Origin of the sequence: uncultured Algoriphagus sp., assembly GCF_963974365.1 — a bacterium.
Lineage (GTDB): Bacteria > Bacteroidota > Bacteroidia > Cytophagales > Cyclobacteriaceae > Algoriphagus.
Map to the genome: position 1 here is coordinate 1 of NZ_CAXBBX010000014.1, position 57,671 is coordinate 57,671.

Sequence of the window (57,671 nt, forward strand, 5' to 3'; positions counted from 1 at the left end):
ATTTCCTGACTGCTATCATCTGGTTTTTGAGAAAATACAACGGTGGAGAATTCTGCACGCTGCCGCATGTCATCGAGTTGATGCAGGTTGATTACGATGAGTTGTTCACAGTATTGCGAACCGAAAAGGACATTGATGTGCTCATCAATCCTTTTGTAAATGCCTACCTCAACGATGTGATGGAGCAGCTGGAAGGACAGATAGCATCGGCTAAAATATCCATGGCAAGACTATCTTCAGCTCAGTTATATTACGTGCTTTCAGGCAATGATTTTACGCTGGATATCAATAATCCGGAGGAGCCAAAGTTGGTTTGCATGGGAAACAATCCCCAGAAAATTCAGATTTATGGAGCAGTACTTTCACTGTATGTAAACCGTCTAGTGAAGCTGGTAAACCAAAAGGGAAAGCTAAAAAGCAGTCTGATTTTCGATGAGTTTCCGACCATCTATTTGAACGGAATGGACAGTCTGATTGCTACGGCAAGGAGTAATAAAGTTGCTACTACATTGGGAGTTCAGGATCTTAGCCAGCTTAGAAAAGACTATGGACGAGAACTTGCCGATGTGATTATGGGCATAGTTGGAAATATCATTTCAGGGCAGGTGAATGGGGATTCTGCCAAACAATTATCAGATAGGATAGGGAAGATCATGCAAGACAGGCAGAGCCTTTCCATAAACAGTGCAGATACTTCTGTCAGTCGATCAAAACAGTTGGAGTCTGCTGTTCCACCTTCTACCATATCATCTCTTTCATCAGGGGAATTTGTAGGGATGGTAGCAGATAATCCAGATTGTAAACTGAGCCTAAAAGCATTTCATTCTGAAATTATTAACGATCATAAGGTATTGAAAAAGGAGCAGGATAACTACCAGCCCATTCCTGAAATCCGAAAGCGGGACAATGCTATCGTGCAGCGAAATTATTTGCAGATCAAGCAGGATGTGCAGGATATTATTCAGGCTGAAATGGGAAAGTTATTGAATGATCCAGGGAAGAAGCATTTGGTGATTAGGAAGGGTAATTAAAAATCACTCTTAATTATTCGATGTGGGAATAGGGCAATAGTAATGTTTACATTCAATGGCTTAATAGACTAAAGTAAAGAATTTTTTGAGCGTAAATGGAATCATATTATTATTTCCATTATGTCGGTCTTCGCTTTTTAATTCGAGTGATATTTAACCTCATTAAATACATTGGAATTGATTCGAATTTCTGCCTCGTATTTCTCGTACATTTCCAGGGGTACGGACTGTACGAACCATACGAATTCTGAAATATCATTTTTTGGCAGTCTTCATTCGAACACATTCCTGAATGATGTATGCGTCACTGAATTTGAAGGACGCAACCCTTGAGAGAAAAAGGTTTCCAAAAATTATTTATAAAAAATGTATCCTTTTCCCCACTTTCTGGTCTACTAAGTGAACCAAAACAATTAAAATATGAATTCTTGTACCTGTACATCCTGTTCCTGTGATCAATGCAATTGTGTGGATTGCTCAAAGAGCAATTGTCCCTGTGAAAAATGTAATTGTGAAACCTGCTCCTGCTGTAATTAAAAGGAACAATCTCAGGATTAATTTCTAATTTACTATCTATGGATTCCGAAGAAATTTATCAGAAATATTATTCAACCCTATTCTTCTTTATCCTAAAAAGGGTGAAAGATGAGGTGGCAACAAAGGATATTCTACAGACTACTTTCCTGAAAATCCATGAAAAAAAGTATCAGCTAAAGGACAGGAGTAAACTCAAGGGCTGGCTATTCCAGATTACCAGAAATGAAATAGCCAACTATTTCAATTCACGTGATTCCCAGCCTGTAGAGGAACCAATTTCCGAGACTAATGTGGAAACTCCCTGTTGTCTGGACCGGTTTATTGATGAGCTCCCTAAACTTTACCAAACTCCTGTCCAGCTGGTCTATTTGGAAGGAAAGTCCCAACAGGAAACTGCAAATCTTCTAGGGATCAGTTTGGCATCCACCAAAGGTAGGATTAGGAGGGCAAAGGAGATATTAAAGGAAAGATTCAGGATCTGTTGTAAATATCAGGTCAATGAAAAAAATCAGCTTGTCGGAAAATCTGACTGTGAAGTATGTGATAACTGAATAGGCTATTCTTATGCTTTTTTTACCTCGAAGAAGTGGGAGTAAAACTCTAAAGATAGACAGTTGATTTAATCCAGAAACACCCTTTTTCTAACTATTGGAGCCAGTTTACAACAAATCAGAAATTCATGCTCATCTGCTTATTAAAACATCCCAAAAGGATACTTGGATTTTACTATAGAATTTTCTGCAATAGCCTTGCACTACTTTATTTTGTAGCTTTGCAAATATGAAACGGCTTGGAAATAAATCATTTATTGCGCTACTCCTTTTGGGGATGTTGTCGATGAATTTGGATTTATGCTGTCAGATACAAAAGCTTCCCTTCTTGTTTTTACATTTTGGAGAGCATCAGAAGGAGCATGGTGATTCAGTATTAGACTTCGTCGTTGAAGATTACATAGATCACGGGAATGATAATACAGGTCATGACGAAGAAAATCATGAGAATTTACCATTTCACGGAAATCATACCTGTTCCCACCCTTCAATCTATTTCTCCTCCATTGCTGAATTTGTAGTACCTCAGTCTTTTACTGAGAAGGTACAAGCAGAAAGCTATTATAATTTCCTTTTTACCTCACCGGTTTTAGGTGAACTTTTTCAGCCTCCTCGGGGCTAATTCCCTCATTTCATTTCGTAGCAATTTATCCTGATCAGAATACTTGATATTCCTGTTTAGGATTGCTGTGAGTGCTTTTTTCTTTGGGCAAATCTGCCCACTTCCATTTTAATTCATAAAACTTAATTCCTTATGCTGGATAATATAATCCGGTTCTCAGTTAAAAATAAACTGATAATCGGGCTACTTACCATAGGATTAGTCATTGTGGGCGGGTATTCACTTACCCAACTTCCCATTGATGCAGTTCCTGATATTACCAATAATCAAGTACAAGTAATCACTACTTCCCCGTCATTGGCGGCTGAAGAAGTAGAGCGTTTAATCACATTTCCCATCGAAATCACGATGGCCACTATTCCTGACATTGAAGAAATCAGAAGCTTTTCGCGTTTCGGGTTGTCAGTTGTTACCATTGTGTTTAAGGAGAATGTGGATGTCTATTGGGCCAGACAACAGGTAAATGAACGCATGTCCGAAGTCAAAGAACAAATACCTCCGGGGATAGGAGCTCCGGGGATGGCTCCGATTACCACAGGGTTAGGGGAAATTTACCAATATGTAGTTGGTGTAGAACCTGGCTATGAAGACAAATATGATGCACGTGAACTTAGAACTATTCAGGATTGGATAGTCAGAAGGCAGCTACTTGGTACGCCAGGGGTAGCTGATGTGAGCAGCTTTGGAGGGTATCTCAAACAATATGAAATCGCCATAGAGCCTGATCGGCTCAAATCTTTGAATGTATCAATTGCTGATATTTTCCAGGCGCTTGAAGATAATAATGAAAATACCGGTGGAGCCTATATTGAGAAGGATCTAACTGCTTTATTTATTCGAAGTGAAGGCTTGGTAGGTTCTTTTGAGGATATCAATAATATCCCCGTACGGGTAAATGAAAATGGGATTCCAGTTCTCATTAAAGATGTCGCAAAAGTACAGCTTGGTAATGCTGTGCGCTATGGGTCTACCACCAGGAATGGTGAAGGTGAAGTAGTCAGTGCGATTGTAATGATGCTGAAAGGTGAAAATTCGGCAGAGGTTATTGATAACGTCAAATCAAAAATCGAAGAAATTAAAGAAACATTGCCCGAAGGGGTGACTTTAGAGCCTTTTTTGGATCGATCCAAACTTGTGGACAATGCCATTGGCACAGTTAGTAAAAATCTGATTGAGGGCGCCTTGATTGTCATTTTTGTTTTGCTGCTTTTGCTTGGCAATTTGAGAGCAGGGCTGATAGTGGCTTCGGTAATTCCACTTGCCCTGCTTTTTGCTTTCTCACTCATGAATCTATTCGGGGTGTCTGGTAACCTGATGAGTTTAGGGGCAATTGATTTTGGATTAATTGTAGATGGAGCCGTCATTATAGTTGAGGCAACCATGCATCATTTAGGTTTGGTGAAAAGGAAAACAAAGCTGACACAGCTGGAGATGGACGAAGAGGTGTTTCTTTCTGCAAGTAAAATCCGAAATTCAGCTGCGTTTGGTGAGATTATAATTCTTATCGTATATCTACCAATTTTAGCATTGGTTGGAACTGAGGGTAAGATGTTCAGACCAATGGCACAGACCGTGGCTTTTGCTATTCTTGGTGCATTTATACTCTCGCTTACTTACGTGCCCATGATCTCTGCACTTTTTCTAAGCAAGAAGATCAGTGACAAGCCTAATATTTCTGATAAAATCATGGGATTTTTCCATCGCTTCTACGACCCTTCCATTCGATGGGCTATGCATCATAGGGGAATAGTCATTAGTGTAGCCTTGGTTTTATTGATTGTTTCAGGTTGGGTTTTTTCCCGTATGGGTGGAGAATTTATACCTACTCTGGAAGAGGGGGATTTTGCTGTGGAAACGCGGGTGGTCACTGGTTCTTCCCTTCAGAATACCATGAAGGCTACAACCCAGGCAGAGAAGATTCTTTTGGACCAATTTCCAGAGGTAGTTGAAGTTGTATCTAAAATCGGGGCAGGTGAAATTCCAACGGATCCCATGCCAGTTGAAGCTGCGGATATGATGATTGTCTTAAAGGATAAAAGTGAGTGGACTTCAGCTACCAACAGGGAAGATTTGGCAAATAAGATGTCTGAAGCTTTGGAAGTTTTGCCAGGGGTCAACTTTGGATTTCAACAACCCATACAAATGCGCTTCAATGAATTAATGTCTGGGGTGCGTCAGGATGTGGCTGTCAAAATTTATGGAGAAGACCTTGAAAAACTATCTGAATACGCCAACCAGATAGGACAGATAGCACGAGGTGTAGAAGGAGCGGAAGATATTTATATAGAGGAAGTGACGGGAGTGCCACAGATAGTCATTGATTACAAAAGGGCTCAACTGGCTAAATATGGACTAAGTATAAAAGAAGTGAATCGGTCTATACAGGCAGCATTTGCAGGTGCTTCAGCCGGGAAGGTTTATGAGGGGGAAAAACGGTTTGATCTGGTAATAAGACTCGATCAGACTAAAAGAAATGATATTGAGGATGTTCAGAATCTTTTTATCGCCCGGGCTAACGGAGAGCAGATCCCGCTATACCAAGTAGCTGAAGTTTCAGTAAAAGAAGGCCCCTATCAAATCCAGCGGGATGATACCCAGCGGAGAATTGTAGTCGCATTCAATGTGAGAAATCGGGATGTAGAAAGCATAGTTAATGAAATAGAGTCCAAAATTGAAAATGCTGTAACATTTGAAACGGGTTATTTTGTGACATTCGGAGGCCAATTCGAAAATTTGGTTGAAGCAAAAGCCAGACTGGGGATTGCAGTTCCGTTGGCTTTGTTATTGATTTTTGTCTTGCTGTTCTTCACATTCGGTTCTATCAAACAGAGTATTTTGATCTTTACGGCTATCCCTCTTTCCGCCATCGGAGGGATTTTCGCTTTGACCTTACGTGGAATGCCTTTTAGTATATCTGCAGGAATTGGGTTTATTGCACTGTTTGGCGTAGCTGTACTTAATGGTATAGTTCTGATTGCTGAATTTAACAATCTGAAAAAGGAAGGGGTCACGGACATATTTGAACGGATCTATTCGGGAACTAGAACCCGGTTAAGACCCGTAATTATGACTGCTTCCGTAGCATCTTTGGGCTTTTTGCCAATGGCGCTTTCATCTTCAAGTGGAGCGGAAGTTCAAAAACCACTGGCTACCGTAGTGATTGGTGGACTGATCACGGCCACCATCCTGACTTTGGTTGTATTACCTATATTATACTATTATTTCGAAAGAGGTTTGAGAAGACCCAAAGGCACCGTAGGGTTACTGGTGATTGGATTCTTGGCCTTAGGAAATTTATCTTCCTATGCACAAACTCCAATGCATGTTACTTCCCTGGATCAGGCAATAGAACTGGCTTTGGAAAACAATCCAAGTGTCAAAGCTGAAGGACTTAGATTGGAACAACAGCGGGCATTAAAAGGGGCAAGCTGGAATATTGGGAAAACAGCTGTGGACATGGAATATGGCCAAACAAACAGTGCCTTCACCAACGACAGCCGGTTTTCGGTTTCCCAGACTTTTGAGTTTCCGACCACCTATAGCCGACAAAATGGATTGGCTGAATCTAAAATAGTTTCTGGTGAGTTGGCAGTGGAGATGAGTAAAAATGAATTGATCAGATCCGTGAAATCCACTTGGTATGCGTTGTGGACTGCAAGGGAAAAAGGGAAATTACTTGCCAGGCAAGACAGTATTTATGACCGGTTTGCATCTGCAGCTTCCTTGAGGTTTGAGTCTGGTGAAACCAATCTCTTGGAAAAGGCAACCGCAGAGACCCAGGTGGCTGAGATCCAGGCTATGATAGCTCAGAACAATGCCGATGTGGAGATCAATACCAAACGGTTGACAATGCTTATCAATGCAGAAGTTACGATTGAGCCTGAAATGGGAGAATTGAAGGAAAATTCACCTCAGCTTTCTCTGGACCAGAATAGTATCGCCGACAACCCTACATTAGCCTGGGTTCAGCAGCAAATTGCCATTACAGAAAAGGAAAAGTCAGTCGAAAAATCTCGGTTGATGCCGGACATCAAACTAGGGTATTTTAATCAGTCCTTCAATGGGCCAGGTCAAACGATGTCTGGAGATCCCGTAGTTTACAGCTCAAAAGACCGTTTTGATGGATTTCAGGTGGGTTTAGCCATTCCTATTTTCAGTTTGAAATCACAATCAGCGATTATTAAATCAAAATCAATTCGAATTGCTGAAGCAGAGGAACAAGAAACAGCATTCACCATTGAGCTCGAAAACCGATTCACCTCTTTACTTCTCGAGTACCAAAAATTCCAGACCAGTTTGGATTTTTATGAAGATAGTGCTCTTCCTCAAGCAGAGCTTATCCTAAAACAATCCCAGAGAGGTTTCCAAAGTGGTGAAATTGGCTATGTGGAATACACACAAGGACTCAATAGAAGCTTGAATGTGTACTTCAACTATCTGGATTTACTGGACAAATCCAATCAAACACTTATTCAAATCGAATTCTTATCGGGTATCAACTAAAACCGATCAAACGGAAATAATATGAAATCAAGCATGAATAAAAAGTCAGATTCTAAGGTGATTAAGGAATGCGAGATTCATATAACCATAGCAAATCAAACTATAAACAGATGAAAAAATATATCATAAATAGTCTCTTCACATTACTTGTTCTTGGAATTGCCACGTCCTGTGGGTCTAAGGTTGACAGCATTGAAATTCAGGGGGATCATGAGGAAAATGAATCTAGGGTCGAACTGAGTCAGGCACAATTTGATGTCACCGGGATTGAGCTAGGCAAGCTGGAATTTAGGGAAATTGGCAGCGAACTGATGGTCAACGGGGTGATAGACGTTCCGCCTCAAAATAATATTTCCATCACAATGCCTTATGGGGGATTTGTGAAGAATACTACACTCCTTCCTGGGGATGAAGTGAAAAAAGGCCAACTACTCGTGACAATAGAAAATCCTGAATTCATTCAGTTTCAACAGGATTATTTGGAAAGCCTGGCAAACAGTTCTTATCTGAAGTCTGAATATGAACGCCAGGAGAAATTGTACAGTGAGCAAGTGGCATCCGGAAAGACATTTGAAGAATCCAAAAGTAATTTTCTGGCCAATGAAGCTAGAATCAGAACCTCCAAAGCCAAGTTGACCATGATTGGCTTTGATCCGGAGAAAGTGGAGTCCGGGGAAATCAAATCTGTCGTGAATATTTACTCTCCTGTGGCTGGAGCTGTGCTGGATGTATATACCAATATTGGCAAATATGTAAACCCACAGGATGTAATCATGGATTTAACGAATTCAGATGATCTCCATGTGGAGCTTTCTGTCTATGAAAATGACATCCCCAAAATCAAGAAAGATCAGCGCATCAAATTCAATCTCGCCAATACGAATGATGAATGGAGAGAAGCCCATGTGTTTTTGGTTGGTAAGGGAGTTCGAAAAGATAGGTCGGTGACTGTTCATGGGCATTTTGACAGTAAAAACACCGATTTGCTCCCAGGGATGTATGTGACAGCAAAAATAGAAACTGCAAGCGAAGAAGTCTTGGTAGCACCAGATGATGCGGTGGTAAGATTTGGGGAGAAGCATTTCATTTTTTCTTACTTGGGGCAACGGGACGAGAATGGAGAGCCCGCATATGACTATGAAATGATAGAAGTAGAAATGGGTAATAAGGAGGACGGATTTACGCAGGTGACCCTTTTGGATTCCAGTCTTGTCTATCAGGATATTAAACTGGTGACAAAGGGAGCATTTACCTTACTTTCAAAGGCAAAGAATAGTGAAGAAGAAGGCGGGCACCATTAATCATTTTGTGAAAAACACTACTAACATGAAACTTAAATAGAAAACCTATGGAACAGGAAAAAGTGGAACACTCTGGGATATTCGGAAAGAATAGTGAATTGATTTTCTCCATTTGCTGTGGAGCTCTTTTGGGAATTGGGTTTGGCCTGAGTTTTTTAGAAGATGTGCCTCAATGGGTAAGTCTTGCCATGTATATAGGAGCCTATTTTTTTGGGGGCTTCTATACCGCGAAAGAGGCGATAGAAACCATATTAAAGGGAGGTTTTGAAATTGATTTTCTCATGTTGGTCGCAGCCATAGGTGCTGCGATCCTGGGAGAATGGGCAGAAGGTGCATTGTTGCTGTTTCTATTTAGTCTTGGGCATTCATTGGAACATTACGCTATGGGAAAAGCGCATAAGTCCATTGAATCACTTGCAGCTCTTGCACCAAAAACCGCCTTAAAGAAAACTGAAGGCAGTTCGGTGGAAGTGGGAATTGAAGAGTTGGAGGTCGATGATATCATCATTGTTAAGCCTAATTCCAGAATTGCGGCAGATGGGGTTATTGTAAAGGGAAGTAGTGCTGTGGACCAATCTCCTATTACTGGTGAAAGTATACCTGTGGACAAGGAAGCTATAAAAGAACAGGATGAACAGCATATTTCCCTAGATAATGTGCCTCAGGAAAACAGGGCATATTCAGGAACGATCAACGGAAACGGCACCTTGGAAATTAAGGTGTTGAAAATTGCAGAAGACTCTACTGTTTCCAGGTTAATTACCTTAGTCAATGAAGCCAAAGCGCAGAAATCACCCACTCAGCTGCTGACCGATAAATTTGAGAAGTATTTTGTCCCATCGGTTCTGGTATTGGTAGTACTACTGTGCTTTGCCTTTTTGGTGTTGGATGAGCCTTTTAGTGATAGTTTTTATCGCGCAATGGCAGTTTTGGTGGCAGCAAGTCCGTGTGCGCTAGCAATTGCAACACCTAGTGCGGTATTGAGTGGCGTTGCCCGGGCAGCAAAAAAAGGAGTTTTGATTAAGGGAGGAAGACCACTGGAAGATTTGGGAGTTCTAACCGCAATTGCATTTGATAAAACGGGAACTTTGACAGAGGGAAAACCAAAAATCACAGTGGTAATCGCATGGAATAGTATTTCAGAAGACGAGTTGCTGGGAACCGCAGTTGCGGTGGAAGGGCTAAGTGATCACCCCTTGGCGAAAGCCGTGGTGAGAGACGGTAAAGAAAGGATGGAAGGAAAGAAAATCCCAGAGGCGGATTCATTGGAAGCCGTTCTTGGCAAGGGCATAAAGGCAAATGTGGGAGCAGATAAAATTTATATTGGCAATCTGGATTTGTACGAAGCGCTGGATGATAACAAACCCTCACAAGAAATTATCGAGAAAATAGAATCTTTGGAATCCAATGGGAACACAACCATACTGGTGAGGAAAAACGATACTTATATTGGTATCATCGGGTTAATGGATACTCCAAGAGCTGCGGCAAAGTCCACCCTTGCGGCGCTCAAGGAAATTGGGATTAAAAAGATGATTATGCTCAGCGGGGACAATCAGAAAGTAGCAGATGCAATAGCCCAAGAGGTTGGACTGACGGGGGCAAAAGGAAGTCTGTTGCCTGAAGAAAAGGTTGAGGCTATCAAGCAATTAAAGCAGTCAGAATCCAAGATAGCTATGGTAGGTGATGGGGTGAATGATGCTCCGGCTATGGCAGCTAGTACTGTTGGTATTGCAATGGGGGCAGCAGGGTCTGATGTAGCTCTGGAGACTGCCGATATAGCTTTAATGGCTGATAAGTTGGAAATATTACCTTTTGCAATTGGACTGAGTAGAAAGGCTAAAGGGATTATCAAACAAAATCTGTGGATCAGTTTAGGTGTAGTGGGACTTTTAATACCTGCTACAATTTTTGGATTCGCATCTATTGGAGTTGCTGTATTGATTCATGAAGGTTCTACCATTGTAGTTGTAGTAAATGCATTGAGACTGCTTGGCTACGAAAGGAATTGATAATATTGAATGAATGAGCAGCAGTTTAATTATTTTACTAAATGGAGAAGTCACTATTTGAAATAAAACAGATGGATTGTCCTTCCGAGGAAAATCTGATTCGGATAAAGTTGGATGGAATTACTTCTGTTAAAAACCTGGAGTTTGATATACCCAACAGAAGATTGATTGTCTTTCATATGGGGGAAATAGAACAGATTGAAAAGTCAATTTATGAATTGAATTTGGGAAGTAGGAAACTATCCACAGAACTTACTAACCAGACTGATTTCCTTGAGGATTCCAACCAGAAAAGGCTCCTCTGGTATGTACTTGCAATCAACTTCGTTTTTTTTCTTATCGAAATGGCTACAGGAATATTTTCCAAATCCATGGGGTTGGTTGCGGACAGTTTAGATATGCTTGCAGATAGCTTAGTGTATGGCATTAGTATATTTGCGGTGGGAGGGACTATTCGGAAGAAAAAACGAATTTCAAAACTTGCGGGGTATTTTCAAATTGTACTTGCTCTAATAGGTTTTTCAGAAGTGTTAAGTAGGTTTTTCGGGATGGAAGAAGTCCCCAACTTTTCAACGATGCTTATAGTTTCAATTTTTGCACTACTCGCTAATGCTCTTTGTCTTTACCTTTTACAAAGGTCAAAAAGTAAAGAAGATGCTCACATGAAGGCAAGTATGATTTTCACCTCCAATGATGTAATCATAAACTTAGGCGTTATAGTAGCTGCTCTTTTGGTCAACTGGTTGAATTCCAGTCTTCCAGATTTGATCATTGGAGGAGTAGTTTTTGTTTTGGTGGTCCAGGGTGCATTCAGAATTTTGAAATTGAGCAAATAGGGAGTTATATAATTTTAATAAACTTTACTCAACATGGAGAATTCTATTTTTTAGATTGCCTTTTTTTCTTAAGAGTCATGATGAATAAAGTGAAACCTGACCCTACAGCCGCTAACCCAGCAAGAGAAAATATCCTTAAGAGGAGGTTGTTGAAGTTGTCTCTCCCCGCATAGTCCATAGTGTGGAACATCCAAAGAAAGTCAAACCAACGCCAAGCTCGGTGCCTGACTTTGGTAAACTGGCCACTCTTAGCATCTACATATGCTACCAGATTTTCAGAGGTATCGAAATGTATTGCCCATGCAGGAAGCGATGTACCTCGGTATTCGTGATGAGCCCCAGCATCAGTCAGGTAATTAACTTCCCTGATTTGGAGATTTTCTTTGATATAAATTTGAGCGATTTCTCGTGCTTCAGCCTCAGAAATCTCTGAATGAAGCTTTCCTGATTTGGCATCAAATAGCTTGCTTTCATTCACCCAATAGTAGGGTTCATGATTTACAAATCTAAGTTCTAGGGTTGAGATCTTTAGGGTGGAATCGAGCTGATTGATGTCGATTAGTTCGCTAGCATTTTCATGCATCATATGATCATTACGAAAATGATCTCCATGTATTTCATCGATATCTGTCCAACTGAAGTATAGCCCGGAAATAGTCCAAAAGATAAATTGGATTCCTATAAATACACCTAGAAATCTATGGATTCTCCGTGCATAATATTGATTGTTTTTTCTCATTATTCAGCGTTCACTGCTTCAAACGAGACCTTAGTCTTGTCCCATGAAATTGCGACTGTAGTTGTTTTGGCATCTTTTTCTTTGACTTCGAAAGTCAGCGCTTCCACAGTTTCATTTAATTTTTCCGGTTTTACATTGATCCTGATCAGATCATTGGAAGCATTATAGTCATCTGCCAAATGCATGTCCCAATCCTGATTCAGTATTATTGTCCATTCCTCTTTTCCTGGGATGGTAAAAAACCCATATTGGCCAGCCTTTATCGTTTCGCCGTTTATGATCACATCTTTGTCAAATTTGATATTGGTAGCTTTGTGGGCACCTGTCACCCAGACTTCATTATAAGCCACAAGCCCGCCAAAAATCTGTCTCCCTCTTACACTTGGAGCACTGTAATCAATATAAATATGATTACCACCTGTCATGGCCATAGCTGAAGTTCGGGGGCTTTTGGGTACTTCCGCGGGCTTCGCCTCATGAATTTCATGAGATTCTGATTCCATTTGATGTTCCATGTGATCCATTTCATGGTTTTCTTTATTTTTTGGATTGCAGGCTGCAGTCGCAAATAAGGCTAGTAATATTAGTTTGATTTTCATGTAGTTGGGCGGTTTTATTATTGAATTGTTTTGGTGACTTCTCCACAGGAGAGCATAGCTTTTCCAAAGTATGGGTTCATAACTTTTTCCTCCAGACTCAGCCAATCAGCACCTTTGTTGGAATCTGCCATTGGACAATGCTGCACATAAATTTTGGAAGCCAAAGGCGTGAAATTTTCGGCCAAATCAACCATTTCGTCTGAGATAGAAAGAAATGAATTTCGGATCTCTTCCAGAGATTTGGCACTCTTAATTCTAACCAAATCGACTTTAATGTTTTTTTCGTATTTCATCCATTCCACATGGGCATCTCCTTTGAACTCGGACATATTTACTTTTTCCACTGAAGCAAGCATTGTAGCAGCGCTAGCTTTGGCAATGGACAGATCATCTTTGGTCAAAGCATTTTTTAATTCGAAATAGCTGTCAAAAATCAGCTTCAGCTCATCTTTAGCTTGGGGCGTTAACACTACCGCTCTTGGCGATGAGTGATTAGTAGTTTCCATTTTCATTCCAGGCATTCCACCATGATTGTGTCCAGTCATTGCAGCTCCTCCATCAGGAGACATCATACTCGGTTTCCCCGCTAGTTGAGCGGCAGCATCAATGCTGAATGTGCCATTTACTGCGATTTCTTCTCCTGATTCTAAACCTGAAGTAATGACATATTCTGAGCCCAAAGATGCGCCAAGAGTTACTTCCCGAAGCTTAAAACTTACTGCTTGATCTGAAACATTCTTCACATAAACCACAGATCTCGTTCCTGTCCACATCACAGCCGTTTTTGGAACTATGATGCTGTTATCTATAGACTTACCGTTACTTTCCACTTTCCCGGATACAAACATTTCAGGCTTGAATTTCAGGTTAGAATTACTCACTTCCAGCCTTGCTTTTGCTACTCTTGTCTGAGGGTTGATCATCGGGTCGATGTAGCTGAGTTTTCCGGTGAAAGTCTCACCAGGAAGGGACTGAACAGTAAATTCGATTTGATCACCTTTTTTCACCCATTGCAATTCTGATTCATAGACGTCAAATAATACCCAGACTTTGCTGAGATCAGCAATTTGATATATAGGTTCCCCTTTGCTCACATAGTCGCCCAGATTCACCATTTTATCAGTGACATATCCTGATACATTCGCTAAAATTGGTAGTTGCTCGGTTACTTTTCCTGTAGCAAGAATTTGTGCTATCTGGGAATCAGTCAGTTTCCAATTTTTAAGTTTTTCTTTGGCTGCATTGAAAAGCGCAGGTTGGGAATCCTTGATCTTCTGTGCCTGAAAAAGTTCTTCTTGGGCGGTAGCCAATTCCGGTGAATAAATTTGGCCTAATACCTGGCCTTTTTTTACATATTCACCCGTGAAGTTTACGGACAATTCTTCAATCCTTCCCGGTATATGCGCTGATTGTGTATAATTCTGACGTTCATCAGCTTGAATTTTTCCGTTCAGACGAATTGACTTTCCAGCATCAGCATTACCAACTAGGATTGATTGTACCCCTGCAAGTTGCATTGCAGTAGGAGACATGGTTACAGCCATAGGATCAGCATCAGCATTATCATTCTCCAATGGGATTAGGTCCATTCCGCAGATTGGACAATCACCTGGCTCATTCTGTCGGATTTGAGGGTGCATGGAGCAAGTGTAGGTAATAGGGATTCCAGCGATCGACTCGACATGCTCATGTTCATCGGCTTCTAGTTTTGGAGAAGGAGCAGGCTTAAGTAGCCAACCTATGGTCAGTCCGATCAGCAAAGTGACAGCAATCAGGACAAATTTGTTATTGAATATATTTTTCATTTTGTGTATTACTTAGAATTTTTAATCCTAATGTTTACTATGTCAAATTCAATTTTTAAACTAAAATCATGAATTTGTTAAATTCCATTCACTGTAAGTTTTGCAGGTAAGCAACGAGTTCCTTTCGGTCTGAGTCAGATAATATTGCATCCCGATGTATGAGAGTGTATGAGGAAATAGGCATTTTTTTTTGCTCAATTTGTTTAATCATACTCTCTAATTTCATTTTTTCCATTCTCTCGGATAGTGATCCATATTGAGAAAGATTTAATTCTTCCTTACCCTCCCGGATATGTTTTTCAAGTAACCAAGCAGCAGGCTGAAGTTTGCTATACCATGGGTAGTTGATCTGATCACTATGGCAGTTGTAGCATGAAGTTTTAAGCATCTTTCCAATATTCACAGGTGGATTATTAAGAATTATGAAATCATTGGAATCTTTAGGCAGGTAAGGATTTTGATTGGTGGGAATGAATTGAATTCCCACCAAGACAATAAGGAGTAAGGTTGTAAAAACCCCGACTACTTTTTTCATCCGATTTCTATCACTTGCTTTACAGCTCCACAGGTTTTCATTTTACCAGCAAACAGGGGATTCTTTATTTCTTCTGAATCACTCAGCCATATGCCACCTTCATTCTTGTTATACATTGGACACTGCTGCTGATATAGCTTTCTGTCCGAGCCTACAATTGCCAATAGATCTGTGAAGTCTTTTCCCATTGCCTCAAAATGCTCAATCTGATGATCCATTTCACTTTTGGCGATGTGCTCGCTGTGTTCTTGGATAACTTCCAATATGCTACTTACTTCGGATTTCTTTTCATCGGTTAACTGATCGAATGAAATGGTTTTTGCATTCTCAGCCAGTTTAGTTGCTGCTTTTGCAGCTTCTTCCTTACTGTTGTTTCCAAGAGCTGTTTTGATTTCCAAGTACTCATCTATTAGATCAGTCTTAGTGGCCGGTCCACTCATGTCCATTCCTTTATCCATGTTGTCCATAGATTCAGACATTGCATTATGGTCTTCTGATCCCATGGTATGATCCTCTTGTTTCTTTTCTCCACATGCAATTAGTGAAAAAGAAAGTCCAGCAATTAATGCCAGCGATAGAATTGTTTTTTGAGTTTTCATTTTACTTCATTTTGAATTTTACGGATACTTAGTTTTATTTATTGATGTTTACCTATGCTTTAAGTTTCTTATCTAAGCGCCTAGCAGCCAGAAATCTTATGTGCCAATGGGTGGTTTATGTATTTCTTTTTTAGATAATGTCAGTTAAGATTTGATCTGCCGTTTTAATAATTGTGCGTTGAAGGCCACGATGACTGTACTTAAACTCATCAGAGCTGCACCAATTGCTGGGCTTAGAATAATTCCGGCGCCAGCCAATACTCCTGCAGCCAAGGGAACGGCTACGATATTATATCCTGCTGCCCACCAGATATTCTGCATCATTTTTTTGTAAGTAGCAGTTCCGAATAGGATCAGGTTGGCGATGTCTATTGGGTTGCTATTGACCAAAATGATATCGGCAGTTTCAGCAGCAACGTCAGTACCTGATCCAACAGCGATTCCTACATCTGCCTGAGCTAAAGCTGGGGCATCGTTGACACCATCTCCGGTCATAGCCACGAATTCACCTTTAGCTTGTAGGTCTTTGATGATCTTTTGCTTGTCTTCCGGCAATACTTCTGAATAATAGCCGTCCAGCCCGAGTGTCTCACTTACTGCTTTGGCAACTATTTCATTGTCGCCGGTAGCCATTAAGATCTTAATTCCGTGCTTTTTAAGTGTATTGATAGCTTCTTGAGACTCATCACGGATTTCATCCGCTAATGCGATGTAACCAATAAGCTTTTCATCCGAAAGTACAAAGACTACTGTTTCATCTTCTGTTTTGAAAGCACCTTCAGGTTGTTCTATTTCTTTTTGTTTTAACCCGCCCGGGCTTAAAATACTAATCTCTTTCCCGTCAAGATTGGCTTTTATGCCCATTCCAGTGATGTTTTGGAAGTTTTCTGGCTTGCCTAGTTTTAATTCTAGCTCCTTTGATTTTCTTACAATTCCAGCTGCAATTGGATGTTCAGAACTATTTTCAAGTGCTGCTGCAATGGCGAGTAACTCTTTATCATCCATTCCCTCTGCTACACTTTTGAATCGAGTCACTCCGAATTCACCTTTGGTCAAGGTTCCTGTCTTGTCAAAAATGATGGTGGTCAGGTTCCTTGAATTTTCGAATGCAGTCCTGTTGCGAATCAACAAGCCGTGCTTAGCAGAAACGGAAGTGGAAATAGCAACAACCAATGGCACTGCCAGACCTAATGCATGGGGACAGGATATTATCATGACCGTGACCATTCTCTCCAGGGCGTAATTGAATTCTTTGCCAAGGCTTAGCCATACTACCAAGGTGATAATTCCTGCTGCCAAAGCGATGTAGAACAACCAGCCTGCAGCTTTGTCAGCCAAATTTTGAGTATTGGACTTCGTTTTTTGTGCCTCTGTAACTAATCCTATTACTTTGGACAAGTACGACTCTTCTCCAGTGTGCTTCACTTTGATTTTTAGGGCACCATTATCATTCACTGATCCACCGATCACTTCATCGTCTTTCTGTTTTGCCACTGGTTTGGACTCACCTGTAAGCATGGATTCATTTACATGACTGCTCCCTTCCAGGATTTCACCATCAGCTGGAATTTTTTCACCTGGTCTCACTAAAATTGTGTCTCCAGATTTTAGCTCTGCAATAGGAACATCTTCGGATTCACCATTTTCCTTTATTCTCCTAGCTTCTGAAGGCATCATTTTAGCCAGTTCCTGAAGAGCATTAGAAGCTCCCATCACTGATTTCATTTCTATCCAATGTCCTAGCAGCATGATATCAATCAAACTAACCAATTCCCAAAAGAATATTTTTCCAGAAAGGCCAAAGACTACAGCTGAGCTATAGAAATAGGCTACTGAAATCGCCAGTGCAATCAATGTCATCATGCCTGGTTTTTTCTTTTTCAGTTCCTCTACCATGCCCTTTAAGAATGGCCAGCCTCCATAAAAGAAGACCACCGAGGAAAGGGCGAATTGCAAGTATCGGTCTCCTTCAAATCTGAATTCATAGCCCAAAAGCCCTTGGATCATTGGTGCCAAGACTACTATTGGCAAGGTGATCACCAGAGAAATCCAGAATCGCTTTTTGAAATCTTGGATCATATGCATATGATGCATGCTATGGTCATGACCTTTCATTCCATGCTTTCCCTTTTGATGGGATTCATGTTCCTTACGTTTATGGTCTGAATGTTCCATTTTATCTTTGTTTAAATAGCTGTCTAAAAGATTTTAAAATCTAACTGTCAATCCACCACCGGCGCCAAAACGATTGTCGTAACTTCCCATGACAGAGAAGTTTCTGGAGAAAATATAACTAGCACCCGCTGACCAGGTAGTCTCCCCTTTGTAGTTGGAGTTTTCGCCTGATTCGGGAAGGGTATTTGTCCATCCAAAATCCATTTGATATTCATAATTAGCGAAAATGGTAGTTCGTGGGAAAATCATGATTTCTCTGTTGATTCTGAATTCTGGTCTGAGTTTGCTATCAAGCCTTACATCGAGATTGAATAAGTAAGGTGTGAGGAATCGAATCCCGACCACTGCCGTAGCATTGATCTCATCAAGACTTTCGGCCACCTCATTTTCCAGGTTCACTCCAGCGAATACTCTGAAATAATCATAGAGATATCGTTCGTAGCTTACCTCTGCTTCAAAATTCTGGTTATATCCATATTCCATATTCAGGTTGAACTGATTGCGAATATTTGAAGACATTAGGTTTAGACCTACCATTTGAGAGGCTACATTCGCAGTTCCCCAGTTAAAATATTCATCACTTTCTTTAATAAGTTTTTTTAGCGGAAAGCCTTTTAATCTTGGATCTCGTGGGTTTTCGTAAGAGAATATCCTGGCCATTCCACCCATCATATGATAAAGCACATGACAGTGGAAAAACCAATCTCCCTCTTCGCTACCTTCAAATTCAATAGTGATCTTTTGCATTGGAGGCACATTCACCGTATGCTTGAGAGGTGAATATTCGCCTTTATCGTTGATTACTCTGAAGAAATGGCCATGAAGGTGCATCGGGTGATGCATCATCGTGAGGTTGTTCAAGGTAATTCGGGTCACTTTTCCGCCTTCGATTTTTATCTTATCAGCTTCAGCTAGTGGTACTCCATTCATGCTCCAGATGTAGCGCCACATATTTCCTGTAAGATTCAGCAGAACTTCATTTACAGCTTCATTGGCTGGGAAGCTGGTTTTTTCGGGTGATTTTAGGTAGTCGTAATTGTATTCGGCGAACATATCCATACCAGGCATTTTGTCCATAGACGCACCCATGTCCATTTTACCATCCGTTTCCATAGGTTTAGCCATTGGTTGATTGTGGTCCATTTTGGAATGATCCATGCCTTGCATAGTAACTTTTTTAGAAGAATCACTTGAGCTTTTCTCCTCCATATTCATCTTGGAATGATCCATTGTCATTTCAGTCTTCTCCATCTTCGAGTGATCCTTATTCATTTCATTAGGATTCATGTCGTCCATGTTCAACTTATCATCCATTTGCATTCCCCACTTATCCATCATTTCTATTGGATTCTCTTCGGAAGGTTTAAACTTCATGGCTGGGGCTCCCATTTTCATGTCCATCTTTGCCATTTTCATCATCATTCCTATTTTGTCGGGGCGGGGGACATCTGGAGCACTGAGGATATTTCCATTTCCTAAGAAAGCAGACGTTTGCCCTGAGCCGTCTTGTGCAGTTGCTCTGATTTCTATCTTTCCAGAATCTGGAATAGTGACAATGAAGTCGTAGGTCTCGGCGATGGCGATAAAAGTCTTATTGTGGACTATTGGCTCCACGTCCAGACCGTCAGCAGACACAAGCAGGGGATCCGCTCCTCCGAAAGTCAACCAAAACTGTGATGATGCAGATCCGTTGATAAACCGTACACGCACTTTCTCCCCAGGTTTCAAATCGGGGTACTCTGAGGTAGACTGGCCATTTGTAAGGAAAGCATTGTAGTAAATGTCTGCAATGTCAGCACCTTCCATTCGTTGTTTCCAAAAATTCATCTGAGCACCGAAGCCTCCTCTTGCTATCACTTGATTTAGAGGTGTTGCAGTGCCTTTTTTGATGTTATACCATTCATTTCCTCGCTTTAGGTTTCGCATTACATTCATGGCTTTCTGATTAGTCCAATCAGACAGGAGAATGACCAAATCTGTATCATATTCCAGTGTTTTTTCCTTCGGCTCAATAACTATAGAGCCGTAAACACCACTTTGCTCCTGAAGCATTGTATGCGAATGGTACCAATAGGTTCCAGCCTGCTTCAGAGGGAACTCATATTTTTGGGTTTCTCCAGGCAGTATCGGAGGTGTGGTCAGATAGGGGACTCCATCAAAGAAATTTGGCAATAATATTCCATGCCAGTGCACGGAAGTTTCCACATCCATTTCATTTTTGACATAGATGACAGCATATCCACCTTCATGAAAAGTCAGTGTAGGGCCTGGAATTCCACCATTAACAGTCATAGCGGGCACAGGTTTTCCAGCTTTGGTTACCATATCTTTTTTTATAGATAAAGTATAAGTGGCAGTGTCAGCTGGTGTCTGATCTGCTTTTGCCAAACTGCTGTTCTCGCCCATGCAAAGAAGAAACAGAATGGAACCAATGAGATATTTTAGCATAAGTCTCATCGCTTATTTTGTCGCCTCCAGTCGCTCAATCATTGCCTGCATCTGAGCGATCTCCCGCTGCTGTGCTTCTATGATATCCTGCGCCAATTTCTGTGCTTCTGGATCTTGGAGATGAGCTTTTTGGCTTACCATGATGGCTGAAGAGTGATGTGGAATCATGGCTTTCATCCATTGCACATCTGCAATTAAGGTTTGATTTCTCAGCATAGTCAGCGTACCTATGAAAACGATTAGGGAAGAGGCTAGAATAATGTAATTGGTCTTTTTATTCTCATACATTCCCCACATAAATAGAAGCATGGAAATGGCCATAGGGGCAACCATCAAGATGGTCATATAGGTCCTGGTAGTGCTTAGCATGACATGCTCGAATAAATCTGCATTTAGAAACATTACTCCATACATAATGACAAAGGAAACTGCCATCATTGCTGCGAATTTTAAATAGTTCTTACTTTTCATAATCAGTAGGTTTTAGCGGTTATATAATTGATTTGAGCCAAGGAAGTTTGATAAGCTACCGTGGCTTTGAGTTTCATTTTTTGGTATTCCAACAGTTGTTGCTGTACCCTCAAGACCTCTTCAAAGTCGTTTCCTGAATTGCTATAGGCAGAATAAAGTAATTCCAGAGTTTGCTCGGATGTTTGCACTTGTTTGCTATACAGCGAGATCAGATTCTCCTGAATCTCCATGTCGGTGGAGAAGCGGTAATAGGAGCCAAATAGTTTATTGTTGAGTTCGTCCTTCTCCAGTTGATAAGATTCCTGCATAAGTTTGGCTTCCTTCTGTGCACCCTTATATTTCCCTCTGAAAATCGGTAGGCTCATCGTGACCATAGGCATCAAGACATTTTTCCCGTTATCTGGGATGTCCATATCTGTTCTTTCGCCGACAAGTACATAATCGACACCTGCACCTAGCTTTGGCATTCCTTGCTTTTGGGCAACACGCACGCTTGCTTCACTGGCCTGAATTTTCAAATCTATACTCCCCAACATGGGGTTTGCCTGGATTGAATCAGTTGAAATCTGCCGGTCAGCATCCGTGATTTGGAGCATCTCAGAGATCTCAACGGGGGAATCATGAGATCTGGAAAGCAGGGAATTGAACCATGAATTGCTTCCTTTGATTTTCATCTGTAGCACTTCGATGTTAGTTTTGGTTGCCTGAATCATAATTTCTACTCGTAGTGCATCTGCAAGAGAACCTTGGCCGTTTTCGAATTTTGAAGTAGCTAATGAGTAATAAGTTTCAAGGATTTTCAGATTCTCCCGTTCTAGGTTTATCAATTCGTGCGTTTCTACCAAAGGATAATAAACAGTGGCCAATTGGCTGTATAGTTGGTTCTTAGCATCCAGAAATTCCTGATATTTTGCTTCAGCCATGAAGGAAGCTACATCTTTCTGAGCTCTTAGCGTACCGAACCAAGGGAACATCTGCGTCAAAGAAAAGCGGGCATTCTGAGGACCAACTCTGGTTTCAACCGGAGATATGAAATATCCAAAAGACAGGTTTGGATCTTGTAAGGATCCTACCTGCGGGATTTTTTCCATGGCAGCTTCAAATGCTTTGTATTTAGCTTGAAGACCTGGATTGTTTTCAGCGCCTATTCGAAAATAGTCTTCTAAACTTTGCGAACTAGCTGAGAAACTCATACCCAGAAGCAAAAGAATGGAAAGTGTGATAGTTTTCATTTTCAGCTTTTTTTAAGTTTTCGTTCTTCCCGGATGGAGTATAAGACAGGTACAATAAAGTAGGTGATAGCAGCCACGATCATTCCTCCAAAAGCCGGAATAGCCATCGGAATCATGATATCTGACCCTCGTCCCGAGGAGGTTAAAATCGGAAGTAAGGCTATAATGGTAGTAGCCGAAGTCATGACTGCCGGTTTTATTCGACGCTGTCCAGCTTCCACAATTGCCTTTCGTATTCCTTTAAAATTGTCAGTTTTGTTGCGTTCAAAACTCTGGTCCAGATAAGTAGCCATCAGCACCCCATCATCGGTAGCAATACCAAAAAGCGCAATGAACCCAACCCAAACCGCTACGCTCAGATTTATTTGGTGTACTTGGAACAGGTCCCGCATATTTGTGCCAAAGAGGTTAAAATCAGCAAACCAAGGCTGGCCGTAGAACCATAGCGTAATAAAAGCCCCGGAGAACGCCATAGCAATTCCAGTGAAGACCATGAAAGTGGTGCTTACGGATTTGAACTGGAAATAAAGAATCAAAAAGATAATGACCAACACTGCCGGGACGATGATGCTCAGGCGTTTTTCTGCACGAACCTGATTTTCGTAGCTACCGGAGAATTTGTAAGTCACTCCAGTTGGGACTTCCAGCTCGCCTGAATCAATTTTGCTTTGGATCAGCCGTTTGGCATCCTCGACTGTGGTCACTTCAGAATTCCCATCCCGCTTATCGAAAAGCACATAACCCACCAAAAAAGTCTCCTCACTTTTGATTGCCTGAGGTCCTCGGACATAGTCGAAGTCAACAAGTTGCCCTAAAGGGATTTGAGCTCCTGTAGGGGTAGAAACATAGATTTTGGACAAGCTCTCAGGATCATCTCGTAATTCCCGTGGATAGCGAACACGGACAGGGAATCGCTGCCGTCCTTCTACGGTGGTACTGATATTCATGCCTCCAATAGCCGTTTCTATTGTTTGCTGTACATTTTCTATTGTTAACCCAAATCGGGCGATTTTCTCTCGGTTTATATTCAGCTGTAGATAGGGCTTCCCGACAATTCTATCAGCGAATACTGCTTCTTCTTTGACTGAGGGAACCTGCTTTAATATAGTTTCCAGTTGAATACCAAAGTTCTCGATGGTCTGCAAATCAGGCCCATAGACTTTGATTCCCATAGGTGCCCGCATGCCAGTTTGGAGCATAACCAGTCGGGTTTCAATGGGTTGGAGCTTAGGTGCGGATGTGATTCCTGGGATTTTTGTGACTGCAATAATTTCATTCCAGATATCATCTGGGGATTCTATATGATCGCGCCAGTTTCTGTAATACATCCCATTCTCATCAGGGATCAAATTTTTTGTAGACTTATTTTGTGCAAGAGCGTCCTGATTCGATAGGGTGTCACCAGAGGCAAATATGAACCTACCTTCTTTATCAATTTTGAAACGCTGTTTATGCCCTTTGGAGTTGAGAAGATATTCTGACTTGTAATTAATGATATTCTCGTACATGGAAATCGGAGCTGGATCCAGTGCAGATTCTACTCTTCCCAATTTCCCAACTGTCAGATCAACCTCCGGAATGTTAGTCAACAGCATATCCAATTGACCAATAATTTTTCTATTGTAAGCAATGCCAGAGTGAGGCATCGCAGTTGGCATGAGTAGGAAGCTTCCTTCATTCAGAGAAGGCATAAATTCCTTTTGCATCCCCGGGAAAGTATGTGATAAGCTAGACCATGGTTTACTGGATTGAATATCCCAACCTATGAGATTGGTGGCTTTGGGAATTAGTCCAAAGGCGGCATTAAAGCCAAGCCAAACGGTTGCTCCTAACAAAATTAAGGCTGCAGGAATACTGAGGAAGGCAGTTTTGTGGTCTAGGCACCAGGTTAATACACGTTTGTAATTGTATTCCAATATGGAGAATGCACCTAAGATCAGGCTGACCAAAATGGCGACAAATAACACATTGGCAATAATAGAATGAGAAGCTCCTAGTGGTAGCCAATAAGTAGCTAAGAGCCATACCACTCCTACGATTGCCAGAATAATTTCAAGTTGATTGTATACTGGTAGAATGCGAGTTGGAATTGTTATCGCTTCTTTTTCTACATAGAATTTTGCAAAAGAAATGATACTAAAGAATACCAACATTATCCCTGCCCAAGTATAACCGTAAATCAGAACTCCAATACCGAGCATAAGTAATAAACCATTACCTATTAGCTTGTACCGCTGATTTTTGACTTTGAAACCAAAAAATACATGAGCCAACATGGGTAGAATTAATAATGAAACTATCAAAGCTGCTATAAGAGCAAAAGTCTTGGTATAGGCTAGAGGACCAAATAGTTTTCCCTCTGCAGCTTCCATGGTAAAAACAGGAATAAAGCTCACAATAGTTGTAGACACTGCAGTTAGAATTGCAGTAGCTACTTCGGAAGATCCCTTGTATATGGTGGTGATTAATTTTTGCTCAGGTGGAGCTTCGTCAATGTGTTTGATGATATTTTCAGAAAGTATAATTCCAAGATCCACCATAGTTCCGATAGCGATGGCTATACCTGAAAGAGCTACGATGTTTGCATCTACTCCGAAGTAGCGCATGGCTATAAAAACCATGAGAATGGCGATCGGTAATAAACTGGAAATCAAGATGGAAGCTCTGAGATTATAAACCATCACGATTACCACCAAAATAGTAATCAGGATCTCTAGCGAAAGAGCCTCTTCCAACGTTCCTAAAGTTTCCTGGATCAGGGTTGACCTATCGTAAAATGGCACTATAGTCAACTGACTTATACGGCCATCTGCCAAAGTCTTTTTGGGAAGACCCGGAGCTATTTCGTTGATTTTCTCTTTGAGGTTATTGATGACCTGAAGGGGGTTGGAACCGTATCGAGCGACTACAACTCCGCCTACTACTTCAGCCCCATCTTTATCGAGAAGCCCTCTTCTGTTTGCAGGTCCTAGGCTCACTACGCCGATATCCTTTATTCGGACCGGAACGTTTTGCTCGACAGCAACTACAGCTTCTTCCAGATCTTCTACCTTTTTGATGTAACCTAAGCCGCGGACTAAATACTCAGCTTGATTGATTTCTATAGTTTTAGCACCTACATCCCGGTTGGATTGCTTTACCGCCTCCATGACTTTCATTAAGGGAATATTGTAGGCTTTAAGTGCGTCAGGGTTAACATCCACTTGATATTCCTGTACAAATCCACCAATAGAAGCTACTTCAGAAACGCCTTCGACTGCATTTAATCCATATTTCACAAAGAAGTCTTGGACAGTTCTGATCTCATGGAGATCCCAGCCCCCAGTAGGATTTCCTTGTTCATCTCTACCTTCGAGTGTGTACCAATAGACTTGCCCCAGTGCTGTGGCATCGGGTCCCAATCCTGGTTGAACAGCTTCTGGAAGTAGCCCTGCCGGTAATGAACTGAGTTTTTCCAGAATTCTGGATCTTGACCAATAAAATTCTGTGTCTTCATCAAAGATGATGTAGATGCTTGAAAAGCCAAAAATAGAGGAACTGCGGATGGACTTGACACCTGGAATTCCTAATAAGTAAGTCGTAAGTGGGTAGGAAATCTGGTCTTCAATATCCTGGGGAGATCTTCCTGGCCATTGTGTGAATACGATCTGTTGATTTTCGCCAATATCTGGAATGGCATCCACTGGAACAGGATCGGAAGGTAGAGCACCGACTTTCCAACCAAATGGAGCAGTCACTATGCCCCATGCAATCAGAGCAATCAGTAAGAGTACGGTAACGAGTTTATTCTCAAGAAAATACTTGATAATTGAGTTAAGCATGATTTAATCCTGGTAAAAGGGGAAACTAGAATAAAGAGGCCAGGTAGTTGAAAGCTACTAGGAAAAAAGAGGTCGGATGACCGATTACCAGGAAGTATTAAATCAGGAATGATTGAAAAAGAACTGTGTAGTTTTTTTCAATCGAAGGGGGGGAAATAAATGGATTTATATAAGCTTCAGTACTTGTTAATTCAATACCAAAGATAAAGGATTGGGTAAATGCCGCAACAAAAATTAGTTGGGCTGAATCTAATTGAAGAACTTTTAATTGTTGATCCCCATCGTTATGAACAAGTTCAAAACTATTTTGACAACATGGGTTTGCTTCACTTAAGCCCCCTTCTTCAGAAGAAGAAGACTTTTGGTGTTTCATACCACAATCCAAATTTTTGGCAGAAAGACCTATTGCATTTAACATTTCAGATCCCATGCATATATGACTGCTTTTCGCCAAACCGATGTTTGTGAAAAGAAGTAAAAATGCTAAAACTATGGAAAATGATTTTTTCACTAATACAATTATAGGATAAATTCCTGAGGCTTTGAAATAATTTAGCTGAATCTTAATCTACGCAATTTTCTTAATTGGGTTTAAGATTTCCTTTAAACTTTGCAAAGAAATATTTTTTGCAACTTCTGACTTATCTGAAAGCATGTGAGAATTGGAAGTGTATTTGGCTTATTGCAATGGTTTTTAACAACAACTTTCGTTTTCTTGAATTAGTGAACAAGGTACTGTTCCATATAGAAAAACTGCCATGCATTTTTTGGCAGATCCTCTGATTTATTATGTCTGCAGTTTGGACAATTTATTTCTGGTTTTAATTGAACTACCATTTGTTTTCATCTTTGTCGGTTACGCTATAGACTGTTGAATTAATTGCTTTCTCGATTTCTGTTTTTTCAAATTCAATAATTACATTTCCATTTTCAAAGGACGTTTTTGAGTATACGATTCCGTTGAATTTATTTAATTCGTGACTTAAGTGGACTTAGCAACTCACACAAGTCATTCCGTTGATTTTGGTTTCAGTTGTTTCAATGTTCGATTTTTCGGCTATGAATAGGTCCATTTCTATTTGGGTAAATTAATTTTGAAAAATATGGTTTGTTTACTAGATAGTTTCCTATTTAAACTTGACCTCAATTAGAGTTTCCCCCTCCCCATCAATTCCCTGGCATATTTTGATTTTCCGTTGTTCTTGTTCAATGTAAGATTCATTTTTGAGTTTTGGACTCTCCATAAAATAAGCTGTATTCTTAATTTATTTTAACTTATCTCGGAGTGCCTTCATGTCAAAACTTATCTTCGTATCTAGGATTTTGGCATAGTGCTGTGTCTGCTTAAGGGATTTGTGTCCGAGCATTTTTGATACGGTTTCGATAGGGACTCCGTTGGCAAGCGTGATTGTTGTCGCAAATGTGTGCCTTGCTATATGAAAAGTTAGTGGTTTATTGATCTCGCAGACATCTGCGATTTCCTTAAGATACGAATTCATCTTTTGGTTGCTCAATACTGGTAGGACATGAGCCTCGTCCTGGCATTGAGGATGGTTCTTATACTTTTCAATAAGTTCCAAAGCTTTTGGTAATAAGGGTAAACGGGTAGGAGAATCTGTTTTTTGTCGATGGGTATAAATCCATTTTTCCCCATCTATTCCCGTAGAAATCTGATTCCTTTTTAGATTTTTGACATCAATATAGGCTAGTCCAGTAAAGCAGCTAAAAAGGAAAATATCCCTAACCTGGCTAAGACGTTGTATAGAGAATTTTTTCTCTATTAAATTTTCTATTTCATGCCAAGTAAGAAAAACCCTGTTGTTGACTTTGGTCGCCATCTTGAAACGGATGAATGGGTTTCTGTCAAGCCATCCATTATTGATGCAGATTAGAACTACTTTTTTAAAGTTGTTGAGATATTTTACAGTGGTATTGTGATTGCAATTTCTAATACTCTTAAGCCAGAAAGCGTAGGATGAGATAAACTCGTAATCTAACTGCTTTATGTCCATATCCTTTTTCTTGTACTTCCAGTTAATAAATGAGCGGGTGTGGTCCAGCGAGGTTTTGTAGCGTAGCAGGGTCCCTTCTGCGAAATCCTTTCCTACCAATGATTCTAAATTATCATTGTGTTCTTGGAAGATTTCTAGGATCATTTTTCTTTTTTCTCCAATACCAAGGATAATATTTTTCAAGGATTCGGCGGAAATTTCCTTGTCTGATTCAAGTAATTGTTTTTTCGCCTGAAGTACTTTGTGATGGATGGTGTCCAAATAGGCATTTAATTCTCTGGCATCTTCTTTTGTCCCCTCTGCTCTACCAAAAGCTGTATTCCATCGTGAAACTGCCCACAATCTTTTGGTAGACAGTTCTTTTGATTGACCATCCACGGTAATCCTGAGGTAGACATACCTCGCTGATCCGGTTTCTTTTTTGGATTGTTTCAAGAAGAAGTGCAATCCGAAGCTTTTTTCTAACATGACAAATTAGTTTAAAGTTAAATAAAACTCGAAAATCAGGCTCTAAATAACAAGAAGCTCAATATATGAACATGTTCATAATCAGTTAACTATGACTTCCAGCCAGCGTCTTTTTTTTGGGAGAAGCCGAACTACACGAATGACGCAACTGAATTTTGAGTAATTGTGAAGATTTTGGTGGTTTTAGCCACAAAAAAAAGCCTGCAAAGAGTCTTTTTGCAGGCTTTAATTTTACAATTCTGAAAAGCTAAAATCTGATAATCTAAAATTAAAAGACTGTTAATCAGCTATTTAATTCCTTTTAATCAATTTATTGAAGTCATTTTGTATAATTTCTTCAACTTTTTTTTAGCTTTTTCCGTGGAGCTGGCGATACAGAAGCCGAACCATTTTGAGGAGGATTTGGAAAGTTTGGCGAGGTTGTTTAGGTATCTATTATAATAATTTCAGTTTGGAGGGTTTTCAAACTGATATTGGAATGTCTTCGGAACTTAGGGACTGAAATCGTTGGGATACTTGAGTCGATATAATTCCGATAGACGCTGGCGTATCATTCCTTTTTTGCGGATCTCCTTGACTATTCCCGGCGGCAGTGGAAGCAAAACTTCTAGTCTGTCATTTTGAAGTAAAGGGGTTGGAAGGCCGAGGATCAGCTTGGCCAGCCCTTCATCGGAAAGTTGGACTTGATGGTATTGCGGGAAACTCCCGTCAGTTTACTAGGCTGCTTGCTTCCGTGGCCTTCGAAATGGCCTCTTAAAATTTGTCTGATCTTATTCCTGGTACGAGGGCGATGGGCCATTAAAAATCTGATGTTGTTCACACTACCAACTGACCTAAAAAGCCTCCCTATTCCAATCCAAAAAAAAGCCTTCTGGAATGGCCAGTTTGCATGGCTAACTGAGGATAGCTTTATTGTTTTTCTAATATTGATTGTTAGCGCGGTGAAATTATTTTTTATTGTAAAAATTCAGAAAAATTTTTCATCTGATAATCAGGCATATATGGATTTAATACGTTATGTCTCAATTTTCAAATACTTCTAATTTTTGCTGAATATGCAGTGAATTTAGCTTTTCGTGAAGTAATGAAAATTTTAGTGATAAATGCTATACCCTGTATAGGGTATTTTTTAATTCAAAAATAAAAATCGATTATTCGCCTGAGTTAGCTACCTCAGCATAATAGAACGTTACATGGCAAAGACTTATTTTATTGTTTTAGTATTTTTTTGCTTTGCCTTTAATGGTATAGCTCAGAATAAGGTTATAGACAGCCCTCAAATTCAGATGGCTTTACATGAGTTGGATTCAATTGCTAAACTGAAAGTTTCAGATTCCTTGGAAAATTACTCTCTGAATAAGAAGATTGACTCTATTAACGCTTCAGCACAACTTATTAGAATGGATTCCTTGAATCTGCCTAATAATCTTGAAAGCAGTCTGGATCAAGTTGATTGGAAAATTAAAAAGATTGATTTGATCCAGTCCTTGAAACGGGATTTTAGTTTTGATTCCATCCCGTTTTCAAATACTGTAGATTCTGTGCCATCTTTTTCTCATCAAAGGAAGATTGACTCGATTGACAATTCTTTGAAATCTTATGACTTGACTTCACTAAGCCCAACAGATTCTCTGAAAGAGAGGCTGCAGCAATTGGAAGGAATTAAACAAGTTGAAGAAAGCCAAAATTTAAAAGGTGGTTTTAGTTTTGATTCTTTGCCATCAGGTGTCATAGATGGGTTTTCTATTGACACTCTATTTAAAGCTAAAGGTCGCATGCAAGAGCTTCCTTGGGAGGATAGTAACCAGTTTCAAAAGGAATTCGAATCCCAATTCACTAAGGAATTCGATGGTTTAAATATTCCAGTAGAAGAAGTGAATAAAAAACAAGTTCTGGCGAAACGAGTCATCAGTATCAAGGACCGTGAAATTGTGGATAGTATCCGTAGTGTTGCTTCAGACAAGCTTTATAAAATCAAGGATGAAGTGCAGGATTCCTTAAGTGTATATCTAATCGCTGAGAAACAAAAGCTAAAGGAAAGTATGTTTTTTGAGGGACTGGTCAACATGGAAACCTATAAAGGCAACCTGTCAGTTTCTGATTTCTCAGGGATTCTTGGTGTTAAATTGAATAAATTTTATGAGGTGGGGTTGGGGCCTGAAATTGGTGTATCGGGGAAAGATTTTTCAGCAATAGGGGCTAGAGTATTCGCCCGAAGAAAGATCTTCGATGACAAGTCCTTTGCAATTGTGGAAAATTCAATCAGGCAGAATCCTGGCATATCTGAATTTGCTACCAATGCAGAAGGACTAATGTCCAATCTAAAATTAGGAGCCGGAAGACTATTTAATCTCACACCCAGTGGGGAAACCAAACTCAATGTTCAAACACTTTTGAATCCCCAATACTTAAAAACTGGGTATAGTAATCTGGTTGATTTTCGATTAGGTATTTCTAAACTAACCTTCAAGCCATGAGATTGATTGTTTTACTTGCTGCATTTTTTCTATCAGCTCTTAATGTTTTAGGACAGCAGTACGAAGAGCTTGAGAACCATTTGCGAACTGCAGACACAACGGTGTATTACGTTCATTTAAATACTGTCCAAAGTGATTTTCAGCAAATTGCATATCATGGAGGTAGAATAGGTGTGCTATTCGAGGATAAATTTGGCGCTAAGGATTCAGTTCAGGTTGTTTTGGAGAATAAAACAGATCAGATATCTTCCAGTTACTTATTCCGTAAAAGCTTCGGCAGCAACAGTTTTTTATTGGAGAATGTTGATTTGTCTGGATTGAAGGAGCCCACAATTTTTGAATTGTCTTTGGTGGATGATATGGGGAAAAGCTACAATAAGAATTTATTGATTGACCCAAGACGAGATGAGCTACCTATTACAGCAAATATTATTAAATCCCCGATTAATATAGATTGCCAGACCCCTGCTAACACCGTAATTGAATTTTTCAGCGAAGTGAATGGTGGGAAAGCCCCCTTTCTCATTGAGTGGAAGTTTTCAGGTGCTGATTCGGATTTTAAGGAATTGATCCCAATTCAAGGATACAGTAGTGGAATCCTGGTGGACTTAGCTCCACCGTATCAGATTGAATTAAAAGTCACTGATTCCTGCGGTATTATTGATTATCAGCGAGTTAATGTTGCTTGTGATGCATCCGCACCAAACTACAATTCCATATTGTTCAATCTGGAGCCGGTTAATAAACGAATAATAGAAAAGTAATCCCTTATCAAGCTAGTTATGTTTTTATATAAACGAAGGAAAAGTATTGCCTTATTTTTGTTGCTGACCTTTCTCATCCCGATGGGGTCGACGCAAGTTTTTGCTTTGACATCGGGGCCATCCGCACCTGAATTTAGTGGTTTTTCTTCTATTGGAACCAATGAGATGGTTGATCCTTTTACAGGTGATTTTTCTTATAATATTCCATTGTTTGAATTGCCGGGACCTAATGGAGGCTACCCTTTCAACTTGTCTTATGCAGCCGGTTCTGGAATGGATGATGAAGCATCATGGGTTGGTTTAGGTTGGACCTTGTCATCTGGAGCAATTAACAGGCAACTGAGAGGCTACCCAGATGAATTTGCCGGAGACTTGGTCCACAATACTGTGAGTATGTTACCTAGTGTAACGGTTGGAGTGCAGGCCGGATTAGGACTTGAAGTTGTTGGGTTTCCTATAGATAAAGTGACTGATGGCGCTTTGAAACCCACAATAGGTATCGGAGTGTATAACAATAACATGAATGGTCCTGGTTATTCAATTTCTGCGGATTTGGGCCTTTCAGGTGTAATAAAATCATCACAAGTAGGGGCAAACCTAGGGCTGGATTTTGATTCAAATTCAGGTGGTTCAGTAGGTGCAGGTTTCTCCTATGGATCTGAATCATTTCAATCTGGGATGAATGGAGTTTATAATTCTAGGTCTGGTTTAAGTTCAATCGGACTAACTTCCAGCGTTCCAATGGCAAAATCAAAAGCTACCGGAGAAATGATCCATTCATCATCCAGTATGCCAATATCTTTTGCCCATCTTTCCTATTTCCCCCAGAATCCTTTCCCGATGCTACACAAAAGTTTTGCTGCTACGGTTAAACTGGGAGTAGGGGTAATAGGGACTTTTCCGAATGGTGAAATTACAGGTTACTACAACGAGAGTGGGTTTAAGAATGATGGTATTCGGATAGCAACACCTGCCTATGGATATGCCAACTTCCACAAAGTAGATCCAAACAGTGAATACCTCATAGACTTAAATAGGGAAAAGGACGGGATGATCAATTCTTTCTCTCCGAATCTTGCTATCCCGCATCATACTTATGACCTGTTCAGCGTTTCTGCAGCTGGAATTGGAGGGACTTTCAGAGGATATAGAAATGATTTTGGTGTGATGCCGGAAAGTACCACCAAATCACAATCAATAGGGCTTTCGGCAGGGGCGGAAGTTGGCGGAAAGCATGTCGGTCTTAATGCCACTCCAAGTTATGCTGAAAATAAATCTGGGTTTTGGGCATCGGGAGCAGAGTTTTTAAAAGGATTTTTCTTTAGTGAAATTGAGGAATCGGCAGAAGTTGCTCCTGTGGACTATAGTTTTGTTGGTGATCGGAACAATTTTTCCCAATCGCTTTTTGATAAAACCGGAGGAATGGAAGCTGTCAATGTGGGAATTCTGAAAAGCGGGACAAAAATTCAGATGAATAATTCCAAACAGGGATATTCACCAAATGCTTCGCTTCCATTCGGTGAAAAAATGGATGTGGAAACACAAAGAGAAGTATTGCCACTGATTAATGCTGACATTCTTAAGAACAATCTCAGTTTAATCCCGGAACTAAATATTGAATATTTTGATAGGAACAATAACCTCGTTCCTCTGGACAGAGGTAATTTTCCTGACCACCATATTGCAGGATATATAATCACCGATCAAAATGGACTTCGGTATATTTTTGGTCTGCCTGTATATAATTTGGTGCAGGAGGAATATAATTTTTCAACCGGTCAGAGTGCTGAATCTGAAATAGATTTGAATATGAAGAATGGTGCTATTAACTATAAAATAGATGGAACAAAAAAATATTACAAGAAAACAGAGATTCCTGCTTATGCTTATAGTTATTTATTGACTTCCATACAGGGACCTAATTATGTTGATGTTGCAGCAGATGGAGTGAGCAGTGATGATCTGGGGTATTGGGTCAAGTTCTCATATCAAAAAATCACAGATGAGACTAACAAGTACAAATGGCGTGATCCTTACTTAGGGGCCCACTATTTAAAAGGTTTTGCTATTGATCCTCGAGATAACCAAGGTGCCTTTACCTATGGAGAAAAAGAGGTTTATTTCCTCAAACAGGCAGAAACTAAAACCCATATTGCCAAGTTTGTATATAATTCCAATGATAGAGTAGATGCAAGGGGGGCTGTAGATCGGTTTCAAAATAGTGCTAATCCCACAGCGGGATTGGGATTGAAGAGTCTTCAGGAGATAAAATTGTTTACCCGATTTTCTACGGAATCCCAACCTATTAAGAAAGTAAAGTTTACCTATGATAACAGCCTTTGTGGTGACCTTCCAAATGCGGTAGGGGATGTTGGAAAATTGACATTAAAATCCGTGGCCATAGAAAACGGTGCGGGGACACAGGGCAGCCAAAACCCATACACTTTCACTTATTCATCTTTCAACCCATCTTACTCGCAGTATTCCAAAGACAGATGGGGTAACTATAAGCCGAAATTGACTAATGGTGAATCAAATGTGGACTGGCCCTATGTGGATCAACGGACTGAAAATGAAAGTTTACAAGACCAGTATGCAAGTGCCTGGAATCTTTCAGCTATAACGCTTCCCACCAAAGGAATGATTAAAGTGGATTATGAAGCAGATAGGTATGCTTTTGTTCAAAATCAGCAGGCAAGTTCTATGGCGAAAATGGAATTTACAGCAACTGAACGGGGAGAGAAACTGGTGTATGGATTTAATCCTTCCACCTCCGCTCCCAAAGTTAAATTCAAACTGGATCAGCCAATCAGTGGGACTTTATCGTCTGCGGATCAAAAGTCTGAGGTAATCAAGTATCTGGATATGGATACCAAAGAAGTGTTTGTGAAACTGGATATCAACCTTCGTAAACCTCAGGGAAATGACTTCGAATTGATTGAGGGGTATCTCGGGATAAATTTGAACGCACCGATGACTTTGGTAAAGGATGGTTCTGGAAATTATGTTTATGGAGAATTTGAGCTTGAAAAAATCGATGGAGTGCATCCCTTTGCAGCAATGGCCTGGAAGCATATTGAACTGGACCAGCCTTGGGTAGCAAATATGACCAAAAGCTTTTCACAGGCAAATTCAGCAAAGGAAAAGATTAATTTAATCAAGGGATTATCAGGGATTGTAGGGTCCATCAGACAGACAATCGAGGGCTTCAATGATTATTGTAAAAACAATAATTGGGGACAGGAAATCAACCTCAAAAAATCAGGAGTGCGCCTTTTTAATGCAGACCTGAATAAAATAGGGGGTGGTCATCGTGTCCGGCAAATTACGATCGATGACGGCTGGCAACATGATGTTGAAGGAACCTATGGGCAGGTCTACGATTATTCTAAAATTGAGAATGGGAAGCAGATCAGTAGCGGAGTGAGCACCTTTGAACCTTTCGTTGGGGGAGAGGAGAATACGCTGAGAAAATCCAAACAATACAAGGAACTTAGAAAATTGAGAAGCAATGCCAATCTTTATTTTGAATATCCAGTAAATGAAAGTTTATACCCTTCTCCTTCTGTTGGATATTCAGAGGTTAAGATTTTAAGTCTCCCCTCTGCAAAGAAAGCGGGATATGAAATCTTACAAGGACTCGTAATCCCTGAAGGAAGTAATGCTACGTATGGAACTACCGGTATGAAAAAAATGGAGTTTTATACAGCACGTGATTTTCCTGTGATTCCACTGGAAACAGCATTGAAAAAGGAGAAAATCAATATCGCTTTGTTTCCTAACCCATTTCTAAAAGTGCAGGAAAATAATTTTGTGGCAAGTCAGGGCTACGGGATCATTTTAAATGACATGCATGGAAAACTTAAGTCTGAGGAATTGTATGCGCAAGGTAATGCCGGGACAATAAATGCAGAACCCATTTCTTGGACCAGATATAACTATAAGTCAGATGTAGGAGTAGAAGACAGAAAGAAAATTGGGCGTGTCAACAGTCTGTTTTCAACCAGGGGTGGCAATGTGTATTCGCAATTATCCGAACAGCGACCTGGAGACAAAAATGAATATTTTGGATATCAGGCTGATTTTATTGTGGATGCCAGGGAAATAGTGGATGTAGCTTACACTGGAGGGGCTACTTATAATGCGGATTTCATTTTTGTTTTCCCTATCCCTTCTGTTTACCCAAATGTCGGGAGAGTTCAGAATAAGCTCAGGACTGTTGTAACCAATAAAATCATTTTTCAACAGGGTTTTCTTGAGTCAGTTGAATCTTCCAATCTCGGATCTAAAATTCTATCAGAGACTTTAAGATGGGATGCGTTGACTGGAGTGCCTGTGCTCCAGAAAGTAAATAACAATTTTGAAGCATCGGTTTATTCTCTTTCTGTACCTGCTTACCATATTTATAAAGGTATGGGGGCATCAAAAGAAAACAGCGGATATAAGTTTACCATTCCTAATCTAGGCAAGCATAAGGATACATCTGACGAGTTCGTGTTTAGTGTTGTAAGAACTAACCTAATTTATCTGAAGAAGGGTGACGAACTACTTTTATATACAAATACGGACCATTTAAAAATCCCACTGGCTAAAGCAATCTATCAGGGAAAAGTCAATGGAGAGCATGTCTTGTTTACTGCCGATACTGATTTAAGTACCTATGGTAATCTGGAGGCAAAAGTTTACCGTTCGGGAAACAGAAATGTGTTATCTCCAATTAGCCGAACAATTACAGGGCTTGAGAAACCCGAAAATGGCTCCACCTTAACCCTGTCAAGAGGCGAGTTGATTCCCATTCCACGCACCATACCATAATGAAAAAGAGCTACCTAGTATTGTTGCTATTTATAGTAATCATACAAAATAATTTCGGGCAATCGGGAGTGGACACTACTGATCAGGGCTTTAAACAGCTTAAGTTGGAAATGAAGCAAAGAACCAAAGTGGAGATTGAGTCCCGGTTTGGTTCTTCCTTCCAGATTATAGATCCTCAGTTAGCAGTCTCTTCAGAAAATAAATCATCTCAATCCGCGATGTCGGGGGGGCAGTATTCCGTTATGTCTAGCCCTGCTGTTTCTTTAGCTGAATTCAATGCGCTTAAAGCTATCTACAACAGTTCAGGAGGGGTTGGTTGGTCAAACAAAGTAGGTTGGACCACAGCCGGTTCTCCTCCCGATGTTAGTGGCTGGTATGGCATCACCGTAGATGCTGCAGGCCATGTGGTTGAGTTGAATTTGTCAAATAATAATTTAGTGGGCACTCTTTCAACGGCTATTAGTGGTTTGACTTATCTTAAAACGCTCAATGTGGATGGAAACAACCTGACAGGATCCATACCGACTACACTTGGTACTTTGACAGGGCTAAATCAGTTAATTTTGAGTAATAATGATTTTAGAAATGGAATTCCTTATCAGATTGGTTCTCTTACCAATATCTTGTATTTGAATATTTCCAATAATCCGCTATTAGGAGGAAGTATTCCTACACAGTTAGGTAATCTCTCCCAGCTTCAGGCGCTCTTGTTAACCTATTCGAACTTGTCGGGAGGTATTCCCTCCTCCCTCAGATATCTCACCTCACTAAGCGTACTCTATCTAACAGGTAATGAATTGGCGGGTGCTATTTTTTCACAAATTAACCAGATGTCTTCTCTGCGGATTCTCCAATTGGGTGATAATAATCTTAGTGGAGCCATTCCTGCTACTTTATTGAGTACTCCTCATTTGGAGGAATTATCACTTTACGAAAATCAGTTTACAGGAAGTATTCCAAACGGAGCTACTGTTTTTACAGAACTTAAAGCCTTCGTAGCTTATGGTAGTGGCTTGTCTGGAGAAATTCCAGGATGGTTTGGAAATCAAAAATCACTTAACACGTTTAATATCGCTTATAATAATTTTTCCGGAGAGCTACCTTCGGGATTGATGGGGGAGGGTTCTTATAAACTGGAATTCAGAACAAACAACAACTCCAATTTGACAGGTAAATTGCCTGAAAAAGTAAGTGCAGTAAGTGGTTTGGTGGATATATCAAACTGTAATTTTTCCTTTTACGACTTTGTGAGTGTGTATAAGTCATTTTCCGGAAGTACGTTTACCTATGCGCCTCAAGGGTTAGTCGATGTAGCGAAAAACTCTTCCGAAAGAATAGGATTCGCTTTTGATTTTGTTGCTGAAGTAGACAGGGAATTCAGTGTGCCGTTTCCCAATGCAAGATATAAATGGTACAAGCTAGTCAATGGAAATGAAGTTCTTATGCAAGATAGCTCTCCAAGATCCAATTATAGATACACCACGCCTTTTTTGACAGATCCTGACTATGGGACATATTTTTATACCATTACCCACAGTGATGCACCATTGCTTACATTAAGGAGCAAAAACCATGTCCTCACTAAAAATACAGCATCTTTGGGTACAGTAGCGTTTGATGCATATAACCTTTTTTGTGCGGCAGGTTTTGAGCCTGATCTAAACTTAATTGAAGGCTGTACACCCTTATCCTATGAGTGGACATTCGGGGATGGAAATAGTTCAACAGACAAAACCCCAGTCAATGTTTATGCGGCAAATGGAACGTACCCAGTTACTCTGAAAGTAAATTTTAAATGCGGAAATACCATTCTATTTGAATTGTCAAATACCAGATCGATAAATTTTCAGGCAGCCACAATCTCTGAAAATGATTTGGAAACGGTAACAAGAGAAGTAATTGTCCCTACAAGTGGTCAGGTGATTAATTCCAGTGTCCAAACCTATGCAGAAGATTGGGCTAAGAACTTTAAGAATACAGACTTAGCAGATCTAAACAATTTTCAAAATGGAAAATCAGGTGTTTGGAATCCTCTTTCATCCTATTTTTATGATGGAGGGAGATCTTACTCCTCACAACCTGACTTATCCCAAGATGGGACATATTCCTTAAAGGGATTTTCGTACACAAACCCAGATCAGGATATTGATAATGGCTGGGTGTTGGCCAATAAAACAAATTCATACAGTGAAGAAGGGTTTGGCGATGAATCAGTAGATGTTCTGGGGATTTACAGCTCAAATTTGTATGGTTACAAAGGTTCCAATGTGATAGCCAATGCTTCGAATGCGAGACAAAGTGAAATTCTTTTCACAGATTTCGAAGATACCAATGCTGGGGTAATAGGTAACTGGAGGATTTCCCATTCTGTAACTAGTAAATTTAAGTCTGTTGAAGTAATTGGAGTTAGTAGGTTTCTAGCTGTTGTTGAGGCTCCTATGGAGGAAATAGCTGATTTTACATCCATTATACTTTTTCCTTTTATTAATTTTTCAGGCTCCAAACCAATAATCCGGTTGGAAGTTTTTTGTATGCAACCCTATCCGGGAAATCCTGAGCTAACAATTTTAGTAATCCCGTTTACAGACCTTACTATAGCTGAAGGTAGGGGGTATAGTCTAGGCTTATTTACAGTAGGTCTTGATAGTCCTGAAACGCTATTGTTTGACTCCCAATTTGCACATACGGGTAAGACAAGTATGAAGGTGGTGAATCCTACCGAGTCCATAACACAGGACCTTTTAAGTCTTCAGCCTGCTAAGAAATATTCTTTCTCAAGTTGGGTTTCCAATGGCCAATCAGTAACATCCGTAATCTCAGATCCAAACCAGTTTGTTGAACTGATATTTGAAAACGGGGCGGGTACAGCAATTTCTTCCATTAAATTCCATCCGGCTCCAAATTCCATTGAGAAGTGGAGAAAAGTTGAAGGAGACTTTATTGTACCTACCGGTACCAAGCGCATTAAGACCAAATTCTCGAAGGGAACAAGTGCGGCAATGTGGATAGATGATGTGAGGATAATGCCATCCGATGCCATGATGAAATCTTTTGTGTATGACCCTACGACGTTACGGCTTTCCTCAATTCTGGACGAGGATAATTATGCAACGATCTACTTCTATGACGAGGAAGGAAGTCTAAGGTTGCTTAAAAAGGAAACAGAATCAGGAATAGTGACCATTACCGAAGTAGAACAATTTTTAAAAACCAATTGATTTTTATGGAAAGTTTAAAAGGATGTTTTAGAAAAGCCAAACTGATTGGATTGGCCCTGTTTGCATTGGTTTTTGAAACAGGTTTTGTGGGTAAGACTGAACCTTTGGCAATTACTTCCCCCACATCTTTCCAAGCGGGATTGGCTTCTCATAATTCGGTGAAGCTAACCTGGACCTATTCAGGAGAATCTGCAGATTCGTTTATAATAGAAAGAAAGGTTAATAGCGGGAGTTTTGCCCAGCTGACGACAGTTTCAGGTACATCAAGTACTTATACCAATACAGGATTGACAGTCGGAAGTACCTATACCTATCGTATTAAGACCAAAAAGGGGACTTTGTTTTCTCCCACCACCCGAGAATTGAGCATTAAAATTCCTGACAACAAAAGTTTTATTCCTGCAGAGCTACTAATTACCCCTGGTGGAATTTCATCTTATTTGCCGATCGAGCATGTACTTCCATGGAATAGTTTTTCTACAGGTAATACCTTTGATGTATTCCAGACACCTCCCTGTCTGACCGGACAGTATTATGTAGGGTTTGAACTGAGTTATGACCTGGGAGATTTTAACACCGAAGAAGATTGGAAAGCAGATCTTCAGCTTAGTTTTTTGGATAATGGGGTGACGAAGTGGACTAAACCTTTATCTATATCATCACTCTCGGGCACCTGGACAGGAGTGGTTTTCCATGACGTAGCTCTTTCCTGCGGAGGAGACTATAAGTTCAAGATCCAGTCCAAGTCCGGGACAGGAATTGTACCTAATGCTCAAATCCGACTTACTGAAAAGTTGTACAAGAAAGTAGGTAACACTTTCAATCCCGCCCAACTACCCGTATTGACTGTTGGATATGCGAGTAATATATCAACGTTGAGTTGGACAGTTCCTAATGCAGATTTTAGAGAGTATGATCTGGAGTGGGTATTCATTTCCAGCTACGATAATTATAGCGGCAATACAGCCGCTGCTGCCTTTGCCCACAGAGAAGGAGTAGGTGTCAGATTAACCTCAAACAGCTATTCACATCCCATATTTTATCCAACGGGCAAATTGTATTACCGTGTACGCTCGGTGGGGTACCATCCTGACTATCCTGATAAAAAAATTTTGGGGGAGTGGTATTATGGTCCGAATTCAGGTTTGGCAATATCAAATCAGCAGACTGCCTATAACTGGCAAATTAGGACTGATTATATCGAGGGAGGCAGATACAAAAAAACAGTGAACTACCTGGATGGTACACTTAGATCAAGACAACAAATAAGCACCCTGAGCGGAGGGGATAATACGCTAGTTTCAGAGACTTGGTATGATTTCGAGGGACGGGAAGCGGTACAGTTTCTTCCTTCTCCTGATCCTAGTACCAGCCTGAAGTTCAGAACAAAGTATAATCGGTTCAATACCAGTATAACTCAGATTCTACCGCATATATCCACTGATCAGACCAAGAAAAAGTACCACTATGACAATGGCGTAATAACCAATAATGGAATAAGCGGTAGCTATGGCACGGGCAAATATTATAATTCTACCAATGCCATGCCGATGATCAACAAAGCATATTTACCGCAGGCTCAAGGCTATGGAGCCGTGTTTACCGAATATACAACTGATGGGACAGGCCGTGTAAAAAAACAAAATCAGCCTGGAAGCAAATTTAGGATAGATGGTGACTTTACTACTCGAAAGTTTTATGGGCAGGCATTTCCAGAAGAATTAATCCGCTTATTCGGAACCAATGTTGGCGATGCGGTCCACTATCGCAAGGAGGTAATCGTAGATCCCAATAATCAGGCTTCAATCCAATATATTAACCAGGAAGGCCAGGTTGTGGCCACAGCTCTGGCAGGAGACAGCCCTCCCAATCTGGTAACTCCCTTAGCTGAGTATTCGTCTAGACAGACTGCAGGCTGGGGATCCGTGGTTTATGATCTGATTTCACATAACAAAACAAATGGAGGTAGCAAACTGGTGGACGCTTCCTTTGTGAATACCACAGCAAACACTCCATATACTTTTGCCTATTCATTATCAGGAATTGGAAGTGATCTGGATCAGGTAGGCTGTCAGGAATGCGAGTTTACCTTAAGTATGAGTCTCGTTGACCCGGATGGATTGATGGTAAGTTTACCTACAATAGCCGGTGATGAAGAACCTCTGGCGGAAATTTTCAAAAAATCCTTTACAGCTTCGGATTGTCAGGTAAATACTGATTTCAGCACCGTTACTATTTCAGTTAGCCTGCCCAAGATGGGTGAATACAGGATCATAAAGGAGCTGAAAGTAAAGGAGAAATCTTATGAGGAAATAATTTCGAAAATCCGAAGCAGCAGTACATTCCAGCAGGAAAAGCAGGCTGTAGAGAATGCGGCAGGCCAAGGTTTGGGGGACTGTGAAATCTGTGATGAATCCTCACCCGAAGCTGTGGATGCAATTATAGGAGCGATAGACGGGGTCGTTGAAGCAGAAATAGAAGGTGCTTTTGCAGAAATAAGAAGTGATGTGATGGAGCAGCTTTCGCCAGAGGATGCGGCTGACCCAGCTGCTGTGGAAGCAGCCATCCAGAATCACCCGAATTACTGTAAATATGAATTAATGAAGAGTAACAGGGGGTCAAGGAAATTTGAGCTGGAGCTGGTACAGATCTCAACGATGTCCCAAGCTATTGCTGGTGGATATATTCCCCTTCTGAATAAAGATCCTTTTTATGGTACGGGTGGAATTGGAGCATCATATGCAGATGACTTTTTTAGTAAACTTTTTAATATCACTCTTGGCAATGGTCTGAATGGGCCACTTTCTGCGGTAATTGACCCTGAGAATGTCTCTATGCGGGTGAATGCTTCCGGTGTTAAAGACGTAAACGGAAAACATATACTATACTATAACCTGCTTAGTAAAGGACTAAATTCACAAGAACTTCAAAGTGCATTGGATAGCGCAAAATGGCAAGTGTATTACTCTCTATATAACCAGGCAAGTAACGAATTGAAGTTAACTATCCCTCAGATATATTCATGTCCGGCATTTGAAGCACAATTTTCTGTGGGCAAAGAACTGCCGAAAACACTTAACGAGCTCGAACAATGGGTAAACCAGACGGAAATAATGGCACCGGTGTCTGAACAGGAACTTGATCAAGCCCTGGCTATGGTGCAGCTTGAATGTCAAGGAGATTATACGGAAGCTCAATTGACGACAATCAGAAATTCACTCGAAAACTATTATAATCAGAACAGGGAAGGGAACTATTTCAACCTGATTCTAACAGAGGATTTAAATGATCCATTACTAGGTCCAATAGCTTCTATTCTTCAGTCAAAAGGATGTAGTCTTTCCGCAATATCCGTTGATAATCCACTTAGCTGTTTAACTCAGGAGGATATTATGCTTCCTTTTTCTCCTTCTCAGCCTGGGGATGTTTGTTATAGTCCCCCGGGAATTTACCGAATAACAGAATTTTCTTCTAGCGCTGAGTCTAATAAAGAATTAGTAGAAAAGAACACACAGATTATTCAGGAGAAGAAAATTTTGGATAGTCTTTTATGGCTGAAAATGGAGGATGAACTGGAACGTATAATGCCGGATATTCCACAAAGCAAGGCTCAGTCAAGCCATTCTTTGAAGTCCATTTCAAATTCCAGTGCACAATCAAATCTTCCTAGTGCTGCAGAGTATCAGGCTCTAATGGATTTCTATCAGGCGACCAATGGAAGCAATTGGGTAAACAATTCTGGATGGAGCACTGCAAATCCAGCAGTTATTGAAGATGTTTCCAATTGGCATGGTGTTTATACAGATGATAATGGCCATGTTATTTGGTTGATTCTTTGGCAGAACAACCTAAACGGGTATCTGCCTGAGAGCTTTGGGAACCTTACCTATCTTGAGCATCTACAGCTTGTTCGCAATCCTTCCTTAGGAAATTTGCCGCAAAGTTTGGGCAATTTGAATAGGATTGTGGAATTGATCCTGTATTCTAATCATTTAACGGGTTCTATTCCAAGTTCTATCGAAAATATGACTGCACTTAAGAGTGTGCATTTATATGTAAATGACTTAACAGGTAGTATTCCACCTGGTATTTCAAATCTTGAGAATCTGGAGTTTTTCAGTGCCTACGATAACCAATTAACCGGCCAATTACCAGTTAACATTGGTAATGCTTCCAAACTATTTGGACTGTACCTCAATGGAAACCAGTTGTCAGGTTCATTGCCAGCTTCTATTACTAATCTTAAAAGGCTTGAAGAACTCAGAATCTACTCAAATCAATTTTCTGGGCCTTTACCAAATAATTTTAGTGATTTAACAGAATTGAAGTCCCTGTTCCTAAACCAAAACCAGTTTACAGGACCGTTGCCTTCATCGCTCGGCAACCTAAATAAGTTGGAGAGAATTTGGATACAGGATAACCAGTTTTCCGGAATAATACCCTATAGTATTGGTCAACTTCTCAGTTTGGATACATTCTTTGCCTATAGGAATAACTTTGGCGGTGAAATTCCGACTTCAATCACTAGTTTAACAAACTTATATAATTTAGAGCTAGGCGAGAACGAGCTATCTGGATACATTCCGAAAAATATAGGAAATCTTATAAACTTAAGATCACTTACCCTTAATGACAATCAAATCAAAGGGAGCATTCCTTCTTCTATATGTAATCTTGTTAACCTGACTAATTTATTGCTTCATGGCAATAAATTATATGGGGATATACCATCATGCATTTTCGATTTTAATATTTCAAACTTAACATTACGCTATAATAATTATTTCTTTGAAAATCTAGTTGAAGCAGAGGAAAATGCTAGTAACTATTTTCAATATGCTCCCCAAAATCTCCCCGGAGAAATGGATTCTTTGATTTTTATAGCAGGAGAGCCAATAGAAATTACCGGAGATGTAGGCAACTACCAAGGATCCCCAAATGTGTATAGATGGTGGAAAAATGGCGCAGCTGTTTCAGATCCAACTGAAATAGAGCCAGAATTACACATTTCATGCCCTTATAACCAAACTGATTGTTCTTCCCCTTGTGAAGGGATTTATTATTTAAATGTAACGAACCCTGATTTTCCCGGTGCTTCTCTAAATGGTCCTGGAGTAAGAATTGACATCGTCCCTGGTGTTGTCCGAACAGTCTGTACCTCTTACCAGCTTGACCCAGCTTTCAACCCGTGGTTGAATTCTGTCACCTATATCCCCGACTGGGAAGATGTGGTGGAGCGTTGTGTGGCTGAGCGGGATACCTTACGAGTGAAAATCCAGGAGGCTGCTGTAGAAAAACTGGAAAATACCTGGCTGGAATCCTACTATAGATCTGCCACCACCACTTGTCTGGATGATGCGACGGAAACTCTAAACATGACAGTGACCAACAAGGAGTATCACTACACCCTGTACTACTATGATCAGGCCGGTAGTCTGGTGCAGACCGTTCCTCCGAAAGGGGTAAAACCTTTGACGACTAGCCAAGTGAATCAAGTAAAAGCTGGAACTGCAGTCAATCCAGCCCACGAATTGCCTACTAAATACCGCTATAACAGCAAAAACCAACTGATTTGGCAGTCCAGTCCGGATGGAGGGATTTCCCAGTTTTGGTATAATGCCATTGGCCAACTCAGACTTTCCCAGAATGCGAAGCAAGCAGCAGCCAATGCCTACAGCTACAGTAAATATGACCGTTTGGGAAGAGTCACCGAAACAGGGGAGCTGGTAACGACAGAATCGATTGCCACTCTGAAGGAGAAATTCAGTGAATTGGATTTCCCGCAAAGACCGGCTTATAGCTGTCAGGATATCACGATTACGGGATATGATTCGCCCAAGACCGGTTTGCATCTGAAATTCACCCAGGAACACTTGCGGAATAGGGTGAGCTACACTGCTCACTTGGAGAAAGGCAAGGCCGATACCCTGCTGACCGCCTACAGCTATGATCCTCACGGGAATGTGAAGAGCCTGCTCCAGCAGATCCCAGGTCTTGCCCATAAGATCACCTCGTATAAGTATGACCAGATCAGCGGCAATGTGAATTATGTGTTTTACCAGCCGGGTACGGCGGAGCAACTGATCCACCACTATACCTATGATGCGGATAACAGAATAGAAACGGTGCAGACCAGTACGGACGGATATATCTGGTCTACTGATGCGACCTATTATTATTACCCCCATGGCCCGCTGGCCAGGGTGGAACTGGGAGAGCATAAGGTACAGGGTTTGGATTACTACTATACGCTTCAGGGCTGGCTGAAAGGAGTGAACATGCCAGGAGGAGGAGACCCGGGAGGGGATGGAACTGGTACGATGCGTACAGGCAAGGATGCGATGGCCTTTGCGCTGGGGTATTTCAGTGGGGATTATTCGCCGATCACCGCAGGAACTGTTCTCACGGACACCCGGGATGCGCTTTGGACCAGAACCTCAACGCTTAACAGCAACACAGGTGTATATAACGGCAATATTAGCTGGATGAATACCGAACTGGCAGGTTCCCAGGATCAATACGACATGCAGGCTATGGTGTATAAGTATGACCAGCTGCACAGGATCGTACAGGCAAGAAGCTTAAGAGAATACACGACCAGCTTTACCAGCAGAACTGCATCCACTGCGAAGGCTTACGATGCTACCTACACGTATGATGCGAACGGAAATCTGCTAACTTTACAAAGAAGAAATGCAGCAGCAGCCTTGCAGGATAACCTGACCTATGGCTACTATGCGAATTCGAACAAGCTGAGGCAGACGGCCTCTTCGCAGGGGGATAACTATACCTACGATCAGATAGGCAACCTGACCAAAGACGTAGGCGATGGAATCACCAATATTGAATGGACTCCATCTGGTAAAGTCAGGAAAGTAACCAAGTCTTCCGGTTCTCCGATAGAGTTCCGCTACGATGCAAGTGGCAACCGGGTAGAGAAAAAGCAGGGAACGGCTATCACTAGATACGTCCGAGACGCATCAGGAAATGTGATGGCAGTGTATCAGGCAGATACCCTATCTGAGCGCCCGATTTATGGTTCGTACCGATTGGGGAATCTGGCCTATGCTTCCAAGCCTGGATACAGGACGGTAGGGTATAAACAATATGAGCTATCTAACCATCTTGGGAACGTGCTTACTGTAGTCTCTGACCGCATCCATATGGACAGCCAGAACACCTGGACTGATGTGATCTCACGTTCGGACTATTATCCGTTTGGAATGGAGATGGCTGGCAGGACGGAGAGTGCCGGATATAGATATGGGTTTAACGGCAAGGAACAGGATAGTCCCGGCATGGGAGGAGGAGGAAACACCTACGACTATGGCTTCAGGATCTATAATCCGAAAGTTGCGAAGTTTTTAAGTGTGGATCCGTTGGCACGTGAGTTTCCATGGAATAGTACCTATGCTTTTGCAGAGAATGATGTAATTAGAAGTATTGATTTAGATGGATTGGAAAAGTTGATTGCTACCAAGGAAACAGCGCCATTTATAACAAATTTTATCCAAATATTGAATTCAGATGATGTTTTGGTAAGGGAGGTCGCAGGTCCAATAAGCAAGAAGGAATTACGAGAAAAAGTGCACACTTATTTTGTAAGGAATAAAATTTTCCCTTATTCAGTATCTTCAAGATCGAATGGCGCTACTCTTAGACCTAAAGATGTTCAAAAAATGGTTCAAGATATAACAGAGTATGACACGGGTGATAAAAGGAAATTCCATAGTCCCAAAATAAATAGAGATAAAAAGTTTTTCGAAGATGCAGGACTTAATTTCAATGTAATTAAGGAAAAGATTGATAATGGAATACAAATTAGTATTGTTGTGTTAAATAGAGGTAGATCAGAAGAGCAACAGGAATTAACTCTTTTACATGAGGCCTATCAACATTTAAAGAAGTTGAATGATTCAGACTTTAAAACAGACCATCTTGAGAATTTTGGGAGTGAGCCTTATGCTAATGGTTTAAACCCTTATTATTCACCAGAAACTACACCTCCTAACAGTAAAATGGGGAAAATAGAGACCAGATATGATAACGCAAAAAAGAAAATTCGCAAAAAAGATTCTAATTAGTGCATGTGTTCTTATATGTTCTTGTACCTCTCCTGTCACAAAAACTACTAGTTCGGTCTTAGATTTATTGAATAATAATAGAGATAATAAATATTTTGAATGTTCGTCCGATTTATTTAATGAGGTTGATGATTTTCGAATTGGATTCTCAGATAAAAAAGATTTTGAATTTGCAAAGATTTTCGAAAGAGACTCTTTAATAAATAATACTTGTTATAAGTTGTTTTATTTAAAATCAAAGTCAAAGGAATTACTTGGCTACTGGGGAGAAAGAAATGATAGTATTTTATATGTTCCTTATAGCCCAAAGGCATGTGTTGTAACTGAGTATTTAATTTATCAAAGTGATTTGGATAGTTATTTTAATTTGAAAAAAAATTCTTGTGTTGAAGAAGATGTATTTGACTCTGTAATTGGTAATGGATATTCTTATAAAAGAATTGTGTCTGGAGATGGCTTTGTAAGTTTGGCTTTTTATGTCAACCCATTGGAAGTAGTTGATATTACCCAATCGGCCCATTATTTTGATTCTGCACCTCTTATTCTAAATATTGATTATAGTAAAGGAGTGTCTCTTTTTATGTATGATTTTGATTTGGATAAGCAGCCAATTATTCCTTGGGTCGATCAATTAATCTCATCTGAACCCGATCTGTAAGGAATTTTTAAATTCGGTACAAAAAAACATTATCTAAGTTTATTGATCTTGGCCTACGGAAATGCAAAGGCATTTTTGAATCGTACTTTGACTGGATAATCGTGTAGGGAAAGGTGAGTCCTGGGTAAAAAACCGTACAGAGGTTTTTGAGTGTGGATCCATTGACCAAGAGCTATCCGATGCTCACACCGTATCAGTATGCCAGCAATACGCCGATACAGGCAATAGACTTGGATGGTTTGGAGGCAGTCAGGTATCCAGGAGTGGGGACCACAACGGAAATGCTCCAGAAACCGACCGAACAGGAGGTCAAAGAAGTATATAGGGCATACAGGGGGATTGCTTTAGGTGTTTATGACTTCTTCAGCGCTTTCCGCCCCCAGATGGCAACAGAGTCTGTTGGTCCAAATTATATTCCAATTTATTCTGAGGCAAAAGACGCTTATAGGGGAATCTCCAACACTATCGAGCATGGGTCGATTGAGGACAGGTTCAGGCTGGGGACAGTTGGAGCATTGAGTATTTATGGAGGTGTCGAAGCATTCTCCAAGTTCAGAATGCCTAATAAGGTGGGTATTCCTAGGTCGGTTAAAACTCCTTATGGTGAAGCTGTCCAATCCTTGGCGGAAGAGGCTTTGAGCATGCGCTCGTATGTTGAATCAGGAGGAAAATTATATAGAATCGGTACCACAGGTAAAAGTCAAGCGGCGGAAGCACAATTTTGGGCAACTGAAAACCCTTTATCCAACCCGGAGGCATTTTCAGTAAAATACGGAATTCCTGTAGAAAATATAACGAATGCCAACTTTATAGAAATAGGAACTTTACGACCGGGAAACAATTTTATAACAAGACCCGCTCCTAATGCACCTGGGGGGCCACAGGGTGGGGGTGGTGGAATAGAGGTTGTAACACCGGCTAGTGGTGTTAAGCTTGAATCCTTTAACACAATTAACAAATGAATTACATGTTAAAAATAGATCATATAATAGAAGTTTTGGTAGGAGCCAAGGCGTTATCGTGTTCTGAAGAGATCACTGAGCTGAAATCTTCAGCAAGTACAGGGACGGAACTGTTGATGACGGTCGCACACAGGTTAAAGCAAATGATTGAAGAGGATAAAAAGATAGAGGGATTAGTTGGGGAAGAAGTTCGTGACTTGGTGTTATTTTGCGACTCTATAGGGCTTAGTATAAAATAAGGAAGCTTTTTAGATTGAAAAGTGAATGCTACTTATAGGGGCGCCTATGGATTTTAACTGTCTGGTATTGAGTACAGAATTTTTTGGGGCTCATCATAATGATCCAGCTTTTTTGATTCAAATGAATGCCACGCAGTGAAGGGGATTTACTCTAAATCCATAAAGGTTTTTTGTTCAGATGAAAAAGAAAAAGTCAGGTGTTTTTTTCTATCTTGGCCAACGGAAGTGCAACGGCATTTTGGCAGCGTTCTTTGACTGTAATGTCGTGTAAGGAAAAGTGAGTCCTGGGTAAAAAACCGTACAGAGGTTTTAGAGTGTGGATCCGCTGACCGGTTCATATCCGATGCTCACGCCTTATCAATTTGCTAGTAATAGGCCAATTGATGGGATCGATTTGGATGGTCTTGAGTATTTGAATTCGAATATTTCAACCATAAGATTGGCGAAAGGAGAAGCTATTATTAAAGTCGAGAATTTGAGCTCAACTACTCAGGAAATCGTTGGTAAATTTAACGCAGATACACGGTTTTGGAATGGCGGGATTGGTATGAGTACTTCAATTAAGTCTTATGGGACTGAAGAAAAAGTTGGCTCCAATACTTATCCATTTTTAGAAAAAAAGAATGATGATTTAGGCCTTGAAGGAAGTATTAAACCATTTGAGAATAATTACAAAATTAGAATAGGGATTCGTAAGAATAGGTTTGGTGTTGAAGATCAGAGGTTTAGTGAGAAATTTGTAAAGAATAACCCCGCATCTATATTAATTGGGAGAAGAGCCTATAGAAGTGTAGCTTTATTAGAAGTTGGACGATTAATTTTTAACGAAATACAAATTAATAATTGGGCGAGTGATAAGTCTAGAATAATTGAGCATGTTACCTTAGGAGAAAGAGCAATGTCAGATGTTAACTTTGCTTATGAGCGTGGTTTAATAGATATAAAAATTCCATCCTTTTTAAATTTCAAAGGATTTGAAAGCATGAAGAAGGACTATATTTCAAATAGTTTATATCAAATTTCGAACTTTGTTCTGCAAGGAGAAGATGGAGGGGATGCAAATGTTAAAGAACAGGGTGAAATTGTTTGGCAGAAAGTATCAAAAAAATAATGTTTAGATTTTTGTTATGAAGAAATTTTTATACGTCCTATCCATTGTCTTGCTATTGACTTTTATTTTGTTTGTTATTTTTAGAAAGCAATTTGATTTACTAAAAGAATTGGATTTGTTGAAAATTGAATTGAGAGACGTGAATGAGAATGAATTTGATTTTACAGATTTCTATATCTTGGAGGATGCGCTAGATTCGATTATAGATAATGGAGGTTATGAGGATGCAAAAAGTATTATTGATAGTCTATTAAATAATGGAATTAAGGAGGAATTTAAATATTCGTTTTATTTTAGAAAAGGTAAAATATTATATCTACAATCAAAATATCCAGAGGCTATTCAATATTTTAATTCAGCGATAAATTCTACACAAAAATTGGAGTTGGAATCTTATTTTTGGAGAAGTTTTTCTTTAGCCAAAATTGGAAAGTGTGATGAAGCTCTTGAAGATTATAAATTTGTTAATTTTCATAGTTTAAAATATAAGGATTTTGAAGGCGAACTATATGAAATTTGTGATAGTCTTTAGTCTAGGAAAAGTGCGGCTGGGATAAAGAACCATACAGAGGTTTTAGAGTGTGGATCCGTTGACCAAAACGTATCCGATGTTGACTCCGTACCAGTTTGCTAGTAATAGACCTATTGACGGAATTGATCTGGATGGATTAGAAAGGGTACATTATAAATATGCATTAGAAAAGCAGGAATCAGGAGAAGTTGTACCAGTATTTAATTTTCTTGGTGTCCAAAAGAGCCGTGAGGTTCAAGTGTCAACTGTACTAGGGATTTTTGGTTGGAATCCTACTTTTCATTTTCCTCTAGAAAAAGAGGTTATTGTGCATGCTGCTACTGAAAATGGAGGAGATATAGGGTACAGGTTTCCAAATATGAAGGAAGCTTTTAAAGCTGCTAAATCTGGTTTTGAAAACATTGACCCGTTTGATCCAAACAGAACTACCAATGCAGAGGAAATGCGGTACAATGATATGATTGGTACTTCTCAGGCTTTTGGTCAGATTGGTGAGGCAGCTGTTAATTTTGGGATCCAGAGAGGGTTGAAGAATTTAGATTCTTCAAAGGCTGGACTTCAGCTTGAAAGATCTGCTGTGGATGCAATGGGGAAAGGTTATAGCCCTGTAAGTGAAGTTGTTGTTCCGATCAAGAATACAGAATTATTAAAGAAATTGAATATATCTTCAAAAGGAGATTGGGTTAAAGTTTATGAAGCTGGTACTCAAAATGGAAATAAAATTGAAACCCATTACTTCCGGAATAATTCTACTCAACAAGTTTTTGATGTTAAGGTAAAATATAATTATTGGCATCAGAAATCATTTAAAAAATTAGAATAATGAACTTAACTATAAATGATATAGAAGATTGGCAGGAGTCAGAAAAACTTTCAGATGATATAAAGAAAATAATCAACATCCTACTTGCTGCAATAAATGATTGGCCTAAACCAATTGCTACGTTGGCTGAGTATGAAATTGAAATTAGTAAATTAATAGGTTCCGAAGCTGATAAAATCAACATAAAGGAATACATTTCAAAAGCTGACTATTCATTAAATGCTTGGGAGACAGAATCTTTATTTCAAATATTAGAGGTGTTTACACACTATGAGAATGAAAAAACTTTGAAACAAATTATAGAAGAGATCGAAAATAAAATAGAAATTTTATGAGTGATACCTAAATAGAAATAGTCGTTCATCTATTAAATGCATAGGTATTCTGGAAGCGTTCTTTGACTGGAAAACCGTGTAGGGAAAAATGCAGTTGGGGTAAAAAACCGTACAGAGGTTTTAGAGTGTGGATCCGTTGGCAGAGGATTTTCCATGGAATAGCCCGTATGCTTTTGCAGAGAATGATGTTATTCGAAATGTCGATTTAGATGGACTTGAAAAAGTTGAAACAAAGTTCACTTTTACTACTGGAAAACCCAAAGTTCAACTAATTAACTCAGAAATAACAATTGTTAATGCCAATGCTCCTCGTGAGGAAATTTTTAAAATTCAATTAGCAAATAGAATCTATACAGCTAATAGCTACAAAACTCTTGAGGGCAGAGATAATGGAATAGATGAAATTGGTGATTTTTCTGGAATTTCAACTTTACAAAAAGAGGACCTCATTTCAGCTTTGGGATATGCTTCATATATAATAAATGACGTTTACAATGGAAATGTTGAGCAGGCTACAGCTTTACAATCAAATGCATTTAGGGGGTCTGGAAAAGAATTGGATTTTAAGAGTAAAATGTACGATTTAAGGTTAATAGGAAGAAATCAACTACTTGAGATAGATGGTGTAACCTATAATGCTAATGAAGCTGGGAATTATTTGTGGGGTTTGTCTTTAGAATATCACGCATCATTTATTTCTCCAAATGCAATCGCTGAAGCGGGAAGCCAAATCCAAGGGAGGTCTGATGAGCCTCATGAACAGAAGGCAATATCCGCAGGAAGAATCAAAGCTCTAAATCTACTAAAGGATAATAGCATAAAAGGTGCAGTATTGGAAAGAAGAATAGAATATAGAGAAAATGCGAAGGATAAGAAATAGTGTTTTTAGGATTAGCTCAGTGATTTTTTTTGTCATTTTAATGGCCACTTGTGCTGAAAAAAATGATGAAAAGGAATATCTGCAACACTTTAAAGAGCGAAAGCAAGACTTTGAGGTAATCAAGGATTATTTAGTAAGCTATTATGGAAAGGATAGTGGGAATAAAGATTTAGGCAGAATGATATTTGTTAATCCGAATTTGCAAACACCTACATTGAAAATGGAAATAGTAGAAGAAAATTTGACAAGACTTATGGAGCAAGTACATGTTTCAAACATTCATATGGAAAAAGAAAATGAAATGTGCGATTCTTTGATTTATTTTGACAAATTATATTTCGAATATTATCAAAAAGGTTACCCTTCAGTATATTTTATATATGATACATGTAAAGAAGAGGAAATTAACTATAGATCAGAGACAATAAGAAAAGTCTCTCTTTCTGACCAGTGGCAATTACTTATAGATTCAAATTTCCCTTAATCCTTAGATTTCCTTTTAAGTCAGCGTAAGTGCAACGGCATTTTGGAATCGTTCTTTGACCGGAAAGCCGTGAAGGGAAATGTGAGTCCTGGGGTAAAAAACCGCACAGAGGTTTTTGAGTGTGGATCCGTTGGCAGCAGACTATCCATGGTACACTCCATATCAATTTGCAGGCAACAAACCTATTTGGACTGTTGATTTAGATGGACTCGAGGAGCTATTTTATACTGAGAATTTTGCAAAATCAGAACTAGGTGAAAGTGTTATAAATATTTCTTCCCAAACTTCCTTGATGAAGGAATTTAATAGAAGTCTAAAGTCTCAAACAAAGTATGATATTTATGCTGCAACTTTTAATAGTACGATAAGTGATTATGATGGGACAATCAAATCATTAAAATTATCCTCCGAAGGACATATTTCAAGTGGCAGATTTCCACAAGGTTTTATGTTTCGCGTAGATAATGAAGCTGATTTTAATGACTTAAGAAAAACGTCATTTACCTTTAATAGCGTTGAAGGATTAGATGCTGAAAAATTAAATGAGGCTTTTAGTAGTGGGAAGGGGGTTTTATTCTTATTGGTTGCTGATCAAATGATGAATCCAAGTAAAAACAAAGCGAATTCTAATTCCTCAAACGACCGATTTAAATTGAATGTCTTAAGAAATTCTACAAATACATATGTGCATGAAGCTTGGTCCCATGCTTTACCATTTCTTAAAAATAATTTGTATAAACAGGATATTAATACAGAACACTTCAAATTTCATGGTGGAAAGACGTTTGGTTCCCCTGGCGTAGAGGATTATGATATGAGCCCATCGAGATTTCTTAATACAAAGTTTGGAAATAATATGGTTGAGATTGATAAAATAATTAAAAATGAAAATAAGTGAGTTTGGTTATATTGTGTTGATGATCTTAATCTTGTTAGTGTCTTCTTGTTCTAATTCAGTATTAAATTGTGATGCTTGTAGTTCCTTGCCTGGGCTGGATTTTGAAAAAATCGATCATAATACATATGAATTTGATTTACAATATCCTGTTGGGATAGGAATGGGTGAATTATTTGAACCACATTTTGAATTACAATTGACTGTTTGTCAATTAAATGGACAGTTGATAGCTTGTTCTCCTGCTTTAAAAAATAATTCAGTGATTTTTGATTTTAAGGAAAATTTTAGTATTTCAAATAAACTGTTAACTCATAATAGGGAGTTATATTTCTCTATTGATACAGCTTTTGTTGTTGAAAAAAGTGAAGAAGTTTATAAGTGTAGAATAAAAGGAATGTGGGATAAAAATTATGATAATCCAATGGGAGATGATTTTGTGATGTTCCTCACTAAAAATGGTGTGACAGGTATGTATGTTTCCAGTGTTGGTGAAAATATTTATATAGAAGGTATAAAGGAATATGTATATGCTCCAATTGGTGAAATTTATTTCTTGAGGAATAAAGAGGATGTGTTAATCAAGGAATAGGCTTTCATAAGTCTTATTCAATAGAAATGCAAAGGCATTGTTGGAAGCATTCTTTGACTGGATAATCGTGTAGGGAAAGGTGGGCTTGGAGTAAAAAACGGTACAGAGGTTTTTGAGTGTGGATCCGCTGGCATGGGAGTTTCCTTGGAACAGTATCTATACCTTTGCAGAAAATGATGTAATAAGAAACATAGAATTAGAAGGGCTAGAAAAGCTTATTGGTAATAATATTGATGAAAGTGTCAAGTCTATGACCTTAGTGATAAAGAAGGATATTCAAATTTTAAATACAGCTAATTTACCAAAGTAATATTTAAAAATTAGTTCTAAGAAAGTCAGAAATGTTTTCTCTAGAGGGAATACAGGGGTATACTGCAAAAAACGTCGAAGTTGACCCTCTGCTGACGATTTAAGTTGACCCCTGCTTGGTGATGCAAATTGACCCCCAGCTGGTGGCGCAAACTGCACTCCGTCAGAAGTTATTTTTTTGGAAATGGAATAGGAGGTTTTTAAGAACTGTTGATAGTGTGAACAACATCACATTTTCAATGGCCAATCGCCCTCGTATAAGGAATAAGATCCGACAAATTTTAAGTGGCCATTTTGAAGGCCATGGCTGCAAGCAGCTCAGCAAACTGACGGGAGTTTCCCGCAACACCATCAGGATCTTTTTGTGGTAATGTTTCCCATATTCACTGTCATATCATGACCTTTTTATGAAGCTGTTTTACTATTCTTGGGAGTAAGGGATGAAATACTACTATGGAGTAAACCAGCATTAAGATGAAGTGTAGACATTGATACCTAAAGAATCATATGATTACTTTGCCTTCTCAACCTTCTGATCTTAGTGTGACCTTTCCAGTCCATCCTCACACACTTTTGAGCTTCATCAAAAACGATAATCGTTATGAATCTCGAAGCTCAGAATCTCAACTTTTCAAGAAATGTTCCTCCTACACTGGAACAGGTACAGGCTTACTTTAACTCCCTTCAAGTTCCGGCTTCCGAAGCCGAGGTTTTCTATTTCTATTATCAGGGAATGGACTGGTGTAATGAAGCAGGTTCAGCAATCCGTGACTGGATTATGGCTGCAGACGACTGGGTTTGGAACCTGGAAAACTGAGGCTTTTGCCGACGTTAATATCTCACTAATTGAACAACTCAATCTTCCACTGAGGGTATGGCTTGGCATTGCGTGATGGCAATGAGCAAGATGTAGGATTGTCTGACGCCAATCCGCTCTTGCCCACAGCTGCCGGAGTTGCGGGTGGAATAAAATTTCTCCGAAGTCGAATTTTATAATCCTAGGAATATGAAAAAGAGAACTGTCAACTATCCAATTCGAAAGACGGTCCGATTCACTCCAACTGAAGTTGAGAAACTGGAAATTCTGCTGAGAAGAAGTGCCTATTGTCAGACACTAAGTGAGCTAATAAGAGATATTCTTTTTAAAGGAAAGCTAACACTCAACACGAGAAATGAATCTGTGGAGAGCACTCTGGTGGAATTAGGACTGCTCAGAAATGAACTGAATAAAATAGGGGTGAATATCAATCAGATTACACACTATTTTCATTTGCAGGCTGATCCAAAAGATCGTCTGTTTTTTGTGAAGGAAATGCTCCCCCACTTTGAGCGGACTAAAGCAAAATTAGAGGCGCTCCATGGCTTGATTGAAGGGTTGAAAATCCAAACCTAGTTGGTTGCTAAAATTAGTACCGGAAAGACGATTGGAGGAGTGGTTCGATACAATGAGCAGAAGGTAAAAAACGGACAGGCAAAACTACTTCAGATGGGAGGGTTTGCGGTTGAAAATCTTACAGTTGCTGCAAAGATCCAGTCCTTTGAAAAGGTGCAGAAGTTGAATCAACGAACAAAAACAAACGCCGTTCATATATCACTTAATTTCTCGCCAAAGGATACGATAGATGAGCTTACTCTTCAAAAGATTGCAGGGGATTATTTGATTGGAATTGGTTTTGGGGAACAGCCCTATTTGCTTTTTCAACACTTTGATGCAGCGCATCCCCATGTACATATAGTGACTACCAATATTTCAGGTTCAGGAAAGCGGATTGAAACGCATAACCTGGGCAAGATCCTTTCAGAAAAGATTCGAAAGGAAATTGAGCAGCGATACCACCTTGTAAAAGCAGACGAGCAGCGAAAGCAAAAAGTCAATTTGCTCCAGCCTTTGGAGAAAGCTACGTATGGCAAACGGGAAACGAAAGCCTCCATATCCAATATAGTTCAGGAGGTTACACGTTCGTATCAATTTGCTTCCCTGCCTGAGCTGAATGCTGTGTTGGGGCAGTTCAATGTATGTGCATACCGGGGTGAAAAGGAAAGTGAAATGTTTAAAAATAAAGGACTGGTGTACTCGGTTTTGGATTCGGCAGGGAACCGTGTAGGAGTTCCTGTGAAGGCCAGTTCAATTTATTTCAGACCTACCTTGGCTAGACTGGAAAGGCTGTTCTTACGGAACAAAGAAGCAAGAAAGCA

Annotated in this window: 39 protein-coding genes (1 of these 39 running past the window's edge); 27 read left to right on the forward strand and 12 right to left on the reverse strand. The window is 39.9% G+C overall.

Annotation, left to right across the window (positions count from 1 at the left end):
• From AACZ87_RS18130 to AACZ87_RS18160, 7 genes are all read left to right on the forward strand, one after another.
• Positions 1-1,031 (forward strand): type IV secretory system conjugative DNA transfer family protein (locus AACZ87_RS18130; RefSeq protein WP_339869255.1); only part of this gene is annotated, 1,031 nt, incomplete at its 5' end.
• Between the two features lie 575 nt (positions 1,032-1,606).
• Entirely contained in the window at positions 1,607-2,119 is a 513-nt protein-coding gene (locus tag AACZ87_RS18135) for a sigma-70 family RNA polymerase sigma factor (RefSeq protein ID WP_111612299.1), read from the forward strand.
• Between the two features lie 229 nt (positions 2,120-2,348).
• Positions 2,349-2,741 (forward strand): hypothetical protein, encoded by a 393-nt coding sequence (locus AACZ87_RS18140; RefSeq protein ID WP_192085337.1) that lies wholly within the window; start codon positions 2,349-2,351, stop codon positions 2,739-2,741.
• 132 nt (positions 2,742-2,873) lie between these two features.
• Positions 2,874-7,244 carry a CusA/CzcA family heavy metal efflux RND transporter gene (locus AACZ87_RS18145; protein WP_192085336.1) on the forward strand — a complete coding sequence of 1,457 codons (4,371 nt, stop codon included), beginning with the start codon at positions 2,874-2,876 and terminating at the stop codon, positions 7,242-7,244.
• A 110-nt stretch (positions 7,245-7,354) separates the two neighbouring features.
• A complete protein-coding gene (locus tag AACZ87_RS18150; protein ID WP_111612296.1) occupies positions 7,355-8,545 on the forward strand; it encodes an efflux RND transporter periplasmic adaptor subunit in 1,191 nt (396 codons plus the stop codon).
• Positions 8,546-8,592: 47 nt separating this feature from the next.
• The gene (locus tag AACZ87_RS18155) at positions 8,593-10,557 is read left to right on the forward strand and encodes a heavy metal translocating P-type ATPase (protein ID WP_192085335.1); all 1,965 of its coding nucleotides are present in this window, start codon (positions 8,593-8,595) and stop codon (positions 10,555-10,557) included.
• A gap of 41 nt (positions 10,558-10,598) precedes the next feature.
• A complete protein-coding gene (locus AACZ87_RS18160; RefSeq protein WP_111612294.1) occupies positions 10,599-11,393 on the forward strand; it encodes a cation transporter in 795 nt (264 codons plus the stop codon).
• A 43-nt stretch (positions 11,394-11,436) separates the two neighbouring features.
• Here AACZ87_RS18160 and AACZ87_RS18165 read toward each other — a convergent pair whose 3' ends face one another.
• The 12 genes from AACZ87_RS18165 to AACZ87_RS18220 all read right to left on the reverse strand — a co-directional run bounded on the left by AACZ87_RS18165 (position 11,437) and on the right by AACZ87_RS18220 (position 28,297).
• Entirely contained in the window at positions 11,437-12,132 is a 696-nt protein-coding gene (locus AACZ87_RS18165) for a PepSY domain-containing protein (protein WP_192085334.1), read from the reverse strand.
• Entirely contained in the window at positions 12,132-12,731 is a 600-nt protein-coding gene (locus AACZ87_RS18170) for a DUF2911 domain-containing protein (RefSeq protein ID WP_339869261.1), read from the reverse strand. The genes AACZ87_RS18165 and AACZ87_RS18170 overlap by 1 nt, the downstream gene beginning before the upstream one ends.
• A gap of 17 nt (positions 12,732-12,748) precedes the next feature.
• Positions 12,749-14,536 (reverse strand): efflux RND transporter periplasmic adaptor subunit, encoded by a 1,788-nt coding sequence (locus AACZ87_RS18175; protein ID WP_192085333.1) that lies wholly within the window; start codon positions 14,534-14,536, stop codon positions 12,749-12,751.
• An 88-nt stretch (positions 14,537-14,624) separates the two neighbouring features.
• Complete coding sequence (locus tag AACZ87_RS18180) at positions 14,625-15,071, reverse strand: heme-binding domain-containing protein (RefSeq protein WP_192085332.1); 447 nt, start codon at positions 15,069-15,071, stop codon at positions 14,625-14,627.
• The gene (locus AACZ87_RS18185) at positions 15,068-15,670 is read right to left on the reverse strand and encodes a DUF3347 domain-containing protein (RefSeq protein ID WP_192085331.1); all 603 of its coding nucleotides are present in this window, start codon (positions 15,668-15,670) and stop codon (positions 15,068-15,070) included. The genes AACZ87_RS18180 and AACZ87_RS18185 overlap by 4 nt, the downstream gene beginning before the upstream one ends.
• 144 nt (positions 15,671-15,814) lie before the next feature.
• Positions 15,815-17,845 (reverse strand): copper-translocating P-type ATPase, encoded by a 2,031-nt coding sequence (locus tag AACZ87_RS18190; RefSeq protein WP_192085330.1) that lies wholly within the window; start codon positions 17,843-17,845, stop codon positions 15,815-15,817.
• Positions 17,846-17,878: 33 nt separating this feature from the next.
• The gene (locus tag AACZ87_RS18195) at positions 17,879-20,251 is read right to left on the reverse strand and encodes a multicopper oxidase domain-containing protein (protein ID WP_225587144.1); all 2,373 of its coding nucleotides are present in this window, start codon (positions 20,249-20,251) and stop codon (positions 17,879-17,881) included.
• A 54-nt stretch (positions 20,252-20,305) separates the two neighbouring features.
• Positions 20,306-20,764: a DUF305 domain-containing protein gene (locus AACZ87_RS18200; RefSeq protein WP_192085328.1), complete on the reverse strand. Its 459-nt coding sequence runs from the start codon at positions 20,762-20,764 to the stop codon at positions 20,306-20,308.
• A 2-nt stretch (positions 20,765-20,766) separates the two neighbouring features.
• The gene (locus tag AACZ87_RS18205; RefSeq protein ID WP_339869266.1) at positions 20,767-21,996 is read right to left on the reverse strand and encodes a TolC family protein; all 1,230 of its coding nucleotides are present in this window, start codon (positions 21,994-21,996) and stop codon (positions 20,767-20,769) included.
• 2 nt (positions 21,997-21,998) lie between these two features.
• On the reverse strand, positions 21,999-25,817 hold the full coding sequence (locus AACZ87_RS18210; protein WP_339869267.1) for an efflux RND transporter permease subunit: 3,819 nt from the start codon (positions 25,815-25,817) through the stop codon (positions 21,999-22,001).
• Positions 25,818-25,914: 97 nt separating this feature from the next.
• The gene (locus AACZ87_RS18215) at positions 25,915-26,328 is read right to left on the reverse strand and encodes a hypothetical protein (protein WP_192085325.1); all 414 of its coding nucleotides are present in this window, start codon (positions 26,326-26,328) and stop codon (positions 25,915-25,917) included.
• A gap of 754 nt (positions 26,329-27,082) precedes the next feature.
• Positions 27,083-28,297: a site-specific integrase gene (locus AACZ87_RS18220; RefSeq protein WP_192085324.1), complete on the reverse strand. Its 1,215-nt coding sequence runs from the start codon at positions 28,295-28,297 to the stop codon at positions 27,083-27,085.
• Between the two features lie 592 nt (positions 28,298-28,889).
• Between AACZ87_RS18220 and AACZ87_RS18225 the strand changes: the two genes are divergently transcribed.
• The 20 genes from AACZ87_RS18225 to AACZ87_RS18320 all read left to right on the forward strand — a co-directional run.
• Entirely contained in the window at positions 28,890-29,054 is a 165-nt protein-coding gene (locus AACZ87_RS18225) for a hypothetical protein (protein ID WP_339869271.1), read from the forward strand.
• 436 nt (positions 29,055-29,490) lie between these two features.
• Entirely contained in the window at positions 29,491-30,774 is a 1,284-nt protein-coding gene (locus tag AACZ87_RS18230; protein ID WP_339869273.1) for a hypothetical protein, read from the forward strand.
• Entirely contained in the window at positions 30,771-31,538 is a 768-nt protein-coding gene (locus AACZ87_RS18235; protein WP_339869275.1) for a hypothetical protein, read from the forward strand. The genes AACZ87_RS18230 and AACZ87_RS18235 overlap by 4 nt, the downstream gene beginning before the upstream one ends.
• A gap of 18 nt (positions 31,539-31,556) precedes the next feature.
• Positions 31,557-36,353, forward strand: a complete 4,797-nt coding sequence (locus tag AACZ87_RS18240) for a hypothetical protein (protein WP_339869277.1) — start codon at positions 31,557-31,559, stop codon at positions 36,351-36,353.
• A gap of 110 nt (positions 36,354-36,463) precedes the next feature.
• Positions 36,464-39,571 carry a PKD domain-containing protein gene (locus AACZ87_RS18245; RefSeq protein WP_339869278.1) on the forward strand — a complete coding sequence of 1,036 codons (3,108 nt, stop codon included), beginning with the start codon at positions 36,464-36,466 and terminating at the stop codon, positions 39,569-39,571.
• Positions 39,572-39,576: 5 nt separating this feature from the next.
• A complete protein-coding gene (locus AACZ87_RS18250; RefSeq protein ID WP_339869279.1) occupies positions 39,577-47,655 on the forward strand; it encodes an RHS repeat-associated core domain-containing protein in 8,079 nt (2,692 codons plus the stop codon).
• Positions 47,612-48,313 (forward strand): hypothetical protein, encoded by a 702-nt coding sequence (locus AACZ87_RS18255; protein ID WP_339869281.1) that lies wholly within the window; start codon positions 47,612-47,614, stop codon positions 48,311-48,313. The genes AACZ87_RS18250 and AACZ87_RS18255 overlap by 44 nt, the downstream gene beginning before the upstream one ends.
• Before the next feature lie 179 nt (positions 48,314-48,492).
• Positions 48,493-49,275, forward strand: coding sequence for a hypothetical protein (locus tag AACZ87_RS18260; protein WP_339869283.1), 783 nt, complete (start codon positions 48,493-48,495; stop codon positions 49,273-49,275).
• 5 nt (positions 49,276-49,280) lie between these two features.
• On the forward strand, positions 49,281-49,514 hold the full coding sequence (locus tag AACZ87_RS18265; protein WP_339869285.1) for a hypothetical protein: 234 nt from the start codon (positions 49,281-49,283) through the stop codon (positions 49,512-49,514).
• Positions 49,515-49,857: 343 nt separating this feature from the next.
• Positions 49,858-50,625, forward strand: a complete 768-nt coding sequence (locus AACZ87_RS18270; protein WP_339869287.1) for a hypothetical protein — start codon at positions 49,858-49,860, stop codon at positions 50,623-50,625.
• A 16-nt stretch (positions 50,626-50,641) separates the two neighbouring features.
• On the forward strand, positions 50,642-51,157 hold the full coding sequence (locus AACZ87_RS18275) for a tetratricopeptide repeat protein (RefSeq protein WP_339869289.1): 516 nt from the start codon (positions 50,642-50,644) through the stop codon (positions 51,155-51,157).
• Between the two features lie 76 nt (positions 51,158-51,233).
• Positions 51,234-51,980 (forward strand): hypothetical protein, encoded by a 747-nt coding sequence (locus AACZ87_RS18280; RefSeq protein ID WP_339869291.1) that lies wholly within the window; start codon positions 51,234-51,236, stop codon positions 51,978-51,980.
• On the forward strand, positions 51,980-52,315 hold the full coding sequence (locus tag AACZ87_RS18285) for a hypothetical protein (protein WP_339869293.1): 336 nt from the start codon (positions 51,980-51,982) through the stop codon (positions 52,313-52,315). Before AACZ87_RS18280 ends, AACZ87_RS18285 begins: the two co-directional genes overlap by 1 nt.
• Before the next feature lie 136 nt (positions 52,316-52,451).
• Positions 52,452-53,195: a hypothetical protein gene (locus tag AACZ87_RS18290; protein WP_339869295.1), complete on the forward strand. Its 744-nt coding sequence runs from the start codon at positions 52,452-52,454 to the stop codon at positions 53,193-53,195.
• Positions 53,176-53,679, forward strand: a complete 504-nt coding sequence (locus AACZ87_RS18295; protein ID WP_339869297.1) for a hypothetical protein — start codon at positions 53,176-53,178, stop codon at positions 53,677-53,679. The genes AACZ87_RS18290 and AACZ87_RS18295 overlap by 20 nt, the downstream gene beginning before the upstream one ends.
• Positions 53,680-53,809: 130 nt before the next feature.
• The gene (locus tag AACZ87_RS18300; RefSeq protein ID WP_339869299.1) at positions 53,810-54,577 is read left to right on the forward strand and encodes a hypothetical protein; all 768 of its coding nucleotides are present in this window, start codon (positions 53,810-53,812) and stop codon (positions 54,575-54,577) included.
• Positions 54,564-55,166 carry a hypothetical protein gene (locus AACZ87_RS18305; protein ID WP_339869301.1) on the forward strand — a complete coding sequence of 201 codons (603 nt, stop codon included), beginning with the start codon at positions 54,564-54,566 and terminating at the stop codon, positions 55,164-55,166. Before AACZ87_RS18300 ends, AACZ87_RS18305 begins: the two co-directional genes overlap by 14 nt.
• Positions 55,167-56,076: 910 nt before the next feature.
• The gene (locus tag AACZ87_RS18310) at positions 56,077-56,292 is read left to right on the forward strand and encodes a hypothetical protein (protein ID WP_339869302.1); all 216 of its coding nucleotides are present in this window, start codon (positions 56,077-56,079) and stop codon (positions 56,290-56,292) included.
• A gap of 189 nt (positions 56,293-56,481) precedes the next feature.
• Complete coding sequence (gene mobC, locus AACZ87_RS18315; RefSeq protein ID WP_339869303.1) at positions 56,482-56,868, forward strand: plasmid mobilization relaxosome protein MobC; 387 nt, start codon at positions 56,482-56,484, stop codon at positions 56,866-56,868.
• On the forward strand, positions 56,869-57,671 hold the 5' portion of the coding sequence (locus tag AACZ87_RS18320) for a relaxase/mobilization nuclease domain-containing protein (RefSeq protein WP_339869305.1). Its footprint extends 415 nt past the window's final position; only the first 803 of its 1,218 coding nucleotides appear in the window; it begins with the start codon at positions 56,869-56,871; the stop codon falls past the right edge of the window.

Excerpts from the sequence above, each read along its gene's own strand:
- AACZ87_RS18135 (WP_111612299.1), top strand. The coding sequence starts at position 1,607 with ATGGATTCCGAAGAAATTTATCAGAAATATTATTCAACCCTATTCTTC.
- AACZ87_RS18140 (WP_192085337.1), top strand. The coding sequence starts at position 2,349 with ATGAAACGGCTTGGAAATAAATCATTTATTGCGCTACTCCTTTTGGGG.
- AACZ87_RS18145 (WP_192085336.1), top strand. The coding sequence starts at position 2,874 with ATGCTGGATAATATAATCCGGTTCTCAGTTAAAAATAAACTGATAATC.
- AACZ87_RS18150 (WP_111612296.1), top strand. The coding sequence starts at position 7,355 with ATGAAAAAATATATCATAAATAGTCTCTTCACATTACTTGTTCTTGGA.
- AACZ87_RS18155 (WP_192085335.1), top strand. The coding sequence starts at position 8,593 with ATGGAACAGGAAAAAGTGGAACACTCTGGGATATTCGGAAAGAATAGT.
- AACZ87_RS18160 (WP_111612294.1), top strand. The coding sequence starts at position 10,599 with ATGGAGAAGTCACTATTTGAAATAAAACAGATGGATTGTCCTTCCGAG.
- AACZ87_RS18165 (WP_192085334.1), bottom strand. The coding sequence starts at position 12,132 with ATGAGAAAAAACAATCAATATTATGCACGGAGAATCCATAGATTTCTA.
- AACZ87_RS18170 (WP_339869261.1), bottom strand. The coding sequence starts at position 12,731 with ATGAAAATCAAACTAATATTACTAGCCTTATTTGCGACTGCAGCCTGC.
- AACZ87_RS18175 (WP_192085333.1), bottom strand. The coding sequence starts at position 14,536 with ATGAAAAATATATTCAATAACAAATTTGTCCTGATTGCTGTCACTTTG.
- AACZ87_RS18180 (WP_192085332.1), bottom strand. The coding sequence starts at position 15,071 with ATGAAAAAAGTAGTCGGGGTTTTTACAACCTTACTCCTTATTGTCTTG.
- AACZ87_RS18185 (WP_192085331.1), bottom strand. The coding sequence starts at position 15,670 with ATGAAAACTCAAAAAACAATTCTATCGCTGGCATTAATTGCTGGACTT.
- AACZ87_RS18190 (WP_192085330.1), bottom strand. The coding sequence starts at position 17,845 with ATGGAACATTCAGACCATAAACGTAAGGAACATGAATCCCATCAAAAG.
- AACZ87_RS18195 (WP_225587144.1), bottom strand. The coding sequence starts at position 20,251 with ATGGGCGAGAACAGCAGTTTGGCAAAAGCAGATCAGACACCAGCTGAC.
- AACZ87_RS18200 (WP_192085328.1), bottom strand. The coding sequence starts at position 20,764 with ATGAAAAGTAAGAACTATTTAAAATTCGCAGCAATGATGGCAGTTTCC.
- AACZ87_RS18205 (WP_339869266.1), bottom strand. The coding sequence starts at position 21,996 with ATGAAAACTATCACACTTTCCATTCTTTTGCTTCTGGGTATGAGTTTC.
- AACZ87_RS18210 (WP_339869267.1), bottom strand. The coding sequence starts at position 25,817 with ATGCTTAACTCAATTATCAAGTATTTTCTTGAGAATAAACTCGTTACC.
- AACZ87_RS18220 (WP_192085324.1), bottom strand. The coding sequence starts at position 28,297 with ATGTTAGAAAAAAGCTTCGGATTGCACTTCTTCTTGAAACAATCCAAA.
- AACZ87_RS18230 (WP_339869273.1), top strand. The coding sequence starts at position 29,491 with ATGGCAAAGACTTATTTTATTGTTTTAGTATTTTTTTGCTTTGCCTTT.
- AACZ87_RS18235 (WP_339869275.1), top strand. The coding sequence starts at position 30,771 with ATGAGATTGATTGTTTTACTTGCTGCATTTTTTCTATCAGCTCTTAAT.
- AACZ87_RS18240 (WP_339869277.1), top strand. The coding sequence starts at position 31,557 with ATGTTTTTATATAAACGAAGGAAAAGTATTGCCTTATTTTTGTTGCTG.
- AACZ87_RS18245 (WP_339869278.1), top strand. The coding sequence starts at position 36,464 with ATGAAGCAAAGAACCAAAGTGGAGATTGAGTCCCGGTTTGGTTCTTCC.
- AACZ87_RS18250 (WP_339869279.1), top strand. The coding sequence starts at position 39,577 with ATGGAAAGTTTAAAAGGATGTTTTAGAAAAGCCAAACTGATTGGATTG.
- AACZ87_RS18255 (WP_339869281.1), top strand. The coding sequence starts at position 47,612 with ATGATAACGCAAAAAAGAAAATTCGCAAAAAAGATTCTAATTAGTGCA.
- AACZ87_RS18260 (WP_339869283.1), top strand. The coding sequence starts at position 48,493 with ATGCTCACACCGTATCAGTATGCCAGCAATACGCCGATACAGGCAATA.
- AACZ87_RS18265 (WP_339869285.1), top strand. The coding sequence starts at position 49,281 with ATGTTAAAAATAGATCATATAATAGAAGTTTTGGTAGGAGCCAAGGCG.
- AACZ87_RS18270 (WP_339869287.1), top strand. The coding sequence starts at position 49,858 with ATGCTCACGCCTTATCAATTTGCTAGTAATAGGCCAATTGATGGGATC.
- AACZ87_RS18275 (WP_339869289.1), top strand. The coding sequence starts at position 50,642 with ATGAAGAAATTTTTATACGTCCTATCCATTGTCTTGCTATTGACTTTT.
- AACZ87_RS18280 (WP_339869291.1), top strand. The coding sequence starts at position 51,234 with ATGTTGACTCCGTACCAGTTTGCTAGTAATAGACCTATTGACGGAATT.
- AACZ87_RS18285 (WP_339869293.1), top strand. The coding sequence starts at position 51,980 with ATGAACTTAACTATAAATGATATAGAAGATTGGCAGGAGTCAGAAAAA.
- AACZ87_RS18295 (WP_339869297.1), top strand. The coding sequence starts at position 53,176 with ATGCGAAGGATAAGAAATAGTGTTTTTAGGATTAGCTCAGTGATTTTT.
- AACZ87_RS18305 (WP_339869301.1), top strand. The coding sequence starts at position 54,564 with ATGAAAATAAGTGAGTTTGGTTATATTGTGTTGATGATCTTAATCTTG.
- AACZ87_RS18310 (WP_339869302.1), top strand. The coding sequence starts at position 56,077 with ATGAATCTCGAAGCTCAGAATCTCAACTTTTCAAGAAATGTTCCTCCT.
- mobC (WP_339869303.1), top strand. The coding sequence starts at position 56,482 with ATGAAAAAGAGAACTGTCAACTATCCAATTCGAAAGACGGTCCGATTC.